The organism is Mesorhizobium sp. WSM4814 (assembly GCF_055811595.1).
Window position 1 is genome coordinate 100,188 of sequence record NZ_JBVVQT010000016.1, and the last position, 43,009, is coordinate 143,196.

39 protein-coding genes, 3 pseudogenes and 1 riboswitch are annotated in these 43,009 nt (G+C 63.0%); of the genes and pseudogenes, 13 read left to right on the forward strand and 29 right to left on the reverse strand.

Annotation, left to right across the window (positions count from 1 at the left end; translation table 11 throughout):
- Positions 1-215 precede the first annotated feature (215 nt).
- Positions 216-1,229 (reverse strand): thiamine ABC transporter substrate binding subunit, encoded by a 1,014-nt coding sequence (thiB, locus tag AC0L2V_RS22365; RefSeq protein WP_473521199.1) that lies wholly within the window; start codon positions 1,227-1,229, stop codon positions 216-218.
- A gap of 43 nt (positions 1,230-1,272) precedes the next feature.
- A riboswitch (TPP riboswitch) is annotated at positions 1,273-1,386 on the reverse strand.
- Positions 1,387-1,488: 102 nt separating this feature from the next.
- Here thiB and AC0L2V_RS22370 point away from each other — a divergent pair.
- The 4 genes from AC0L2V_RS22370 (at position 1,489) to AC0L2V_RS22385 (ending at position 4,560) form a co-directional block, all read left to right on the forward strand.
- A complete protein-coding gene (locus tag AC0L2V_RS22370) occupies positions 1,489-2,133 on the forward strand; it encodes a thiamine diphosphokinase (protein WP_473521200.1) in 645 nt (214 codons plus the stop codon).
- 1 nt (position 2,134) lies between these two features.
- Positions 2,135-3,955, forward strand: coding sequence for an ABC-F family ATP-binding cassette domain-containing protein (locus AC0L2V_RS22375; RefSeq protein ID WP_473521201.1), 1,821 nt, complete (start codon positions 2,135-2,137; stop codon positions 3,953-3,955).
- Between the two features lie 63 nt (positions 3,956-4,018).
- On the forward strand, positions 4,019-4,261 hold the full coding sequence (locus AC0L2V_RS22380; protein WP_091593381.1) for a type II toxin-antitoxin system CcdA family antitoxin: 243 nt from the start codon (positions 4,019-4,021) through the stop codon (positions 4,259-4,261).
- Positions 4,261-4,560 (forward strand): CcdB family protein, encoded by a 300-nt coding sequence (locus AC0L2V_RS22385; protein WP_473521202.1) that lies wholly within the window; start codon positions 4,261-4,263, stop codon positions 4,558-4,560. The genes AC0L2V_RS22380 and AC0L2V_RS22385 overlap by 1 nt, the downstream gene beginning before the upstream one ends.
- A gap of 26 nt (positions 4,561-4,586) precedes the next feature.
- Here the strand turns inward: AC0L2V_RS22385 and AC0L2V_RS22390 are convergent.
- Both AC0L2V_RS22390 and AC0L2V_RS22395 read right to left on the reverse strand, forming a co-directional pair.
- Positions 4,587-6,397, reverse strand: a pseudogene (locus tag AC0L2V_RS22390) (hypothetical protein).
- A gap of 74 nt (positions 6,398-6,471) precedes the next feature.
- Positions 6,472-7,770, reverse strand: a complete 1,299-nt coding sequence (locus tag AC0L2V_RS22395; RefSeq protein ID WP_473521203.1) for an adenylosuccinate synthase — start codon at positions 7,768-7,770, stop codon at positions 6,472-6,474.
- Positions 7,771-8,084: 314 nt separating this feature from the next.
- Between AC0L2V_RS22395 and AC0L2V_RS22400 the strand changes: the two genes are divergently transcribed.
- Complete coding sequence (locus tag AC0L2V_RS22400) at positions 8,085-8,975, forward strand: DMT family transporter (RefSeq protein WP_473492223.1); 891 nt, start codon at positions 8,085-8,087, stop codon at positions 8,973-8,975.
- A 107-nt stretch (positions 8,976-9,082) separates the two neighbouring features.
- Here the strand turns inward: AC0L2V_RS22400 and serA are convergent, their stop codons facing one another.
- From serA to glmM, 5 genes are all read right to left on the reverse strand, one after another.
- Complete coding sequence (serA, locus tag AC0L2V_RS22405) at positions 9,083-10,681, reverse strand: phosphoglycerate dehydrogenase (RefSeq protein WP_031255292.1); 1,599 nt, start codon at positions 10,679-10,681, stop codon at positions 9,083-9,085.
- 317 nt (positions 10,682-10,998) lie between these two features.
- The gene (locus AC0L2V_RS22410; RefSeq protein WP_473512260.1) at positions 10,999-12,174 is read right to left on the reverse strand and encodes a phosphoserine transaminase; all 1,176 of its coding nucleotides are present in this window, start codon (positions 12,172-12,174) and stop codon (positions 10,999-11,001) included.
- A 187-nt stretch (positions 12,175-12,361) separates the two neighbouring features.
- Positions 12,362-13,114, reverse strand: coding sequence for an outer membrane protein (locus AC0L2V_RS22415; protein WP_473512261.1), 753 nt, complete (start codon positions 13,112-13,114; stop codon positions 12,362-12,364).
- 190 nt (positions 13,115-13,304) lie between these two features.
- Complete coding sequence (locus tag AC0L2V_RS22420) at positions 13,305-14,132, reverse strand: outer membrane protein (RefSeq protein ID WP_473512262.1); 828 nt, start codon at positions 14,130-14,132, stop codon at positions 13,305-13,307.
- A 226-nt stretch (positions 14,133-14,358) separates the two neighbouring features.
- Positions 14,359-15,711, reverse strand: coding sequence for a phosphoglucosamine mutase (glmM, locus tag AC0L2V_RS22425; protein ID WP_091593398.1), 1,353 nt, complete (start codon positions 15,709-15,711; stop codon positions 14,359-14,361).
- A 510-nt stretch (positions 15,712-16,221) separates the two neighbouring features.
- Between glmM and AC0L2V_RS22430 the strand changes: the two genes are divergently transcribed.
- A complete protein-coding gene (locus AC0L2V_RS22430) occupies positions 16,222-16,887 on the forward strand; it encodes a hypothetical protein (RefSeq protein WP_473512263.1) in 666 nt (221 codons plus the stop codon).
- 325 nt (positions 16,888-17,212) lie between these two features.
- Here AC0L2V_RS22430 and ftsH read toward each other — a convergent pair whose 3' ends face one another.
- From ftsH to ybgC, 10 genes are all read right to left on the reverse strand, one after another.
- Positions 17,213-19,141: an ATP-dependent zinc metalloprotease FtsH gene (gene ftsH, locus AC0L2V_RS22435; RefSeq protein WP_023799979.1), complete on the reverse strand. Its 1,929-nt coding sequence runs from the start codon at positions 19,139-19,141 to the stop codon at positions 17,213-17,215.
- 123 nt (positions 19,142-19,264) lie between these two features.
- Positions 19,265-20,641, reverse strand: a complete 1,377-nt coding sequence (tilS, locus tag AC0L2V_RS22440) for a tRNA lysidine(34) synthetase TilS (RefSeq protein WP_473512264.1) — start codon at positions 20,639-20,641, stop codon at positions 19,265-19,267.
- Positions 20,642-20,714: 73 nt separating this feature from the next.
- Positions 20,715-21,776 carry a tol-pal system protein YbgF gene (gene ybgF / locus AC0L2V_RS22445; RefSeq protein WP_473512265.1) on the reverse strand — a complete coding sequence of 354 codons (1,062 nt, stop codon included), beginning with the start codon at positions 21,774-21,776 and terminating at the stop codon, positions 20,715-20,717.
- A 202-nt stretch (positions 21,777-21,978) separates the two neighbouring features.
- Complete coding sequence (pal, locus tag AC0L2V_RS22450; protein WP_027152911.1) at positions 21,979-22,485, reverse strand: peptidoglycan-associated lipoprotein Pal; 507 nt, start codon at positions 22,483-22,485, stop codon at positions 21,979-21,981.
- A gap of 244 nt (positions 22,486-22,729) precedes the next feature.
- Complete coding sequence (locus AC0L2V_RS22455; RefSeq protein WP_473517995.1) at positions 22,730-23,107, reverse strand: four helix bundle protein; 378 nt, start codon at positions 23,105-23,107, stop codon at positions 22,730-22,732.
- 52 nt (positions 23,108-23,159) lie between these two features.
- On the reverse strand, positions 23,160-24,443 hold the full coding sequence (gene tolB, locus AC0L2V_RS22460; RefSeq protein WP_473512285.1) for a Tol-Pal system beta propeller repeat protein TolB: 1,284 nt from the start codon (positions 24,441-24,443) through the stop codon (positions 23,160-23,162).
- Positions 24,444-24,511: 68 nt separating this feature from the next.
- Positions 24,512-25,669 carry an energy transducer TonB family protein gene (locus tag AC0L2V_RS22465; protein WP_473521204.1) on the reverse strand — a complete coding sequence of 386 codons (1,158 nt, stop codon included), beginning with the start codon at positions 25,667-25,669 and terminating at the stop codon, positions 24,512-24,514.
- 7 nt (positions 25,670-25,676) lie between these two features.
- Positions 25,677-26,135, reverse strand: coding sequence for a protein TolR (gene tolR / locus AC0L2V_RS22470; RefSeq protein WP_202365580.1), 459 nt, complete (start codon positions 26,133-26,135; stop codon positions 25,677-25,679).
- 9 nt (positions 26,136-26,144) lie between these two features.
- Positions 26,145-26,855 carry a protein TolQ gene (gene tolQ / locus AC0L2V_RS22475; protein WP_091593415.1) on the reverse strand — a complete coding sequence of 237 codons (711 nt, stop codon included), beginning with the start codon at positions 26,853-26,855 and terminating at the stop codon, positions 26,145-26,147.
- Between the two features lie 293 nt (positions 26,856-27,148).
- The gene (ybgC, locus tag AC0L2V_RS22480) at positions 27,149-27,622 is read right to left on the reverse strand and encodes a tol-pal system-associated acyl-CoA thioesterase (protein ID WP_473521205.1); all 474 of its coding nucleotides are present in this window, start codon (positions 27,620-27,622) and stop codon (positions 27,149-27,151) included.
- A 126-nt stretch (positions 27,623-27,748) separates the two neighbouring features.
- Here ybgC and AC0L2V_RS22485 point away from each other — a divergent pair, with 126 nt between their 5' ends.
- Positions 27,749-28,999, forward strand: a complete 1,251-nt coding sequence (locus AC0L2V_RS22485; RefSeq protein ID WP_473521206.1) for a glycoside hydrolase family 5 protein — start codon at positions 27,749-27,751, stop codon at positions 28,997-28,999.
- On the opposite strand, the pseudogene AC0L2V_RS22490 reads toward AC0L2V_RS22485, so the two are convergent.
- The 6 genes and pseudogenes from AC0L2V_RS22490 to AC0L2V_RS22515 form a co-directional block, all read right to left on the reverse strand.
- A pseudogene (locus AC0L2V_RS22490) lies at positions 28,993-29,908 on the reverse strand (metallophosphoesterase). The gene AC0L2V_RS22485 and the pseudogene AC0L2V_RS22490 sit on opposite strands and share 7 nt — an antisense overlap.
- Positions 29,909-30,032: 124 nt before the next feature.
- Positions 30,033-31,070 (reverse strand): Holliday junction branch migration DNA helicase RuvB, encoded by a 1,038-nt coding sequence (gene ruvB, locus AC0L2V_RS22495; protein ID WP_027152903.1) that lies wholly within the window; start codon positions 31,068-31,070, stop codon positions 30,033-30,035.
- On the reverse strand, positions 31,070-31,345 hold the full coding sequence (locus AC0L2V_RS22500; RefSeq protein WP_473512269.1) for an AbrB/MazE/SpoVT family DNA-binding domain-containing protein: 276 nt from the start codon (positions 31,343-31,345) through the stop codon (positions 31,070-31,072). The genes ruvB and AC0L2V_RS22500 overlap by 1 nt, the downstream gene beginning before the upstream one ends.
- Before the next feature lie 41 nt (positions 31,346-31,386).
- Complete coding sequence (gene ruvA, locus AC0L2V_RS22505; protein WP_473512270.1) at positions 31,387-32,007, reverse strand: Holliday junction branch migration protein RuvA; 621 nt, start codon at positions 32,005-32,007, stop codon at positions 31,387-31,389.
- 10 nt (positions 32,008-32,017) lie between these two features.
- Complete coding sequence (gene ruvC, locus AC0L2V_RS22510) at positions 32,018-32,527, reverse strand: crossover junction endodeoxyribonuclease RuvC (RefSeq protein ID WP_287319837.1); 510 nt, start codon at positions 32,525-32,527, stop codon at positions 32,018-32,020.
- Between the two features lie 180 nt (positions 32,528-32,707).
- Positions 32,708-33,601 (reverse strand): LysR family transcriptional regulator, encoded by an 894-nt coding sequence (locus AC0L2V_RS22515; RefSeq protein WP_473521207.1) that lies wholly within the window; start codon positions 33,599-33,601, stop codon positions 32,708-32,710.
- 401 nt (positions 33,602-34,002) lie between these two features.
- Here AC0L2V_RS22515 and AC0L2V_RS22520 point away from each other — a divergent pair, with 401 nt between their 5' ends.
- The 3 genes and pseudogenes from AC0L2V_RS22520 (at position 34,003) to AC0L2V_RS22530 (ending at position 36,128) form a co-directional block, all read left to right on the forward strand.
- Positions 34,003-35,109: an alpha/beta hydrolase gene (locus AC0L2V_RS22520; RefSeq protein ID WP_473521208.1), complete on the forward strand. Its 1,107-nt coding sequence runs from the start codon at positions 34,003-34,005 to the stop codon at positions 35,107-35,109.
- Positions 35,110-35,184: 75 nt separating this feature from the next.
- Positions 35,185-35,675: pseudogene (locus AC0L2V_RS22525) on the forward strand (cyclophilin-like fold protein).
- A 165-nt stretch (positions 35,676-35,840) separates the two neighbouring features.
- The gene (locus AC0L2V_RS22530) at positions 35,841-36,128 is read left to right on the forward strand and encodes a hypothetical protein (RefSeq protein WP_473521209.1); all 288 of its coding nucleotides are present in this window, start codon (positions 35,841-35,843) and stop codon (positions 36,126-36,128) included.
- A 170-nt stretch (positions 36,129-36,298) separates the two neighbouring features.
- On the opposite strand, the gene AC0L2V_RS22535 is transcribed toward AC0L2V_RS22530, so the two are convergent.
- From AC0L2V_RS22535 to AC0L2V_RS22555, 5 genes are all read right to left on the reverse strand, one after another.
- Positions 36,299-36,700 carry a DUF2200 domain-containing protein gene (locus AC0L2V_RS22535; protein WP_473521210.1) on the reverse strand — a complete coding sequence of 134 codons (402 nt, stop codon included), beginning with the start codon at positions 36,698-36,700 and terminating at the stop codon, positions 36,299-36,301.
- A 411-nt stretch (positions 36,701-37,111) separates the two neighbouring features.
- Positions 37,112-37,642: a protease adaptor protein RcdA gene (rcdA, locus tag AC0L2V_RS22540; protein WP_091593429.1), complete on the reverse strand. Its 531-nt coding sequence runs from the start codon at positions 37,640-37,642 to the stop codon at positions 37,112-37,114.
- A 401-nt stretch (positions 37,643-38,043) separates the two neighbouring features.
- Positions 38,044-38,448 carry a hypothetical protein gene (locus AC0L2V_RS22545; protein ID WP_091593430.1) on the reverse strand — a complete coding sequence of 135 codons (405 nt, stop codon included), beginning with the start codon at positions 38,446-38,448 and terminating at the stop codon, positions 38,044-38,046.
- 252 nt (positions 38,449-38,700) lie between these two features.
- Entirely contained in the window at positions 38,701-39,471 is a 771-nt protein-coding gene (locus AC0L2V_RS22550; RefSeq protein WP_473521211.1) for a sulfite exporter TauE/SafE family protein, read from the reverse strand.
- A gap of 111 nt (positions 39,472-39,582) precedes the next feature.
- Positions 39,583-40,041 carry an Lrp/AsnC family transcriptional regulator gene (locus AC0L2V_RS22555; RefSeq protein ID WP_091593435.1) on the reverse strand — a complete coding sequence of 153 codons (459 nt, stop codon included), beginning with the start codon at positions 40,039-40,041 and terminating at the stop codon, positions 39,583-39,585.
- 134 nt (positions 40,042-40,175) lie between these two features.
- Between AC0L2V_RS22555 and AC0L2V_RS22560 the strand changes: the two genes are divergently transcribed.
- The 3 genes from AC0L2V_RS22560 to AC0L2V_RS22570 all read left to right on the forward strand — a co-directional run bounded on the left by AC0L2V_RS22560 (position 40,176) and on the right by AC0L2V_RS22570 (position 42,919).
- On the forward strand, positions 40,176-41,105 hold the full coding sequence (locus AC0L2V_RS22560; RefSeq protein WP_473521212.1) for a DMT family transporter: 930 nt from the start codon (positions 40,176-40,178) through the stop codon (positions 41,103-41,105).
- A gap of 133 nt (positions 41,106-41,238) precedes the next feature.
- Positions 41,239-41,886 (forward strand): thiamine phosphate synthase, encoded by a 648-nt coding sequence (locus tag AC0L2V_RS22565; RefSeq protein WP_091593557.1) that lies wholly within the window; start codon positions 41,239-41,241, stop codon positions 41,884-41,886.
- A gap of 1 nt (position 41,887) precedes the next feature.
- Positions 41,888-42,919 (forward strand): tetratricopeptide repeat protein, encoded by a 1,032-nt coding sequence (locus AC0L2V_RS22570; RefSeq protein ID WP_023800000.1) that lies wholly within the window; start codon positions 41,888-41,890, stop codon positions 42,917-42,919.
- Positions 42,920-43,009 lie beyond the last annotated feature (90 nt).

Consider the following 43,009-nt stretch of genomic DNA (forward strand, 5'->3'; position numbering starts at 1 on the left):
ATGTGGCTGAGGTCGAGTTCCCTCCCACCCCCTTCTGGCCTGCCGGCAATCTCCCCCACAAGGGGGGAGATTGGAAGCTTCACCCTCGCCTCAATCCTTCGACTGTTGCGATTGGCGAAAGCGGAAGTGACATCCGATCTCCCCCCTGGAGGGGGAGATGGCCGGCAGGCCAGAGGGGGGTGGCGTGGAGCGAACACCATGCAGAAATCTAAGTCCTACTTGCTCATCACCGACAGCCATTCGTCGACCCAGGCCTTGCGGTTGGCGGCGACCTCTTCGGGGCTGAAAAGCAACGTCTTGGTCGGCTTGACGAGCTTCTCGAAAGCCGGATTGAGCGGCTTCTCGGTCTTGCCGGCAGGGAACATCCAGTTGGTCTCGGGAATGACATCCTGGAATTTCGGCCCGGTCATGAAAGTCAGGAACTGTTTCGCAAACGGGTTCTTCGCACCTGATTTGGTGATGCCGGCAACCTCGATCTGCAGATACGCGCCCTCGTCGAAGGGCGCTGCCTGATAGCGTTGGGTGTTTTCGGCGACCATATGATAGGCCGGCGACGTGGTATAGGACAGCACCATCGGCGCCTCACCCTTGGTGAACAGGCCGTAGGCCTCGCTCCAGCCCGGCGTCACGGTGAGCACCTTTGCCTTAAGCTTGGCCCAGGCTTCGGGCGCCTTGTCGCCATAAACCGACTTCACCCACAACAGTAGGCCGAGACCGGGCGTCGAGGTGCGCGGATCCTGAATGACGATCTTTTCATCGGCATTGCCCTCGACCAATTCCTTCAGGCTCTTCGGCGGCGTCTTCAGCTTTTCGGTGTCGTAGACGACGGCGAAATAACCATAGTCGAACGGCACGAAAATATCGTCGCTCCAGCCGCCCGGCACCTTGACGTCGATGACGGCACCATGCGGCGAAAACAGGCCGGTGGCCTTGGCTTCCGCCGTCAGATTGGTGTCGAGGCCGAGCACGATGTCGGCCTTGGTCGCGGCCCCTTCCAGCCTGACGCGGTTGAGCAGGGCGACGCCGTCGGCGACCGCGACGAATTCGAGAATACAGCCGCATTCGGCCTCGAACGCCTTCTTGACCGCCGGGCCTGGACCCCATTCGGCGGTGAAGCTCTCATAGGTATAGACGGTGAGTTTTTCCTGCGCGGATGCCGGCCCGGTGCCGGCGAGAACGGTCGCCGCGAGCAGCACTGCCGAAACAAGTGTGTATAAAAACGTGCGCATCGGCGCCTCCTTCGTTGGCGTTGAAGGGAATTGAGGCGTCGGGTTGTCCGAAACGTCTAATCCCTCCGCCGGTACAAACCGGATCAGGTTCAGCGGGTTGGCAGGTTGCCTCTCAGCCGGTCCGCGAAGATCGCGTCCAGCACCCCGTTAGAGCGCTTCGACACATAGGCCCGGCCCATCTGCGGCGCAAGCGGAAGTTTGCCGGGCATCCAGACCGCGGCCTTCCGTTTCGCAAGCAGGGCTGGTAAGGGCCACGCATATGAGCAAATTCACCATCCTGCTTGGCGGCGACCTTATCCGCACGCCGCTGCTCGACCGCCAGGTCGAAGGCACGCGTGTCATCGCCGCCGACGCCGGCATCAGCCATGCCCGGACTCTGCGCCTGACGCCGGAACTCTGGGTCGGCGACTTCGATTCGGTGCCGGCGGATTTGCCGGACGGGCTCGCCGCCGTGCCGCGCCAGGTGTTTCCGGCAGAAAAGGACAAGACCGACGGCGAACTGGCTATCGCCGCCGCGCTCGAACGCGGCGCGACCAGCCTCGTGCTCGCCGGCGCGTTCGGCGGCAAGCGCACCGACCACGCCTTCCTGCACCTGGCGCTCGGCGTCCGGCTGGCCGAGGCAGGGACAGAGGTGCTTTTGACCAGTGGCGCACAGGAAGGCGTGCCCTTGCTTCCCGGAAAGGCCGGCTTCGACTACGCCGACGGCACGCTGTTTTCGATTCTCGGCTTCTCCGACCTTGCCGGTCTGACCGTGACCGGCGCCAAATGGCCGTTGAACCATGTCGAGGTGGCGTTCGGCTCGTCGCTGACCATTTCCAACGAGGTCAAGGGCCGGCTCGAAGTCGCGCTGGGCAGCGGCCGCGCGCTGTTGCTCGCCCATCCATTCCCCCTACCTGAAAGCTGACATGGCGCCGCCGCTTCTCAATCTCGACGGGATAAAACTGACCTTCGGTGGCACGCCGCTGCTCGACGGGACGGAACTGACGGCGTCGGCGGGCGACAAGATCGCTCTGGTCGGCCGCAACGGCTCGGGCAAGTCGACGTTGCTGAAGATCGCTGCGGGATTGATCGAGCCGCAGGATGGCGAGGTGTTCCGCCAGCCTTCGGCAACAGTGCGCTACCTGCCGCAAATGCCCGACATGGATGATTTCGCCAGCGTCCGCGCCTATGTCGAGGCGGGGCTCGGACCCGCCGACGATCCCTACCGCGCCACCTATCTGATGGAGCATCTCGGCCTGTCCGGCGAGGAACGGCCGAACGATCTCTCCGGCGGCGAAGCCCGCCGTGCTGCCCTGGCCCGCGTCATGGCGCCGGAGCCCGACATTCTCCTCCTCGATGAGCCGACCAACCATCTCGACCTGTCGGTCATCGAATGGCTGGAGGAGGAGCTTGCCCGCACCTCTTCGGCGCTGATCGTCATCTCGCACGACCGCCGCTTCCTCGAGCGCGTGTCGCGCGCCACCGTCTGGCTCGATCGGGGCCAGACCCGCAGGCTGGACAAGGGCTTTGGCCATTTCGAGGAATGGCGCGACACCGTTCTGGAAGAAGAAGAGCGCGAGCAGCACAAGCTTGGCCGCCAGATCGTGCGCGAGGAGCACTGGCTGCGCTATGGCGTGACGGCAAGGCGCAAGCGCAACATGCGCCGGCTCGGCGAACTGCAGACCATGCGCCAGCGCTTTCGCGGCCATCGTGGCGCCGAGGGTGCGGCGACCATGGTGGCCAGCGACGCCGCCGAATCGGGCAAGCTGGTGATCGAGGCCAGGAACATCGAGAAGAGCTTTGGCGACCTCACCGTGGTCAGGGGTTTCTCGACCCGCATCCAGCGCGGTGACCGCGTTGGCCTGGTCGGCCCGAACGGCGTCGGCAAGACGACGCTGCTGAAGATGCTGACCGGCGAATTGAAGCCGGACTCAGGCACGGTGCGACTCGGCACCAATCTGGAGATCGCCACGCTCGACCAGAAACGCGAGGCGGTCAACCCGCAAGAGACGCTGGCGCAGTATCTCACCGACGGCCGCGGCGAGAACCTTGTCATCAACGGCGAGCAGCGCCACGTCGTCTCCTACATGAAGGACTTCCTGTTCAAGCCGGAACAGGCGCGCACGCCGGTGCGCGAGCTTTCGGGCGGCGAGCGGGCGCGGCTGCTGCTCGCCCGTGTGCTGGCGCGGCCGGCAAATCTTTTGGTGCTGGACGAGCCGACAAACGATCTCGACATGGAGACGCTGGAACTGCTGCAGGAACTGGTCGCCGGTTTTGCCGGCACCGTCATCCTGGTCAGCCACGACCGCGATTTCCTCGACCGCACGGTGACCAGCCTGATCGCGCCGGAAGGCGGCGGCCGCTGGATCGAATATGCCGGCGGCTATTCCGACATGCTGGCGCAGCGCGGCGGCACCAGGCTGGACGACCGCAAGGCACGGCCGAAGGCCGAGACGAGTGAAGTGGCGGCGGCAGCCCGGACCGAGGCAACGGCGCCGAAGGGCCCGGCGAAAAAACTGTCGTTCAAGCAGAAATTCGCGCTGGAATCGCTGCCCAAGAAGATCGACGCGGTGACCGCCTCGATATCACGGCTGGAGGATAATATCGCCGACCCGGCCTATTACGAGCGCGACCCGGCCTCATTCCAGAAGACCATCGCCGCGCTCGACAAGGAGCGCGCCACGCTGGCAGCGCTCGAGGAGGAATGGCTGGAACTTGAAATGCTGCGCGAGGAGATGGAGGGGTAGACGCTTCGCCGTTGCTCCACCACGACAATGCGCATACATTATGCGCATTCTGCGGAGGTTATCATGCGAAAGATAGCTATGAATGCGGTTCGTCAGCCGGCAAATCTGTCGATCGACTCGAAGCTCATGAAGGAAGCCAAGGGACTCGATGTGAATGTCTCGCGCGCCGCCGAAGCCGGTATCGCAGAGGCGGTGGCTGCCGAAAAAGCCCGACTATGGAAACTTGAGAATCGCGCCACAATAGAAGCGTGGAACGAATACGTCGAAAAGCACGGTATTCCGTTGGAAGAACATCGGCAGTTCTGATGGCACGCTATGATGTCTTCGCGGGTCGGGTCGAAGGCAGCTATTTGCTGGACGTCCAATCCGACCTGCTCGACGATTTTAAAACACGGGTGGTGATCCCGCTGCTTCCGACAACAATTACGCCGCCGCCGATGCGAAAGCTCCATCCCCTCGTCGAGATCAATGGGCGAAAATTGGTTGTGGCCACCCATCTGATCGCCACGGTTCCGGCAAAGGAATTGGGCGAAAGTCGACTGAATATCTCCAAGCATCACGACGACATCGTGGCCGCGCTCGACATGCTGTTCCAGGGCTTCTGAGCCGAAGGGAGGCTGGTGAGCGGGCCTCAGCCCGCCTCTTTTGTTTGCCAGGCCTTCAGCGCCTCGTCGAACACCTTCTCGCCGGGAATGCCCTTTTCCATGGTGAGCAGCGCCCGCCGTCCGGTCTTGTAGACGACCGGCACGTCGATCCATTTCTGGCCCCGCAGCAGGGTCAGATTGGCGTCTTCGTCCGGCTTTGTGTCGTTGAGAGCGACCAGGAAGAAGCCGTCGGCGATCTTGGCCGGGATGCCGATCAGTGGACTGCCGGCATCCTGTTCAGAGCCCTTCATGGCGACGCGCAGGATGTTGTCGACACCGCCGCCGTCGAAACCATCGGGCGTCAGGAAAATCATCTCGATGATGTGGCTGGCCGGCAGCGTCTGGTCGGTGTTGCGGCGGATGGTCATGCGCAACTGCACGTCCTTGCCCGGAATGCTCGCCTCGGCGCGGATTGCCGGCTCGGGCGGCAGGTTGCCGCCGGGCGATTCCTGCACCAGCGACCAGACGATGCTGCCGGGCTCGGCCGAGCCTTGCGCGGTGCTGGTGCGCTCCTCGTAGAAGATCGCCTTCTGGCCAACCGCCAGTGCGGTTTCGGCAGGCGCGGCTGTCGGTGCAGCACCCGGCGCGGCACCCGGGGCCGGCGCCGGGGGGGGGGGGGGGGGGGGGGGGGGGGGGGGGCGCGGCGCGGGGGGGGGGGGGGGGGGGGGGGGGGGGGGGGGGGGGGGGCGCGGCGGGGGGGCGGCCCGGGGGGGGGGGGCCCGCGCCCCCGGGCGGCGGGGGGGGGGGGGCGGGGGCCCGCCCCGGGCGCGCCCCCGGGGGCGGGCCCGCCCGGCGCGGCGGCGCTAGCGGCCGGCGCAGCCGGCGCCGGCGTGGCGGCATCGGCAGGCGGTGTTGCGGGGGCCGCGCCCGGTGCGGGCACATTCGTGGCTGGCGTGCCGGCAGGCGCTGCAGGCGCAGGTGCGGCCGGCGGCGGCGTGGTCAGTGCTGCGACGGATTCGCCCTCTCCAATGCCACTTTGTCCTGAAGCGGGGCCGGGATCGACCTCACCGCCCTCAGGTGTCAGCCGCTGGGTGAACTTTGTGCCCTCGGCATCGGCTGGAGCCGCTGCGGCCGGGGCCCTTGCCGCAGCATCGGCAGCCGGCCGCTCGGCCGGGCTCGGCTTCACCAGCGGTTCTACGGTTGCGACCGTCGTGCTGTTGAGACCCAGCATGTTGCTGAACGCGTCCTTGTTCAGCCAGATGCCGTAGCCGCCGCCCGCGATGACGAGCAAGGCGACGACAGCGGCGATCAGCCCGCCATAGCTGCGCCTGCGCTCGGCAGGATGCTGAAAAGTGTCCGGCGCCGGCTCCTCGTCGTTGGGGAAGACATCGTCTCTAAAGCTATCGCTGCCCTCGTACGCCGCTGGAAGATCCGCGTCCGAAGGCTCCGCATCGGTGCCCTCTGGAGGCGGTTTTTGCCAATTCAGCGAGGTTTTGGCGGCAGGTGCCGGCTGCCATTCCGGCTCGGTCTTGGCCGGCTGCCATGCCGGCTCGGCCGGCTGTCGGACATGGCTGGGTTGGTTCTTGTTGCGGTCAATGGAGGAGAAGATGTCCTCCAACTCCGACAGCGGATCGGATACCGGCGCAGGCTTGGCGTAGCCCCGCTCGACGATGGCGATGGCATCTTCCAGGGTGCGCTTGTGCTGGGCAACGACCGACGGCGCCAGCGGCGGTATGTTCTTCGCCAGCTTGTCCGCGATTGTCGAACGGGCTTTGTCGTAGACCCTGGCGCGTATCTCCGGCGTCGGATTGCCAAGGCCGTCGAGCGTCTTTTTCAGAGCACCAACAAAATCTGCCATGCTTCAGTCGACCTGCATTTCGTTTCTGGGCCGGCCCCCGCAAATCGGCCGCGATGCCCGGAACAGCTTGGAATCTAGTCTTGAAACGGATCGGTCACAAGTATTGTGTCGTCCCGTTCAGGGCTGGTGGAAAGGAGTGCGACCGGCGCGCCGATCAGTTCCTCGATGTGACGGACATATTTGACTGCCTGGGCCGGCAGATCGTTCCAGCTTCTGGCGCCGGCGCTGGTGCCTTTCCAGCCCTCCAGCGTCTCGTAGATCGGTTCGACGCGCGCCTGCGCACCCTGGCTGGCCGGCAGATAATCGATCGCCTCGCCATCAAGGCGGTAGCCGGTGCAGACCTTGATCTCGTCCAGCCCGTCGAGCACGTCGAGCTTGGTCAGGGCGATGCCCTTGATGCCGTTTACGGCGACGGCTTGGCGAACCAGCACGGCATCGAACCAGCCGCAGCGGCGCTTGCGGCCGGTGACGACGCCGAACTCGTGGCCGCGCGTGCCCAGGAACTCGCCGATCTCGTTCTTCTGTTCGGTCGGGAACGGACCTTCGCCGACACGCGTCGTATAGGCCTTGGTGATACCGAGCACATAACCGATGGCACCCGGGCCGACGCCGGATCCGGCGGCCGCTTGACCGGCTACCGTGTTGGACGAGGTGACGAACGGATAGGTGCCGTGGTCGATGTCGAGCAGCGTGCCCTGCGCGCCCTCGAACAGGATGCGTTCGCCGGCGCGGCGTTTGTCGTCGAGGATCTTCCAGACGCGGTCCATATAGGGCAGGATCTCGTCGGCGACCGAAATCAGCTCACTCATGATCGCCTCATGCGTGACTTCGGCGTGGCCGAGCCCGCGGCGCAGCGCATTATGATGCGTCAGCAGCCTGTCGACCTTCAAGGGCAGCGTTTCCAAATCCGCCAAATCCATCACCCTGACCGCGCGCCGGCCCACCTTATCCTCATAAGCGGGGCCGATGCCGCGACGGGTCGTGCCGATTTTCGTTCCCGAATTGGAGGCGGCGTCTTCGCGGAATCCGTCCAGCTCCCGGTGCAAGGACAGGATAAGCGCGGTGTTTTCGGCTATTTTCAGGCGCTCCGGCGTCACCTCGACGCCTTGCGCCTTCAATTTCGTCACCTCGGCTACGAAGGCATGCGGATCGAAGACGACGCCATTGCCGATGATGGACAGCTTGCCTTGCCGCACCACGCCGGACGGCAGCAGCGACAGCTTGTAGACCTTGCCGTCGATGACCAGCGTATGGCCGGCATTGTGGCCGCCCTGGAAGCGCACGACGACGTCGGCGCGTTCCGACAGCCAGTCAACGATCTTGCCTTTGCCCTCGTCGCCCCATTGCGAGCCGACGACCACCACATTGGCCATGTTTCTTTTCCCTTGAGGCGCCGCTCCGAGCGGCTTGAATGGTTCGAAACGACAGGCTTCTATCGCATCGGCCAGAAAATCGGAATCGATTTTCGGAAAGCACGACGCGAACGTTCAAAGCCTTGAGACTCGTACTTTTGCGCGTCCAGGTGGACGTACGTCGTTCTATAACGTCAACACCCGGCGAGCGCGACCATTCTTTGCCGCCGAAAGCGCCCTCAGGCACAACAATTTTCGCCTTTGACATCATTTACTTGGGCGAACCACCACAATAGGTCGGCAATGACCCTGCCCACCCCGGCTGGAATTTCGCGATGCATCGAACCGCCTATCTGTTCCTGCTGTCCACCACCTTGCTGTGGGGCGGCAACTCCGTGGCCGGCAAACTGGCAGTCGACCATATTTCGCCGATGACGCTGGTCTTCCTGCGCTGGGTTCTGGCCGTTCTGATCTTGCTGCCGATCGGCTGGAGAACGCTGCGCGAGGACTGGCCGGTGGTGCGCAGGCATTGGTTGCTGCTTGGCGGGCTCGGCGCTTGCGGCTTCACCTTTTTCAACGCGATCTTCTACACGGCGCTCAACTACACGACGGCGATCAACGTCTCGATCGAGCAGGCGGCAATCCCGGTCGTCATCATCCTCGCCAATTTCGTGCTGTTTCGCCTGCGTGTGAACCGGGTGCAGATCGCCGGCGTCGCGCTGACGATCATCGGCGTCGCCCTGACCGCCAGCCACGGCGATCTGCGCCAGCTCCTCAAGCTGGATCTTAACTTCGGTGACGCCATCATGCTGATCGCGGTGCTTTGCTACAGCTTCTACTCGGTCGGGTTGCGGCTGAAGCCGGCCATACGCTGGCAAAGCCTGATGCTGGCGCTGTCGATTGCCGCACTCGTCACCTCGCTACCTTTCTTGCTGTGGGAGGTGGCTGCCGGCAAGGTCATCGTCCCCGATGCGCGCGGCTGGGCGATAGCGTTCTACACTGCGATCGGCGCTTCGGTCGTCTCGCAGATTTTTTATATCAGGGGCAACGAACTGATCGGCGCCAACCGGGCCGGCCTGTTCATCAACCTGGTGCCGATCTTCGGCACGCTGCTGTCGGTGCTGATCGTCGGTGAGACATTCCAGCTCTATCAGGGCGTCGCCCTCGTGCTGGTGCTCGGCGGCATCAGCCTGGCCGAATACAGCGGACGGAAAATGGCGATTTGACAGCCGGAAACCTGTGACGGGCCGTGAAAGAACTCTGTCGATATTTCGACGCCATTGTCGAAACGCCCCGTGGGCTTACAAAGCCCGCGGGGCGCCTCGCGCATGATTCAGGCGACGCCGACGTCGAAATGCAGCCGCTTGGCGGAGTCGATCGACTTGTGCGCCCGCACCTGTTCCAGCACCTTCTCCGGGAACGGCGCATCGAGATAGAGCAGCGCGATGGCATCGCCGCCAGGCCGGTTGCGGCCGAGCTGGAAGTTGGCGATGTTGACGCCGTTCTCGCCACAGACCGTGCCGAGCAGGCCGATGATGCCGGGCGCATCGGCATTGGTCGTGTACAGCATGTGCTGACCGACCTCGGCGTCGAGGTTGATGCCCTTGATCTGGATGAAGCGCGGCTTGCCGTCCGAAAAGCAGGTGCCGGCGATCGCACGCGTCTTGTGCTCGGTCTTGACCGTCAGCTTGATATAGCCGTCGAACACGCCCGATTTGTCGCGCTTGACCTCGGCGACGATGATGCCGCGCTCCTTGACCATGATCGGTGCCGAAACCATGTTGACGTCGGAGACCTGCGGCCGGATCAGCCCGGCAAGTGTGGCGCTGATCAGCGCGCGCGTGTTCATCGTCGCGGTCGAGCCGTCGAACAGGATCTCGACCTCCTTGATCGGATCCTCGGTGACCTGGCCGACAAAGGCGCCGAGCACTTCGGCCAGCTTGACGAAGGGTTTTAGGCGCGGCGCTTCCTCGGCGGTGATCGACGGCATGTTGATGGCGTTGGAAACGGCGCCCTTGATCAGGTAGTCGGCCATCTGCTCGGCGACCTGCAGAGCGACGTTCTCCTGCGCCTCCATCGTCGATGCGCCGAGATGCGGCGTCGCCACCACATTCTCCATGCCGAACAGCTCGCTTTTCTCCGCCGGCTCGACCTCGAACACGTCGATGCCGGCGCCTGCCACCTTGCCGCTTTTCAACGCCGCGATCAGGTCGGCCTCGACGATCAGCCCGCCACGGGCGCAGTTTATGATGCGCACGCCGGTCTTCATTTTGGCGATCGCCGAAGCGTCGATGATGTTGCGCGTCTTGTCGGTCAAGGGCGTGTGCAGGGTGATGAAATCGGCGCGGGCGAACAGCTCGTCGAGTTCCACCTTCTCGACGCCGAGCTCCTCGGCGCGACTGTCCGACAGGAACGGATCGAAGGCGATGACGTGCATCTTCAGGCCAACGCCGCGCGTAGCGACGATCGAGCCGATATTGCCGCAGCCGATGATGCCCAGCGTCTTGCCGGTGATCTCGGTGCCCATGAAGCGGTTCTTTTCCCACTTGCCGGCATGGGTCGAGGCATTGGCTTCCGGTATCTGGCGGGCCAGCGCGAAGATCATGGCGACGGCATGCTCGGCGGTGGTGATCGAATTGCCGAAGGGCGTGTTCATCACGATGATGCCCTTGCGGCTCGCCGCCGGGATGTCGACATTGTCGACGCCGATGCCGGCGCGGCCGACCACCTTGAGCCTTGTGGCGGCGTCGATCAGCTTTTCGGTGACTTTGGTCGCCGAACGGATGGCGAGGCCGTCATACTGGCCGATCACTTCGAGCAGCTTTTCCTTGTCCTTGCCGAGATCGGGCAGGTAGTCGACCTCGATGCCGCGATCCCTGAAGATCTGCACGGCGGTGGTGGAGAGTTTGTCTGAGACGAGAACGCGGGGCATGGGCTTCATCCTTTGCGATTGGCACCCCTCCCCCTTGAGGGGAGGGTCGGGGCGCGCCGCCCGGGGGGGGGGGGGCCGCCGGCCGCCGCCCCAGGTCGGGGGGGGCGTGTTTGGGCGACCCCAGACCGCGGGGCTGGGTCATATACCTTGGCGTTGGGCCCCCCCCCCCCTTTCGGGGTGGGTCGGCGCGAAGCGCCGGGGTGGGTCGTTGCGGCCGGACGCGGCCAAAATCTTTTCTTCTGGAAGGCGGACCGTTGAGTTGGGTGGAGGCGACCCCACCCGGCCCTTCGGGCCACCCTCCCCTCGAAGGGGAGGGATCAGGCGGCCGCCTTGAGCGACGCCTTTTGCGCGGCAAAGGCCCAGTCGAGCCACGGCAGCAGCGCTTCGAGGTCGGAAGTCTCGACGGTCGCGCCGCACCAGATGCGCAGGCCCGGCGGCGCATCGCGATAGGCGCCGATATCGTAGGCGACGCCTTCCTTGTCGAGCGCCGAGACGATGCCCTTGGCGAACGCCGCTTGTCCGTCGGCATCGAGCGCGGCGACGTCCGGGTCGGTGAAGGAAAGACAGACGGACGTGTTCGATCGCGTCGCCGGGTCGGTGGCCAGATGGCCGAGCCATGCGGATCTACCGACGAAACCGTCGATAATGGCGGCGTTGGCGTCGGCGCGGGCAATCAATGCGTCGAGACCGCCGATCGACTTCGCCCAACGCAGCGCGTCGAGATAATCCTCGACGCACAGCATCGACGGCGTGTTGATGGTTTCGCCCTTAAAAATGCCTTCGATGAGCTTGCCGCCCGAGGTGAGGCGAAAGATTTTCGGCAGCGGCCAGGCAGGCTTGTAGCTTTCCAGCCGCTCGACGGCGCGTGGGCTGAGGATCAGCATGCCATGCGCACCTTCGCCGCCCAGCACCTTCTGCCAGGAGAAGGTGACGACGTCGAGCTTGCCAAAATCGAGCTCTTGCGCAAAGGCCGCCGACGTGGCGTCGCAGATGGTCAGGCCCTTGCGGGCGGCCGGGATGAAATCGCCGTTCGGCACGCGCACGCCTGAGGTCGTGCCGTTCCAGGTGAAGACCACGTCGCGGTCGAAGTCGATTTTTGTCAGATCCGGCAACGCACCGTAGCCGGCTTCGATCCTGCGCACGTCGGCGAGCTTCAGCTGCTTGACCACATCGGTGACCCAGCCGGAACCGAAACTCTCCCAGGCGACCATGTCGACGCCGCGTTCGCCGAGCAGCGACCACAGCGCCATCTCGACCGCGCCGGTGTCCGACGCCGGCACGATGCCGATGCGATAATCCGCCGGAATTTGGAGAATTTCCCGCGTCAGCTCGATCGCCTGTTCGAGCTTGGTCTTGCCGATCTTGGCGCGGTGCGAGCGTCCGAGCGCGGCATTGGCCAGCGCCTCGACTGACCAGCCGGGGCGTTTTGCACAGGGACCTGAGGAAAAATTGGGATTTGCCGGGCGCAGTCCGGGCTTCGTATGGATCGTCATCGTGGTCTATCCTTCCAGATAGTGGCCCCTCGTTGGGGAGGGGTGGCCCACAGACGGCGATATGCGTTCAGGCTTCCGGCGTCAAGAGGAAAGTTTTTGTCGCTGACGGGATACTGGTCGCGTCCCACCGAAAAAGAGAACGACGGACCGAAGTCCGCCGCTGGCATTCCCGAGGCTTTCGCCGTGCCTACCAGAGATCGTAGCGCAGCCCGACCTTGATCTGATGTGAGTCGATCCCTTTGCGGATTGGAGAGTCATCCAAGTCAGCCAGGGTGGCATATTCGGCATCCGGCGACGACAGGTACTGGTAGCCCAAGTCAACGAAGACGTTCTTGGACACTTGGTACGCAACACCGGCATTTAGCGAATAAGCAAAGGAATACTGGGTTTTGTTGTCACGCAGGGCGAAGTTGTCTGCCGGGGTGTCAGCGTCGGCATAGCTCGCCGAAAAGCTGCGTTTGCTTCGAAAAAGGCCGACACCTGCGCCGACATAGGGCGTGAAGCCGACATAGGTTCCCAGGTCGACATAGCCGTTCACCATACCTGTCATGGCGGAATTTTTCACATTCGCGGAAGCAGCAACGGTTCCATCGTTGTATCTGACGTTAATCTTGTTGCCGGGCAGATAGCCGAGATTCACTTCGGCTCGAAGGTAGTCGTTTAGATGATATCCGAAGCCGATACTGGCAAAAACCGGATCCTCGCTTTCCTTATAACTGAAACCTGGAGGGGTGAAAGCGAAGTCCACATTCCTGTAGCTCTCTTCCGGCAGATAAGCGACATCGCCGCGCAGATACCATCCCGAACCGACTTCGACCGGCACATAGTCCGGCGCCTGGTCGACATAGATCGGCGGATCGTAGTCGGCGCCAAGCGCCTGCGACAACGGCGTCAGGGCGATTGCTGCAAGCGCCAGTGCTATGCGCGATTTGACTGTCATGATCCCCGGCTCCCGAAGGTGGCGCCATTCGCGATCGCGAGCGCCGTTTCAGGGCATTGTTAACCATAGTGGTTAAGTGGCGGTTAAGGATAACAAGGCGTTAGCGAATTGATTTTGATGCGCGTTGCCGCCACAACGAAAAAAACCGCCCGGCTTCTGCCGGGCGGTCCGCAACCTGCTCTCGAAGCGATTACTTGGTGTAAACCGGTTCGGGTTCGTAGGCGATCGGCTCCGGCTGCGCGCAGTCCGAGTTGCCGAACTGGTAGCGCAGGCCACCGCGCACTTCGTGCACATTGATGCCCTTGTCACGGCCAGGACCGACATTGCTGGCGAAGTCGAACATCTTGCCGCCCTCGATATGGCTGAAGCGGTAACCGAGATCGAGCTTGACGCGCTCGGTCAGGCAGTAGGAGGCGCCCGCCATGGCCGCATAGGCAAAGCGCCAGCCCTTGCCGCCGCTATGCTCAAACGTATCGTCGTCAATGGTGTTGTGCAGCTTATCCCACTTGACCCAGGCGCCGCCGATACCGGCGCCGACATAAGGCGTGATGCCGTGCCAGGTGCCGATATCGACATAGGCATTGGCCAGCAGCAGCAGCGCCGTATAAGACGACCTGTCGGTCGAAGTGCAGGGATTGATGCCGCAGAAGCCGCTGGTCGAGCCGCGGAAATCGGATTTGCTCATCCAGTCCGCGGTCAGGTCGGTGCGGAAGTGCCGGTTGATCTGGTAACCGACGCCGGCGCCGGCCGAGAAGGCGCCGTCCAGCTTGCCGCTGTCAAAGCTGCCGGTGCCGGGTGGGTCGCCGTAGGTGATGTAGTCGGCGCCGCGGAACTTCGACCAGTGGTAGTCGATGTCGCCGCGAATGTACCAGCCGCCATATTCGACCGGCTGCTCGTAGACGGGCGGCGGCGGGGCCGGCTCGACCACGGGCGGCTCGACGAAGTCGGCGGCGAACACTGGTCCGGCCACGCCCGCGAGCAGCGCGGCAAAGACGGCCATACTTGCTGTATTGAACATACTTGTCACCCCTGAGAACCCTCGGCACAGCGAACGCGTCCGAATCTGATTGGCTTCAGTCGTGGATAATGAATTGGAAAAGTTAAAAGCCGTTTAACCCTATCGCTTAACCATGAATCTCTAAATCTTTTAGGATTCTCGCGTTTTCCGCCAATGATTTGGCGTGCGGACACACGAAAAAAGCCCGCCGGAGGGCGGGCTTTTCAACCTGGCAAAAACTGGGGGATCAGGCGGCGCTGCGGGTTTCCGAAATGACCTCGACGATGTCGTTGACGACGGCCTCGACCAGTTGCTGATCGTCGCCTTCCGCCATGACGCGGATGAGCGGTTCCGTGCCGGACGGCCGGATGACCAGGCGGCCAGCCTGGCCCAGGCGGTGGCGTCCATCTTCGATCGCCGCCTTGACCAAAGCTTCCTCGAGCGGCTTGCCGCCGGAAATATGAACGTTCTTCAGCAATTGCGGCACCGGCGCGAACTTCTTCGACAATTCGCTGACCGGTCGGTTCTGCCGCTTGATGCAGGCGAGCACCTGAAGCGCCGAGACGAGGCCGTCGCCGGTGGTGGAAAAATCGGACAGCACGATGTGGCCCGACTGTTCGCCGCCGACGTTCAGGCCGTGCGCACGCATGTGCTCGACGACATAGCGGTCGCCGACCTTGGTGCGGTGCAACTGCAGGTTCATGTCGCCGAGGAAGCGTTCGAGGCCGAGATTGGACATCACCGTCGAGACGACGCCACCGCCGGCCAGCCGTCCGCTCTGATGCCAGGACTCGGCAATCAGCGCCATGATCTGGTCGCCATCGACGATCGCGCCGTTCTCGTCGACGATGACGACGCGGTCGGCGTCGCCGTCGAGCGCGATGCCGATATCGGCGCGCACTTCATGCACCTTCTTCTGCAGGCCGGCCGGATGGGTCGAGCCACACTCCTTGTTGATGTTGAAGCCGTTGGGCTCGACATTGATGGCGACAACTTCGGCGCCGAGTTCCCACAGCGCCTCGGGCGCCACCTTGTAGGCGGCGCCGTTGGCGCAATCGACAACGATGCGGAGGCCCGACAGCGACATCGACCGCGGCAGCGTGCGCTTGGCAAATTCGATATAGCGGTCATGAACGCCGTCGACGCGCTTGGCGCGGCCGAGCCCGTCCGAGTCTGCGAGCGCCAGTTCGATATCCTTGTCGAGCATGCCCTCGATGCGCTCCTCGATCTCGTCGGAAAGCTTGTAGCCATCGGGACCGAACAGCTTGATGCCGTTGTCGTAGTAAGGATTGTGCGAGGCCGAGATCATCACGCCGATGTCGGCGCGCAATGAGCGCACCAGCATGGCGACCGCGGGCGTCGGAATCGGGCCGAGCAGGAACACGTCCATGCCGGCGGCGCACAGGCCCGACACCATCGCATTCTCGATCATGTAGCCGGAAAGTCTGGTGTCCTTGCCGAGCACGACGCGGTGACGATGGTTGCCGCGCTGGAACGAAAGGCCGGCGGCCATGCCGACCCTCATGGCGATCTCCGCCGTCATTGGAAATCTATTGGCGCGCCCGCGAATGCCGTCCGTTCCGAAATAACTTCCTGCCATGCTAGTCAGCTTCCCGATGGTTCATTGCCGGCACGTCATGCCACACATTGGCCCGAGCCCTATCATCACAATTCATGATTATAGGGCACCATTCCTTAGAAAACTGTTGTCTTGTGTGTTTTGTGCCACGTCAGTGCTTTGATTTTGCCTGCCCTGGTTGCGCCAGCAGCGTTCAGAACCTTCAGACCGCATCTGGATTCTTTCATGTGCCAATCAGCGGCATCGAAGTCGGAACCCGCCGCGTTATTCTGGACTTGGCATTCAGGTCCGCCGCACTGGCCGACCCGCTCGGCCCGTCATGCGAGGCAGTTCCCGGAGAGTGGTACGCTCTATACAAGTTTTCCGTGCATATGCGCCCAGGAAATTGCCTAGGGGCAGGAGCTGGCAACGAGTTCATCCAAAATAATGCACTTTCCGAAGGGTTCTACGCCATTTGGCCTCTGGCGCAACCATTCGTTGAGTGCTATTGCTTGCTTGGTACATAACGTGAACATCAGAGGGAGAAGACACATGCTTATCCATCGACTTGCAACTTTGACGGGTCTTGCCGTCGTGACTTTATTCCTGGCAGCGCCCGCCAATGCGCTGACCATGGCTGAATGCAGCACCAAGTATAACGCGGCAAAGGACGCCGGAACACTTGGCGGGCAGAACTGGAACCAGTTCCGCAAGGCAGAATGCGGCACCGTCGCCGCCGCAACCGACGCCACGCCAGCCAAGGCGAACAGCACCAACGCTGCAACGCCCGATGCGGCCGCCGCAGCGACGACCAAGGCAGCGGCAACTGCCAACGCAGGCAGCGGCCTCAGCAGGGCGGAGTGCGGCGCCAAATATCGGGCGGCCAAGGCCGGCAACACGCTGAACGGCATGAAGTGGAACGACTTCCGCATGAGCCAGTGCGGTGCCAGTGCCTTCGACGACGACACCAAGCCGGCAGCCGATCAGGCAAGCCTCACCAGCCAGCCGAAAAAGCCGACCGTGACCGCTCCCCAGGGAGTGACGTTTCCGAAGGCGATCTCGGACAAATATAGCAGCGAAACTCCGGCCAAGGCCCGCATGTACACCTGCCGCGACCAGTACCAAGCCAACAAGGGGGCCGGGACGCTGGGCGGCCTCAAGTGGATCCAGACCGGTGGCGGCTTCTACAGTCTTTGCAATGCCGCGCTGAAGAGCTGATCGACATTAACATTCGAATATAGCAAGGCTCGCGAAGGTTCGCGGGCCTTTTGCTGCTGGCGGTGGCAGGCAGGGCCAGGATATGCCGTATCTGCGCTGCAAGCGAGGCGCTGTCGGCGCCGCTGCCAATCTCCCCCCTTGCGGGGAGATCAGCCCTCATCACGGCATCCGCAAACCTTCAACGTCTATTTCCCATGTGGAGAAGTCCCCGGCACTGGGTGAAGTGATTGAGTTTTTCAGGCCGCGATCGGCTGTCGGCACCTCCTGAACAAAAACGCCGCGTCCAAGCCGCGGCGTTTTCGAAATCAATCTCCTGAGCCGGACCCTAGCTTGACGGCTGAGGCTCCATGCCGCCTTCGGGCTCCGGGCCCTTCTTGCGGCGGCTGCCGGACTTCGGCACGGCCGAGCCCCGGCTCGGCGGCGTGTCGTCGCCGAGATCGCGTGCCGGCTTGTGGCCGGCGATCAGCTGCTTGATCTCGTCGCCGGACAGCGTCTCATATTCCAAAAGCCCCTGCGCCAGCGCAATCCATTCCTTCTTCTTCTTGGTCAGGATGGATTTGGCCGTCGAATAGGCCTCGTCGATCAGCCGGCGCACTTCGGCGTCGATGATCTGCGCCGTCTCTTCCGAGACGTTCTGCGTGCGCGCCACCGAATGGCCGAGGAACACTTCCTCCTGGTTGTCGCCATAGGCGACGTGGCCAAGCTTGTCGGAAAAACCCCAGCGTGTGACCATGGCGCGCGCCAGCTTGGTTGCCTGCTCGATGTCCGAGGAGGCACCCGAGGTGATGTTCTCCTTGCCGAACTTGAACTCCTCGGCGACGCGGCCACCCATCATGATGGCAAGGCGCGAGATCATGTATTTGTAGCTCATCGAATAGCGGTCGCCTTCCGGCAACTGCATGACCATGCCAAGCGCCCGGCCGCGCGGGATGATGGTCGCCTTGTGCAGCGGATCGGCCGACGGCACGTTCAGCGCCAGGATGGCGTGGCCGGCCTCGTGATAGGCGGTGAGTTCCTTCTCGGCCTGGGTCATCGCCGACGAGCGGCGCTCGGCGCCCATCATGATCTTGTCCTTGGCGTCCTCGAACTCGGCCATGGTGACAAGGCGCTTGTTGCGCCGCGCCGCCATCAGGGCGGATTCGTTGACGAGGTTCATCAGGTCGGCGCCGGAAAACCCCGGCGTCCCGCGCGCGATCACCTTGAGGTCGACATTGGGGGCCAGCGGCACGTTGCGCACATGCACCTTCAGGATCTTCTCGCGGCCGACGATGTCGGGGTTCGGCACCACCACCTGGCGGTCGAAACGGCCGGGCCTGAGCAGCGCCGGATCGAGCACGTCCGGCCGGTTGGTGGCAGCGATCAGGATGATGCTTTCGTTGGATTCGAAGCCGTCCATTTCGACCAGCAACTGGTTCAGCGTCTGCTCGCGCTCGTCGTTGCCGCCGCCGAGGCCGGCGCCGCGATGGCGGCCGACCGCGTCGATTTCGTCGATGAAGATGATGCAGGGCGCATTCTTCTTGGCCTGGTCGAACATGTCGCGGACGCGGCTAGCGCCAACGCCGACGAACATCTCGACAAAGTCCGAGCCGGAAATGGTGAAGAACGGCACGTTGGCCTCACCGGCGACCGAACGGGCAAGCAGCGTCTTGCCGGTCCCGGGAGGGCCGACGAGCAGCACGCCGCGCGGAATCTTGCCGCCAAGCCGCTGGAACTTCTGCGGATCACGCAGGAATTCGACGATCTCTTCCAAATCCTGCTTGGCTTCGTCGACGCCGGCGACATCCTGGAAGGTGACGCGGCCGTGCGCTTCAGTCAAAAGCTTGGCCTTGGACTTGCCGAAGCCCATGGCGCGGCCGGAGCCGGACTGCATCTGGCGCATGAAGAATATCCAGACGCCAAGGATGAGGATCATCGGCAGCCAGGAGATGAGATAGCTGAACAGCGAATTGGAACCGTCGGATTCGGGGCGCGCGTTGATGGTGACGTTCTTGTCCTGGAGTCTCGAAACCAGCGACGGATCACCCGGCGAATAGGTCTGGAAGCCGGTAGAGGTGTCGGTATAAGTGCCCGAGATGCGGGCGCCCGCGATGGTCACCGTCTTGACCCGGCCGGCCGCGACGTCCTGCAGGAACTGCGAATAGGGGACGTCACTCGCTGCTCCGCGCGTCTGCGGCGTCTGGAACAGATTGAAGAGAGCGATGAGCAGGACCGCTATGATCGCCCAGAGCGCGAGATTGCGATAATTCGGATTCATCAATTGTCCCGTTGGTGTCCGCCAGCGGACACGCGTCGTGAGAGGAAACTTGGGTCTAACATAGGGATGGCGCCCTTCATTGCCAAGCAGAACAGCATGTCGCGGTTAAGCTTTCGCCCATGATCAACCGGTAGTGTGGCCGCCGAAAGGCGGGGCAGGAAGTCGCGGCGCGCCGATCAGCGCGGCGACAATTCCGGCCAGCGCCAGGTCGAAGGACGGCAGGAAGCGGGCAAAGGGCGCGACGACCGGGCATACCGCCATTCCCGGCGACATCGGGCTATCGCCTGGATGTTCGCTTGCGCGCCACAGCACCGGCTCGGCCGCCAGAGCCGCGCGGACAAGGCTCGGCGGCGTACCGTTTTCAGCAATTGCCTGTCTTGCAGCACGCGCCGCGCCGAGCGGCGCGATCAAAACTTCACCCGGCTCGTCGCCCAATGTGATCCTCCGGCGACCGTCCCAGAGGGCATTGTTCACGGCAGGCGCAGCGGGCGGCAGGTTGCGGGTTTCGCGACGCAGGAAGATGCCGGCACTCCGCGCATCGACCACCGTCCGCGACAAAGTAGCGCAAAACGGGGCAGCCAAAATTGGGATTGTGCCAGGAGGTCCGGGCCTCAGCCGGTTGAGCAGCGCCTCGCTGCGAGCCTGACCGGGCAGAAACGCAACGCCGCCGACAGTCGCCAGCAGGATGCGCAGCGCATATACGGCCGCCGCCTCGTCGACGGCTGTCGCAAAGCCCGGATCGAGACGGACAAGGCCAGCGGCGGGCCTGCTGGCAAAGCCACTGATCAGCGCGGCGGCGCGATGGCCAAGCTGCTCGCGCTCCACCGCAGCCCGCGCGGCCAGCACCAACGCGTCTTCCCGCGCACCATCGCGGTCGGCAAGCGCTGCGCGGATACGCGGCCTCTCGAAAGCCTTGTCTTCATTGGTCGGGTCTTCGGCCCAGCCGACATTCGCGCGCCGCAGGACTTCGCGCAGCGCCGCACGCCGTGTGCCGAGAAGCGGCCGTGCGATCCAGATCCGCCAGTCATAGAGGGTGGCCGGTGCCATGCCGGCTAGACCTCGCTCTGGCTCTCGCGCCCCCTCCTGGCGAGCTTGCCGCATCAGCACGGTCTCCGCCTGGTCGTCGGCTGTGTGGCCGGTCAGGATAAGGCCGATACCTTCCGCCTGCGCCGCCTCGGCCAGCAGCCGGTAGCGTGCCTCTCGCGCGGCAGCCGGCAGGCCGGTCGACGGCTTGCGTTCGGACCAGACCAGGATGCGGTGGGCAATGCCGCGCCCGGCGCAAAGCCTGGCCACGGCCTGCGCTTCCGCTGCCGAGCCCGGCCGCAGAGCGTGATCGATCGTCACAGCCAGCAATTTCGTTGCCGGCGCGGTACGGTCGAGGTGATCTTTGAGGAGAAGGAGGAGGGCGGTCGAGTCGCTGCCGCCGGACACGGCCGCAACAGCGCCGCTGGTAAAGTCGATCTGCGAAAAAACCGAACGGTCAGGCTCGGTTTCGGGCATCAATGCATGTCGCCCAAAAGTGGCCCCGGATTTGGGGCAACAAGTCCTGGGGCAACGACATGCAGGAGAAAAACTAGCACGCCGCGAGCGCCCTTTCCTGCTTGACGCGTTCCTTGAGCGCGCCGGAAACGTTCGGATAGCGCTTGCCGATCTCGCCGAAAGTGGCGCAGGCCACGTCGCGCTGGTTCAATCCGACCAGCGACACACCGAGTTTCAGCAGCATGTCGGGAGCCTTCTTGGCCTTCGGATAGTCCTTGCTGGCGGCGAGGAAAGTCTCGGCCGCGTCGCGATACTTCTGCTGGCCGAGCAGCGACTCACCCAGCCAGTAATGCGCGTCCGCCGTCTTGGCGTCCTTGGGGAAGCGGGCGATGTGGTCGCGAAAACCCTGTTCGGCAGTGCCGTAGTCGCCCGACAGGATGAACTGATAGGAATTGCGGTAAAGCTCCTCCGGGTCGTCGGTGGCGGGCAGCGCCGCGACCACCGTATCGTCGGACTTGCCGGCCTGCGTGCCAGCGGCCTGGTCGCCGGGGACAGGGGCGGTGTTCTGCGCCGGTGCATGTGCCTGCGTGTTGCCCTCGATCACATTGCCGTTCTTGTCGACGGTGATGGTGCCGAACGTCTTCGGCGGCGTGCCCGGGATCACCGCGCCGGGTTCGCCTGTCGGTGATTCGACGATGACCTCCTGGCCGCCGGCGGGCGGTGTGCCCGCATCGGCCGGCGCATGCGTCGCCGGAGCCTCGGCGACGCTGCTGTCGGTGTTGGTGGTTGCGTCCGACTTCTTCTGCTCGCGTGGCTGCTGCGCGCCTTGTGAGCCGCCTTCCAGCTGCTGGAAACGGAACTCGTTATCTTCCTGCTGTTTGCGGATCTGCTCCTGCATCTGCAGCACCTGGAAGTTGAGCTCCTCGATCTTGCCGTTCATTTGCCGGAGTTGTTCCTCCAGCGCGGTAGTGCCGGTGCCATCCTGCGCAAATTGCACCTGATCCGGTTTCTTTTTTTCACCGAAAATGCCGAGCGTCGGCAGGCGCAAGGAGAAACCGCTTTTTTCTGTGCCTTGCTCATTGCCTACTGCCGGGGCAGCGACGCTTGATACGAGCAGCAACGCAAGCGTGCCGCTCAAGACCGATCTGAAATGCATGTGCCTCTCGCCGTGGATTGTTTGCCTGTTGCATGCCTTCCGATCGGAGTGGACCGTCAGGCGCCTCGGTTATTACCAAGGACGCAGGACTTCGGCCAAATTTTGTTTCAAGTCCCACATCCGGGCGCCGGACATGAAAAAGGCGGCCGCAGCCGCCTTTCCCACGTAGGTGTTGCATTTCTGCCGATTGGAAAATTACCGATCAGGAACCGGCGCCGCTGATCGTGGTGACGGCGCGGCGGTTCTGCGACCAGCAGGAAATGTCGTCGCAAACCGCGACCGGACGCTCCTTGCCGTAGGAAATGGTCTTCAGGCGCTGGGCGGAAACACCCCTGGCGACGAGGAAGTCGCGGGTGGCGGCGGCGCGGCGGGCGCCGAGCGCCAGATTGTATTCGCGCGTGCCGCGCTCGTCGGCATGGCCTTCGATGACGATGGCATATTGCCTGTACTGGTTCAGCCATTGCGCCTGCCGCGAAAGCGTCGTCTGCGCGTCGGCGCGGATCGAGGACGAATCCGTATCGAAAAAGATGCGGTCGCCGATGTTGACGGTAAAGTCCTGGGCCGATCCGGGCGTTGCCGCCCCGGCGCCGCTGAGACCGAGATCGGCGGCGCTGTTCAGGTTCTTCTTCGAGGCGCAGCCGGCGATGGCGAGCAACGCCACCAGCGCGATCATCGCCGGGTTTCTGGTAAGTGCTGCGATACGGCCCATGCCGCCTCTCCTTCGCAATTCGAGTGATTTCGTTGATCGTCCAGTAACCACGTTTGGGTTAACCGGCGTTCAAGAAACACGGTTAAAATTTGGTTTCGGCTGCCGTCCACAGCCGTTTTGCCCAACGGGAATCCGAGGAGGCAACAATGCGCGCGGACCGTAGGCAGAAATGCGGCTGAAACGCGACCAAGCCGTGGAAAGTTGGAATTGAAGAATTGAAGAATTGAAGAATTGAGGAAAGAGGTCACCTCAGCTTCTCTCTGAGATTGACCAGCATTCCGTAAATGCGGGCATAGGATTGCAACCACTCGTCGCGTTGCGCCTGGGTGATATACTCCAGATCGAACGCATACGAAATCCACGTCTCCACTTCACTGCATGACCCTATCGCCATCGAAATGAACCGTGCGAATTCGGGCTTGGAGCGGGTCTGTTTGGCAAAACCCTCAGCCAAATTGGCGCAGATCGCCTTGCTGGAACGACGTAGTTGATCGGCGAGCGCGTATTGCTCCATTTTCGGAAAAGCAAGCGTGGCTCTGTGTACCCCAAGGGAAACTGCATAGGCACGCTTATAGACTTCCAAATCCCTCGCGTGCTCGATGTAGGCCGCTGCCTTCTCCATCCTTCAGTTCTTCAACTCGTCAATTCCTCAATTCCTCAATTCCCCTTCCTGCCTATTCCAGCAGCGGCGACCAGGCCGGGTCCGAAGCGAAATTCGAGGTCGGGATCGACTGTTCATTGCGGCCGGTGAGATCGACCGAAACGAGTTTCGGGCCGCCGGCTGAATCGCGGAAGAACATCAGCACCCGGCCGTTGGGAGCCCAGGTCGGCCCCTCCTGCTGGAAGCCGGTTGAAAGGATGCGCTCGCCTGAACCGTCGACGCGCATGACGCCGATCTGGAACTCGCCGGCGGTCTGCTTGGTGAAGGCGATGAGGTCACCGCGCGGCGACCATACCGGCGTCGAATAGACGCCGTCGCCGAAGGAGATGCGGGTCTGGCCAGAACCGTCGGCGCCCATCACATAGATCTGCGCGCGGCCGCCGCGGTCGGAGGTGAACACCACCTTGCTGCCATCCGGCGAATAGGACGGCGAGGTGTCGATGGCCGTCGAATTGGTGAGCCTGGTCGTCGAGCGGCTTCTCAAATCCATCGCGAAGATATTGGAATTACCGTCGTCGCGCAGCAGGCTCATGATCACCTTCTGGCCGTCGGGCGAGAAGCGCGGCGCAAAGGTCATGCCGGGAAAGTCGCCGACCAGTTCGCGCTGCCCGGTCTCGATCTGCAGCAGATAGACCTTCGGCTGGCCGCTTTCATAGGACATGTAGGTGATTTCCTGCCGGTTCGGCGAGAAACGCGGGGTCAGCACGATTGACCTGCCATCCGACAGGTAGCGGATATTGGCGCCGTCCTGGTCCATGATGGCGAGGCGCTTCTTGCGCGCGTTCTTTGCACCCGATTCGTCGATGAAGACGACGCGCGTGTCGAAATAGCCTTTTTCGCCGGTCAGCCGCTCGTAGATGGCATCGGCGATGATATGGGCGACGCGCCTGGTGTTGGCGTCGTTGGCGAAGAACTGCTCGCCCGACATCTGCTGGCCGGCAAAGGTGTCCCACAACCGGTACTGGGCGCGGACGCGGCCATCGGCCTCCTTGCTGACGCTGCCGGTGACCAGCGCCTGGGCGTTGATCACCTTCCAGTCCTCGAAGCGAGGCGTGGCATCCGGGTTGGAGATCTTTTCGATGAAGGCGCTCTTTTCGATCGGCGCGAACAGGCCGGAGCGTTTCAGATCGGCGCTGACGATGCCGGAAATCTCCGCGCCCAACGCATCGCCGCCCTGGAAATCGGTGATGGCGATCGGCAGCGGCTCGACATTGCCTTTGTTGACATTGAGCTCAACGAGCGCCCGCGCCGGCAAGGTGGCGGCGGCAGTCATGCCCAGCGCCATCGCTACGATCATCAGGAGCGGCTTGAGGATGGATTTCATATCTTCTCGCTTCTCTTCAATGTTTCTACGGGGCGCCAGGCTCATAAGCCCAGCATCTCCCTCGGATCGAACCTGACCCTGACGTCGGCCCAGATGTCTTGTTTGCCTGCGGGAACCTGCAGGCCGGCCACATCGCATTTCTGAACCGCGCGCACGGCACTTTCGTCGAACGGGCGGTTGCCGCTCGATTTTTCGACAGTAGGCCGGCCATCCAGCTTGCCGGAAGCGTCCAGGTTGAACTGGATCACAGCGACGAAATTCTCCGAACCCTCGAGCCCTACCGGCAGCGTCCAGCAATTACTAAGCTGGGCCTCCAACGCCCCCATCTCAGACTTCGAGAGCTTCTGACCCTGGTTTTTGTCCCCACCGAGCGATGCCTGCTGGGTCGAGCGCTTGGCGCCGCCGCCGGACGGCTTGCGCTTGTCGAGCAGCGCCGAAATCTCGTCGGCGTTGAACTGCTTGTCTTCCGATTTCGGCCTGGACGAGGCTTCCTTGACCGGCTTGTCGGCGTCCTTGCGCTCGGGCGCCTTGGCGCTTTCGGCCTGAGCCGGCTCCGGCTTCGGCCGCGCCTGCGGGGCGGGCGCCGAGTCCGGAAGCTGCGTCTCCTCGGTTGGCGGCTCCTTGGCAATCGCTTCGGCGACGGCGTCCGGCTTGACCTCAGGCTTCGGGTCGATGGCAGCGGTCTTGTCCTGCGGCGGCGTCGGCGCCGGCTCCTTGGCCGGAGTCGGCTTGGGTTCCGCCTGCTTGACCGGCTCGGGCTTGACCTCTTCCTTCGGCTGCGGCACCGGTGCGACCTCCGTCGCCGGGACAGGCTTCGGCTGCTCCTTCGGTTTCGGCACGTCCTCGGGCTTCGGCTTCTCTTTCGGCGTCGGGGCCGGCGGCGGCGCCTCAGCCTTGTCGACCGGCTGGGGCTTGGGATCCGGCGTCGGCGGCTTGTCGGTATCGACGCTGGCGTCGCCAACCGTCTGCGCGTCGGCCACGATGTCGGGACGCTGGGTCGGCAGTGGAGCCGGCTTTTCGCGCACCGCAGCTTTCTTGTCGCCTTTCTGTATCTGCGCGATCGCCTCCATCGGCACGATCTCGACCGCCAGAGACTCGGCGTCGGACGCCGGCAAGGCCGCCGGCGCCGACAGCGTGAACAGGCCGAAGCCGATCGCGACCGCATGCAAGATCACCGATGTGGTCAGGCCGGTTCTCATCTAGCGTCTACTGATCCTGTTTCGGCAGTGAAAGCAGCGCGATGTTCTTGTAGCCGGCGTCCTGGATGAGACCCATCACTTCCATCGCGGCGCCATAGTTGGTAGTCTTGTCGCCGCGGATGAAGAGGCGCTCTTCGTAGCCGGTCTTGGAAATCGCCTGCAGCTTGGCGACCAGCTCTTCCTGCGGAATTTCGGTCTCCTGCAGGAAAATCTTGCCCGTGCCGTCGATCGTAATCGTGATCGGCTGGGTATCGGCGTTCATTGCCTTGGCCTTCGTCTCCGGCAGGTCGACCGGCACGCCGACCGTCAGCAAGGGCGCGGCGACCATGAAGATGATCAACAGCACCAGCATCACGTCGACCATCGGCGTGACGTTGATTTCCGATATCATGGCGTGATGGCGGCCGCGCCGCCTGTGGCCGCGACCACCGCGTCCCCCGCCACCCGCGCCTACAGACATTCCCATGATTGTTCCTCAGGCCTTCTGCGCGACTTTTTCATCGATTTGGCGCGAGAGTATGGCGGAGAACTCGTCCGCGAACCCTTCCATGCGCACGGCGATCTTGCTCGCGTCCGACGACAGCTTGTTGTAGGCGATGACGGCGGGGATCGCCGCCAGCAGGCCTATTGCCGTGGCCAGCAGCGCCTCGGCAATGCCGGGCGCGACCACCGACAGGCTGGTGTTCTTCGATGCCGCGATCGCCTGGAACGAGGTCATGATGCCGATCACGGTGCCGAACAGGCCGATGAACGGCGCCGCCGAGCCGGTGGTGGCGAGAAAGCCAAGCCGTCCTTCCAGTTTTTCCATTTCGCGGGTCAGCGCCAGGTCCATCGCCTTGTCGATGCGGGTCTGCAGGCCAAGCGGCGATTTCGCCCCCTTCTCGAAACTCTTCTTCCATTCGCGCATGGCGGCGACGAAGATGGCGCCCATGCCTGACGTCTTGCGGTCGGCGAGCGTGCGGTAGAGCTCTTCCAGCGACTGCCCGGACCAGAACACCTGTTCGAAGCGATTGAGCGCGAGCCGCATGCGGCCATAGGCGACGAGCTTGTCGACGATGATCGCCCAGGTCCAGATCGAGGCGCAGAGCAGCCCGATCATGACCAGCTTGACCACCCAGCCGGCCTGCGTGAACAGCGCCCAAATCGACAAATGCGCGCCCGGTTCGGCGAGTGCGATATTTTCCATGGTTACGTCCTTAAGAATTTTCCGGGCACGGCTGGCGGCTGGCCCATAGGCATCCCTTGTAATCCGTTCGCGCAAAGCTTGCGGAATAACCCCAAAATGCACCGTAGGCGGCCTTTTCAGGGCAAATCTTGGTGAAAGGAAGGCGCTGGATTCCTCCAATCTTCACCACTCTCTTCATGAACCGTTATGGTTAAGGATGGGTTAGGACGCACAGCGCGGCGCATTGCCGCGCCTTGGGCGAGCCACCTGGCATCGTCAGCGGATCATTGGGATCGGTAGCTTGCCGATTTGAACTACCGATTTGTCTCGGGCATGAAGGTTGCGATCCATTCCTTCGGAAAGCGCCTTGGCCGGCCGTTCTCGCCGATGATCGCCGCCTCGACCCGCGCCTCGACCAGCACCTTGCCGCCGCGCTTCAGCTGCTGAGCCATGAAGATGCGGGCGCCCGAAATGTCCTCGGTGCGCGTCTCGATGGTCAAGACATCGTCCATGCGGGCGGAGCCGCGAAAGTCGATCTCCATGCGCCGCACCACCCAGATTATTCTTTCGCCGTGCTTGCCGTCGGCAAGCTCGGTGTGGTGGACGCCGGCAAGCCTGAGATAATCGGAACGGCCGCGCTCGAAGAATTCGAGATAGCGCGCGTGATAGACGACGCCGGAGAAATCGGTGTCGGCATAGTAAACCCGCGCCATCAGCCGGTGGCCGAATTCGGTCAGCGCGCCGGAAAGCCCGGCGCAGAGCGCCGCCGATTCACCATGATCGTCCATCGCGCTTTCCTTTTTTGGCCTGGCCGGGCACCTAGAGCGCGACGCGGTTCAGGTTCCGGGCGCGTCGTTGTCGCAAAACCGCTGCACAGTTTTGGGCGACACGCATTAACTTGGCGCATGAAACCGATGGCACTGTTGACGGCGATGATCAAGACCTCGATGGCGGCGCTGCTTGTGCTGGCCGCGCTGGTGCCGCCGGGCCAGGCGGCGAGCTTTATGATGAAGCGCGGCCTCAATCTCGACCAGTGGACGACATGGCCGGGCGAGGACAAATGGGGCGACCGCCGGGCAATCCTGCCCTATCCGGAATGGCGCAAATTCCTCAACGACGACGACCTCAAGGCGCTGAAGAGCGCCGGCTTCGATTTCCTGCGCATGCCCGTCGATCCGTCGCCGTTTCTGTCCGGCGAGACGCTGGCGCTGCGCGACGAGCTCTATGCCAGCGTGCTGGCCTCGGTGCGCATGATCAATCGCGCCGGCTTGAAGGTGATCGTCGACATGCACCTGATCCCTAGCGGCAGCAGCCGCAAGATCGGCATGGGAGAGGTGATGGACGATCCACAAATGTTCGACGCCTATGTCGAAATGGTGCGCAAGATGGCGCGCACGCTGGCCGATGAGGATCCGCGCCAGGTCGCTTTCGAGTTGATGAACGAGCCGGTCGTCGACTGCGACGCCGAGGGCGCCGGCCTGTGGCCGGAGCGCCAGCAGAAACTGTTCGCGGCGGCGCGTTCGTCAGCCACCAGGCTCACCCTGATCCTGACCGGCGCCTGCTATTCCGATGCGGCATCGCTGGCAAAGATCGATCCGATGGCGATCCCCGACGACAACATCATCTGGACCTTTCACTCCTACGACCCGTTCCTGCTGACCCATCAGGGCGCGACCTGGGCCGGCGACTTCATCCCCTATATCACCGGCCTGCCCTATCCGCTCAGCGCCGTCTCGCGCGCCAAGCTGGATACTGCGCTCGATACGATCCGCGCAAGGATCAAGGCCGAGGCGCCATGGGCGCGCCAGAGCGGCCTGCTTGCCTATCTCGACGAGCAGGTCGCCAGCCTGGACACCGACGAGGAGCTGCGCGAGACGATGGAGGCGCCGTTCACCAGGGTCGAGGCCTGGGCAAAGGCCAATGGCATCAAACCGGAGAACATCACGCTCGGCGAATTCGGTATGATCCGCCAGGAATACGGCAATGCCTACGTGATGCCGGCCGAATACCGTGCCGCTTATGTCAGGGACATGATCGCGCTCGCCGAAGCCCATGGCTTCGCATGGTCGGTCTGGAGCCATGGCGGCGCCTTCGGCATCGTCGACGCTTTCGACGGCGACAAGGCCGAGCCGGATGTGATGGATGCGATCAGGTCACTTCATTGAAGTGCTGAACCCAGGTCGATCGAAAGAATCTCTGGGCGCATCCCGAAACGCACCGGCAGGATGCTGAAACCGAGGCCTCCGGAGACGATCAGGTTGCGGTTCTCCTCCACGACATGGCCGTAGGCAAAACGGTTGCCGAAGCGGGACGGCACGACCGGAGAATAGCCGAGTAACCGCACCTGTCCACCATGGGTATGACCCGAAAGAGTCAACGATACCCGTGATGGGACCTTCGGAAAAATGTCCGGCTCATGTGCCAGCAGGATAACAGGAGCCTTGTCGCTTACCTTTGCCAGCGTGCCGCGCAGATCGTCCAGTCCTTTGAACCTGCTGCGGCCCCAGGCCTTGCCCGGCCGCAGCGCAAGTTGGTCGGCAAGTCCGGCGACCCAGAAGCCATGCCCGTCTTTTTCCAGGCGCACCACATCGTTTTCCAGGACCGGTATGCCGGCGCTCTCGAGCGCCCGGCGCGCCACCGTCGGCCCCAACCCGGCCTTCTGCGCGGAAAGGTCTTCCCACCAGTCATGATTGCCAAGGATTGACCACACCCCGAGTGGCGCCTTCAGGCCTGACAATGCCGGCGCCCATTCGGAGGAGCCCACCCAGTCCGTAACCAGGCGTGTGCCGGCTGCATAGTCGCCAAGCAGGACAATCAGATCCGGCTGCAGGCTGTTCGCCCGTTCGGCAAGTGACCTGATCCGCTCCGGCGTCATCCATGGCCGACAGGCATGAATATCGGCGAGAGCGACGACGCGAAGCCGCAATCCTGCGGGCCAGTTTGGCGGGGTCAGTGAATAGCGCTTTACATGTGTCAGCAGCATCGGCTCGAGGCCAACCGCATAAAGCACTGAGCGACACGGCAGATAGGAAGGAACCGCCGATGAGGCGCAGGAAGCCGCGTCTGGTGATCATCGCTCAACCCCGTCATTCGTGGAACCGACGGTCCCACAGCGAAGCGTTAGAGCCGGCAAATGCGCCGGCAAGCTGACCAGGATTAGGAGATTTTGCGCAGGAATGGAGCCGCAAGGCCGCGCGGCTACTCTTCCTGGAACAGGCTGATCTGCTGCTGCGCAAGGTCCTTCGGCGCATCGAGGCCGAGATGCCGCCAGGCATTGGCAGTCAGCACGCGGCCGCGCGGCGTGCGCTGAATAAAACCCTGCTGGATCAGATAGGGCTCGATGATGTCCTCGATGGCGTCGCGCGGCTCGGAAAGCCCTGCCGCGATGGTCTCGATGCCGACCGGGCCGCCGCCAAAATTCCGCGCGATCATCGAGAGATAGCGGCGGTCGAGCGCGTCGAGGCCGAGCGCATCGACCTCGAGCCGCGTCAGTGCCTCGTCGGCGATCTGCCGGTCGACGTGACCGTCGCCGGCGACCGAGGCAAAATCGCGCACGCGGCGCAACAGCCGGCCGGCGATGCGCGGCGTGCCGCGCGCGCGTCTTGCGATCTCCAGCGCGCCATCGTCGCCGAGCGGCATGGCAAGGATGCGGGCGCCGCGCCGCACGATCTGTTCCAGTTCCTCGACCGAGTAGAAATTGAGGCGGACCGGAATGCCGAAACGGTCGCGCAGCGGATTGGTCAAAAGGCCGAGCCGGGTGGTGGCGGCGACCAGGGTGAAGCGGGCAAGATCGATCTTGACCGAGCGCGCCGCCGGCCCTTCGCCGATGATCAGGTCGAGCTGGAAATCCTCCATCGCCGGATAGAGGATTTCCTCGACCGCCGGGTTGAGCCGGTGGATCTCGTCGATGAACAGCACGTCGCGGTCTTCGAGATTGGTGAGCAGTGCTGCGAGATCGCCGGCCTTGGCGATGACCGGACCGGAGGTCGAGCGGAAATTGACGCCGAGCTCGCGTGCCATGATCTGCGCCAGCGTCGTCTTGCCGAGGCCGGGCGGCCCGACGAACAGCACATGGTCGAGCGCCTCGCTGCGGCCCTTGGCTGCCTCGATGAACACTTTGAGATTGGCCCGCACCGCCGCCTGGCCGACGAAATCACCGAGCGTCTGCGGACGCAAGGTCTGCTCGGCGTCCTCGCCGCGCTTGTCGGGAGCAATGAGGCGTGGCGAAAGGCTCATCAGGCGCGCCCACTTCCATCGCGATCGCCGGCGGCGTGGCGACCGACGACATCCCCTAGCGCGGCGTCGATTTCCTCCAGCGTGGCAGGCCCGCCGGGCGGATTGCCCAGAAATCCGGCAAGGTCGGCAAATCTAAGATTGCGCGGCGTTCCTATCAGAAGACCGTCCATGACCGTCCACGCAACCGTATCGCCCGCCTTGAGCGACAACGCGTCCCGGACTTTCTTTGGAATCGTAAGCTGCCCCCTGGAGGTCAAGCCCGCATATCTGCCCATGCTCTTGTTCCTAGTCGGAATTTATTTCTCGGGCAACGGTCTCACCGCGCCAGTTCCTTCAGCCCGAAGCGGATCAGCTTCGACGCATCCGCATCCTCGCCGGCGCTTTTCAGCGCCGCCGCCACCGCATTGGCGGCGGTATCGCGCGAATAGCCGAGATTGACCAGCGCCGAGACGGCGTCGGTGATCGGCGCCGGCGCGACGCCTTCGCCAAGCTCCTGCTTCAGGCCGATGGTGCCGGAGGCAGCGCCTGCAAAGGCCGGCGCCTTGTTCTTCAGTTCGGTGACGATGCGCTCGGCCACCTTCTTGCCGACGCCGGGCGCGCGGCTGACCATGGCAATATCACGCAGCGCGATGGCATTGGCGAGATCGGCCGGCGCCAGCGTCGAGAGAATAGCCAGCGCCACCTTGGCGCCGACGCCCTGCACATTGCTCATCAGCAGCCGGAACCATTCGCGCTCCAGAACCGACTGGAAACCGTACAGCCTCAACATGTCTTCGCGGACATAGGTCTCGATGAACAGCACCACCGCCTCGCCGGGGGCCGGCAAGGCGGCCAGCGTGCGCGTCGAGCAGTGGGCGACATAGCCGACGCCGTGCACGTCGACGATGCAGAAATCCTCATCGATCTCGTCCAGCGTGCCTTTTAGCTTGCCGATCATGTGTGGTCCTTCATGCCAGCGCCGCCAACCTGTAGACAACACTCTGCCGATGATGCGCGTGGCAGATGGCAATGGCCAGCGCGTCGGCGGCATCGTCGGTGTCGAACGTCGCCTTCGGCATCAGCACCTTGACCATCATGTGGATCTGCTTCTTGTCGCCATGGCCGACGCCGATCACCGCCTTCTTGACGGCGTTGGGCGCATATTCGGCAACGACCAGGCCGGCCAGCGCCGGCACCAGCATGGCGATGCCGCGCGCCTGGCCGAGCTTCAGGGTCGCGGCCGCATCCTTGTTGACGAATGTCTGCTCGACGGCCGCCTCGTGCGGCATGGCGGCGTGCAGGATCTCGGCAAGCCCGTCATGCAACTGGCAAAGCCGTGTCGCCAGAGCCGCCTTGTCGTCTGAACGCACGGTGCCGGAGGCGACGAAGCGCAGCGAGTTGCCGAGGCTTTCGACGATGCCCCAGCCGGTGCGCCTCAGCCCCGGATCGATGCCGATAATGCGAATCGTTTCCCCCATCCGCCAAGTCTACCCGTGGCGGACAGCGATGCCAGCGAAATGTGAACAAACCAGAAACAGGTTCTGCTGCGTCCCACAGGCTGTTTGAGAGGTCGTTCTGACGAGACAGACGGCGTGGTTTGCGAGAACCGAAGCGGAGCGGACATTTGGGTCCGTGAGCCGCGCGTAGATCCCCTCGCTTCAATTCCGATGTCGTAGCGCATCGACGATGACCTTGAACGCGGGAAGATTTTGACGACGGCTCGGATAGTAGAGGAAATAGCCTTCAAAAAGCGGCGACCAATCGTCCAGAAGCTGAACCAGCTTGCCACGTGCGATGTGCTGCTCGACGATGTTCTCCGGGACGTAGGCAACGCCGTATCCACTGGCCGCCGCATCGATCATGGCATAAGTATTATTGAAGGTCAGTTGACCGTTCACTCGAACGCGGAGCGCCTGCCCATCCTTCTCGAACTCCCAGGCGTAAAGGCCGCCGGCGCTTTCATGACGCATGTTGATACAGAGATGCCGAATCAGTTCTTGCGGGTGCTCGGGCACACCATGCGCGGCGAGATAGGCAGGCGAAGCAATGGCTACCAGACGCCAGTCGGGACCGATGCGCACCGCGATCATATCCTTCTCAACGCTCTCTCCAATCCGGACGCCGGCGTCGAAGCCTTCCTCAACGATGTTGCGGAAGGTGCTGTCCAGGATCAGTTCGACGCTGATATCGGGATAGGCGACAAGCACCGGCTTGAGCTTGGGCCAGACCACGCTTTCGAGTGCATGGTCGGACAGGGTCAGCCTGATCGAGCCTGACGGCTTGTCGCGGAGCGCCGTCAGCGCCGCGATCTCGTCGTCGATTTCGGCGATGCGCGGCGCAATTGTCTGCAGCAGCCGTTCGCCCGCGATCGTCGTTGCGACGTTGCGCGTGGTGCGGGTCAGCAGGCGGATGCCCATGCGCGCTTCGAGCTGCTTGATTGTATGGCTGAGCGTCGATTGCGCCACGCCCAGCTTTGCCGCAGCCCTGGTGAAGCTGCGCTCCTCGGCGACAGCCTGGAACCAGGTCAGTTGGTTGAGGTCGGTCCTGCTCATGAGGCTCCTTCCGCCGTCCCGGGCTCAGATTATTCGACCCGGTCGATAAGTCCATTCCGATTTCGACGGCTACTCGACTTATTCCAAAGCCATTAGGTTGCGCTCTGGGGAGCGACGAATACCCCGATGTCGGTGATCTGGATGACATGGATGCCGCAAAATGCGGACGATGCGCCGAGGCCACCGGCAGCCTGATGGTTGCGGCGATCCAGGCTTCGATCCTTCTGGGCGCGGTCGTCGGAGGGGTGCTGACGATCTCCGCCACGTTCGTCGGCAGCGTGATTCTGGCTGGCATCGGAATCATGCTGATCGGAAATGGGCGGCGTCTGCTCAAGCCCCGAAGAGGACTGGCCAAGGCAGCGAGTGGCTCAACTCCAAGCCAAACTTACAGGAGATCAGAAGTGACCGCGAATAGCCCTGATACGAAAACGTCAGTGCGTGAAATCCACCGGCGCGAGCTTTTGAAGCTGACCGGTGCCGGCGTCGCCACCTTCAGTGCGGCGCCTCTCTTCAACCTTCCCTTCGCAAAGGCTCAACACATGTCAAACGGTGCAAACAATTTCTATACCAGCGGTCAGGTGACTCTCGAAAAGGTCGCCTTCAAAAGCCAATATCAGGCAAATGTCGCCGGGAATCTGCTCCTTCCCAAGAATCTCGACCGCGCAGTGCGGCATCCGGCTATCGTCGTCGGCCATCCCATGGGCGCGGTGAAGGAACAGAGCGCGACCCTCTACGCCACGAAGATGGCCGAGCAGGGCTTCGTCGCCATGGCGATCGACCTGCCCTTCTGGGGCGAGAGCGAGGGCGAAGCTCGCCAGATCGTTTCGCCGGATGTCTATGCCGAGGCGTTCAGCGCGGCGGTGGACTTCCTCGGGACACGCGAGTTCGTGGACCGCAACCGCATTGGCGCGATCGGCGTCTGCGGCAGCGGCAGCTTCGTCATCAGCGCCGCCAAGATCGACCCGCGCATGCGCGCCATCGCCACGGTCAGCATGTATGACATGGGCGCGGCGAACCGGAACGCACTCAATCACTCGCTAAGCGTCGAGCAACGAAAGCAGATCATCGCGGCGGCCGCCGAGCAGCGCTACTCCGAATTCGACGGCGGCCAGATCCAGTATACGGGCGGAACTGATCTCGAACTGACCGCGTCGACGCATCCCATCCAGCGTGAGTTCTACGATTTCTATCGGACACCCCGTGGCGAGTATACCCCGGCGGGTGTCTCCGACCAGATAACGACCAAGCCGACGCTGACCAGCAACGTCAAGTTCATGAACTTCTATCCGTTCAACGACATCGAGACGATCTCGCCGCGCCCTATGCTGTTCATCAGCGGCGATCAGGCGCATTCGAAAGAGTTCAGCGAGGAAGCTTACAGACTGGCAGCCGAGCCGAAGGAACTGGTCTGGGTCCCGGGCGCCGGTCACGTCGACCTTTATGACCGTGTCGACCTCATTCCCTTCGAAAAGCTGACGCGCTTCTTCGGTCAGCATCTGGCCGCTTAACAGGGCCGTATCATCGAAGGATGCGGCCGTGGGCCAGAAACCATGGGCATGGCTGCGCCAATCGGGAGCCCTGAAATGACACGTGACGCCGCATGGCTTTCGCGCCGCAGCTTGCTGGCAGGTGCTGCCAGCTTCGCGTTTCCCTCTTTGGTGCGCGCTTCACAACCCCGGGCAAGGAAGGAGCACCAATGCGCCTGAGATTTGTTTTTACAGATCAGGACTTCACGGTGACGCTGGACGACAACCCTTCCGCGCGCGATCTGGTCTCGATGCTGCCGCTGGACCTGACGATCGACGACTATTCGTCCAACGAGAAGATCGCCTATCTGCCGCGCAAGCTCACCGAGGAAGGCAGCGGTCGCTTCGGGAACGAGGCAGTTGGCGATCTTTGCTACTACGCCCCTTGGGGCAATCTTGCGATGTTTCATGGTCCCTATCGGTCGTCGCGCGGCCTGCTCCGGCTCGGGCGCCTCGATCAGGGGCCAGCGCCGCTTCTGGTGCGCGGAGAGCATCCGCTGCGCGTCGAAATTCTTCCTGAGATCGGAAGGCTACCGCGCAATGGATGAACGCCGCCTCCCGCGCCCCACCTTACTGCAAGACGTTCAAATTTGAGCTTTCGCATTCATGTTTTGTCGAGCGTATCTCTTAGAGTCGCTTAAACCTTCTGCGCCGTAAGTTTTAGCCGTGCTGAATCGCCGTCAGCGCCGATGACGACGAAATAGGAGAACGCAATGGCTCGCAATCACGTTGAACGCCTTGAAGAGTTCAGGGAAATCCTGGTCGCGACTCGACGCGAAGGAGTCCGTAACGTGCACCATACCCGCGACGCAATGCGGGCAAGCGGCTTTCAGATCGGGGACAGCGACGGCTCCAGCTACGGAGCCAAGCTAAAGGAGCTCCAAGAGGAAATCGAGGCAGTCGATCGCGCCCTCGAAGACGAGAAACGGCTGGCCTTCGCCCTTGAAAGTGCGGCTCAACCCCGCCGACCAGTTAAGCCGAGAATCGTGAAGGGAACATAGAGTCCGCGACGGCCCTTGCTGCCCGTCGCGTGGATATGCCTGCGACATCGTGTCGGGCTCGTCGCCGCCGTGCTACAGAGCCGTGAACGTCATCCGTTGCCATCAAACGGGGCGGCCGAAGCCGCCCTCATCGTTGTCGATGCCGTCGCGACCCTCGCCAGCGGCGTTCTTCAGGTATCCGATCTGAAACGGATCGCGGTCGATGCGATCGTGCGACCGCGCCATTTCCGCAAGATCTTCTCCATCGCCTTGCCCCTGGCAAGCTCGTCGATCAGCTTGTCGAGATAGCGGATTTCCTTCATCAGCGGGTCTTCGATGTCTTCCACCCGGACACCGCAGATCACCCCCGTGATCAAATTCCGAGAAGGATTCAGTTGAGGCGCCTGATCAAAGAAATCCTTCAGGCTGGTTTTCTTCCCCAGCTGGGCGTCCAGCCGCTTCTGGGTGTAGCCCGTCAGCCAGCGGATGATCTCATCGACCTCGGCTTTGGTGCGGCCTTTCTTTTCTGCCTTGGCGACATAGTGCGGATAGACGCTGGCAAAGCTCATGGAATAGATTCGATGCTCGGTCATTGCACCCCCTTATGCGGGCTGGACCAGAGGTTTGAAACAGCGCCGCAGATGTTCGATGCTGTCGGCGTCAATTCTACCCGTGCTCGTCGCCTCGGCAATGCTTTGATCGCGTCGATCGCATCCTGCGACGAGTGGATCCGGACGTCGTTATTGATCTTGCCTTCAACGGATGACCGGTCGCGCTACTCGGGCACAGGTTTGGCTATCCTACCGGGCAATGCAAGATCCAGTGCCTGTCTAGCCTGCCACTGGGGAGTATGGGGACTAGTGAGCGCGTAAATGGCGCGTTTGCGCAATTATGCTCGAAACCAGCCCGGCGGCTTGCGGCCCCATTTCGGCCCAAACACGATTTGAGGATTGGCCCACAAAAGGACGCTCCTGGCGCTTAGCGGAGAATTATCGAGCAGTCTCTCAGCCGCGGGCGAAAGCCGTGTTGAGCAGCGTGATCTGATCGGAAACCGGATTGATGCGGCGGCCGGATGGAGCGGCCTCGGCCACGGCGCCGCCGTAGATTTCCTCGTCCATGCGACGCACCAGCGCCTGCAGGCGCAGCGAGCGGTCGATGAGGTCAAGAAAATCCTTGGGCAGTTCGACCCAGCCTGCGGCATCGTTGTTGGCGGAAGCGGTATCGAGACGCACCTTGGATTTTTCGGAAGCAACCTGATCGCGAGTCATCTCGCCGGAATTCGCGGCGCGCTGCAGAAGCAGCCATGAGGCGACCTGCATCAGCCTCGTGGTCAGTCGCATCGACTCGGCCGCATAGAGCGTCGCCGCCAGCCTGGACAGTTTCTTCGCCTCGGCCCGGCCCTTGCCGTCCAGATATTCGGCCGCCTGCTCGACCAGGCCCATGCCTTCCTGGTAGAGCGGCTTGAAGGATTGGGAGAAAACCCGGCGCTCCGCCAGCTTGATGGTTTTCGCGCTTCCCATCGAAGGATCGTTCATCGATACGCCCTGCACTTGCCTTACAGCCGGCCGAATCGGCGTCATCGCCGTCACGCCTGCACCCTATATGACCGAGGCTTGAAAATGCGCTTCGCCGCCGGTGAAGGCAAGCACATGTTTAACAAACGGTTAACGGCGGCGCAGCGGCACGGGCGACCGGCAATCCGAATCGCCGAAAAAAAAGAGCCGCGGATAAGGCGGCTCTCAGGAGTTTAACAGGGAGGCGTCAAACAAAGTGGCTCCAACCACTCGGTAAGAATCCAGATCACTGGATGCGCATAGTAAACGCCCGTAAAGCTTAATGAAGCCTTAACAGCGTGGATATTTTTTGAACAAGCGTCGCCCGCCTGTGCCGTAACAGCACAACAACTCCAGGCTTTTTGGGGCCTAGACCTTTGGACTCAGGCCTTTTGCGTCTCAGCATGCCGCTCTGCCTTCCACACCACCGGCAGCGCGATATAGGCGAACAGCAGCAGCCCCGCGTAAAAGCCCATCGAGGATGTTGCCACCAGCGGCTCGATCGCCGGGTTGCCAGCAAGCATGATGTAAAGGCCGATCAACAGGCCAGTGCCACTGATTGCCGTCAACCAGAAATGCACGGTGGCAAGCGTCTTTTCCGCGACTGCCGGAAACAGATGGTAGAAGAAGGCGAACACCGCCGACATCAGCCATCCGGCCACCATGATGTGGGCGTGGGTTGGCATCTGCGCATGATCTTTGCTGATCGCCATCTGCAGGCCGAGCGCCATTCCGACCAGTGCGTAGACAACGGCCAGTGTGAAGAAGTTTCGTGCTACCTTTTGCATTGTGTGCCCCGATTTGCCTTTTCCCGTCATGGGAATGGGTTGAGATCAGGCGGTCGCCCCGCCACCGGGTCCCCGGCATCGGCGCATTAGCATCGGCAATGTTTCTGGACGATGTCGCATCGCGCCCGACCCTTCCCCGGCGCTGCCAGAATAGCCGAAAACGGCGTGACGCGCTTGCGCAATCCTTGAGCGTTGCCTTCCGGCCGTGTCTCACAGGACGCCCAAACAAAGCCGGCTACCACGCGACGCAATCTAGAGAAGGCCGGCGATCCCGTCCCACAGGAGCTTGACCGCGACGACCGCTACGGTCGCATAGGTGAAGGGGTAGAACAGTTCCGGTCGCATCCGCCGCACCAGCCAGGCGCCGGCGATGGTCGAGATCGGCGCCAGCGGCAACAGAACCGCCGATGCGGTCAGGTTGGTGGTGTCGAACTGTCCGAGCGCAAAATAGGGCATGAGCTTCAACGCGTTGGTGGCGGCAAAGAAGATTGCGGCGGTGCCCGACAGCACTTTCGGATCGAGCCGGATCGGCAGCGCATAGACCTGAAAGGGCGGACCGCCGACATGGGCGACGAAGCTGGTGAAGCCGGCGACCGTCCCCCAGAATGCGGCAGCCGCGCGGTTGGGCTCGGCCGAATGGCTCGCACCGTGCCGCATTTGTAGATAGACCCAGCGAAGCACGAAGATGATTGCCACGGCGCCGACGATCAGCCGCACCATTTCCGCTGTCACCAGCGCCGCGGTCAGCCAGCCGAGGCCGATGCCGATCACCGCGCCCGGCATCATGTCCGCAAGCATCTTGCGGTCGTAGACACCCCGCCATGTCCAAACCGAGACGATGTCCATCAGGCACAGTATGGGCAGCAGGATGGCGGCTGCCTGCACCGGCGGCATGGCCAGCGCCATCAGCGGCACGCCGACGAATCCGACCGCACCGCCAAAGCCGCCCTTGGACAGACCGACCAGGATGACGGCTGGAATGGCGGCGGCATAGAACCACGGATCGAGAAGCAGGCCTGACATCGGCGGGGAGCAGTTGGAGGGAAAGCGTGCAGACGCTGGAATAGCCGATAAACCTTCGCGCCGCGACTGCAAATGCGCACACGACGCTGTGGTCGTTCGTGCTGAGGCCTGTCACGGTTTTGAGGAGGCAGTTGCGCCGAGTGGCGGCGGGCGCCTGCGGATCGGCTGCGCCTTGATGATGGCTGTGCTCGTTTCGGCCTTGTCGGCGATACGGTCGAGAAGCTTGTCGAGGTCGCCGATCGAGCGCACGAACAGCCGGGCAACAAAGCAGTCGTCGCCCGTCACCTTGTCGCATTCGCCAAATTCCGGAATCTCCTCGATCAGCTTCTGGACAATATGCAGCTTGCCCGGCAAGGGCCGGATGCGAACGATTGCCTGCAAAGTGTAGCCGAGCGCTTGGGGATCGATTTCGACGGTGAAGGCCCTGATAACGCCACGATCCTCCAGCCGACGCAGGCGTTCCGCGACACTCGGCGATGACAGTCCTACCTGCTGGGCCAGTTCCTTCAACGAGGTTCGCGAATCCTTGATCAGGCTTTCGAGAAGGCGTCGGTCCAGATCGTCCAGCATTTGACATTCCCAAGGAAAAGGCCGTCTTCACCTTATTTAATTAGGCATAACGGGCATATCACCCGGCGCAAATTATTGAAAGCGCTGATGCGGCATGGGATTATCAACCATCAGCGTTTCGAGAGGCAATATTCATGGACAGCACGGTGCGTGGCACGGTCGAAATGACGGCCGCAATGGTGATCCTCGGCACGATCGGATGGTTCGTCGTCATGTCTGGCGAGCCCATCATGGACGTCGTCTTCTGGCGCTGCGCCTTCGGCGCTATAACGCTGCTGATCATCTGCGCTGCCCTGGGGCTGCTGCGCGGCACGCTGTCACTGCGCATCGTGGCGATTGCGGCCCTTGGCGGCGCGGCCATCGTCATCAACTGGCTGCTGCTGTTCAGCTCCTTTTCCCGCGCCTCGATCTCGATCGCCACGGCTGTTTACAACACGCAGCCCTTCATGCTGGTCGGCTTTGGCGCGCTCTTCTTCTCAGAGCGGCTGACCCTGACAAAGCTGGCCTGGCTTGGCATCGCCTTCGCCGGCATGCTGCTGATCGTGCAAGGCTCGCCTGATGCCGGCTCCGATGCAGGCCCCAATACAGGTAATGTCGGCACGGATTATATTATCGGCATCGCGATGGCGCTGGGTGCGGCTTTCTTCTGGGCCGTCGCCGCCATCGTCACCAAGAAGCTCAAAGGCACTTCGCCGCACCTGATCGCCCTCATCCAGGTCTGCGTCGGCGTCGTCATCCTGGCACCCTTCGCCAACCTTTCCCACCTTCCCGCCGACGTGTGGAGCTGGAGCATGCTGGCGACGCTTGGCGTCGTCCATACCGGTCTGATGTACATCCTGATGTACGGCGCCATTCAGAAACTGCCGACCTATCTGCAGGGGTCGCTGTCCTTCATCTACCCTGTGGTCGCGATCCTGGTCGATGTCGTCGCCTTCGGCCACCGGCTGCATCCGGCCCAGATGGTCGGCGGCGCCGCCATCCTGGTTGCCGCCGCCGGCATGAATCTTGGCTGGATGCTGTGGAAATCGAAGACCCCAGCCGAGAGCACCCAGGCAATCAAGTGAGGCAACAACGTCGCCGTGCGACAATCATGCGCCAACGGTCCTGGCCGCCCGCCTGTTCAAGGCCGGCACTTTGCTCTATGCCGCAATGCAACCATCTTCGCCCGGCATAGGCGAAAACCGGGGTCAAAAACCAATGAACGACGCAACGCCTCCAAATCGCTGCCGCATCGTGCTGATCGCGCCGCCCGGCATGCCGGCTGAGCACATCGGCGCGGCGTTCGAGGGCGGCGACGTCGCCTCGCTGATCCTGCCCGAAAACGACATGGACGAAGCCTCCTTCCAGGCCTTCGCCGAACAGATCGTGCCGGCGGCGCAAGCGGCAGGCATCGCTGTCATCATTGCCGGCGACACCCGCATCGCCGGCCGCGTCCAGGCCGATGGCCTTCATGTCGAGGCCGGCAAGGCCGAACTCGCCGAGACGATCGAGCGTTTCCAGGCAAAAATGATGGTCGGCACCGGCGGCGCCAAGACTCGCGACGATGCGCTGGAACTCGGCGAACTCAGGCCCGACTACATCTTCTTCGGCCGCTTCGGCTACGACAACAAGCCGGAGCCGCACCCACGCAACCTGTCGCTGGGGCAATGGTGGGCGGATGTGATCCAGATCCCTTGCATCGTCATGGCCGGGTCCGACATCACTTCGGTGGAAGCGGTGGCTGCCACCGGCGCCGAATTCGTGGCGCTGTCCAGCGCCGTCTTTGCCGAGGGCATCGACCCAAAGATGGCAGTCGCCAGCGCCAACGCGCTGCTCGACGAAACCGCGCCGCGTTTCGAGGACTGACGTGCCCGCGCCGACAATCCTTTTTGGTGCTTTGCTTGCGCAGCTCACGGTGCAGGTCGCCGTGGCGGAAACCGTCCCATTGCCGCAACCGAAGCCCGACACCGCTGCAAGCACGGACAAGCCGATCGCCACGCCGCTGCCGCAGCCCGCCACCACGGCGCCGCTGCCGTCGGCCGACGCCATTAATCCCGACCGCTTCGGTGCAAAGCCGTCGGATTCTGCCTATGGCGCCTTCCAGCGCGGCCTTTACAAGACGGCCTACAACCTCGCTCTGGTTCGCGCCCAGAACGGCGATCCGGCGGCGCAGACGTTGATCGCCGAGATATTGTCGCGCGGCCTTGGCGTGCCGGTCGACGCTGCGGAGGCGGCCAAGTGGTACGCGCTTGCCGCCGAGCAGGGCATACCGGAATCGCAGTTCCAATATGCGCTGATGCTGCTCGACGGCCGCTACGTCAAGAAGGACGAGAAAGGGGCTTACGCGCTGATGCAGGCCGCCGCCGAGGCCGGCAACCGTCTGGCGCAGTTCAATTTCGCGCAGCTGCTGGTGCGGCAGGACCCCGGCGATGCCGGCATCGCAAAGGCCGTGTCCTATTATCAGCGCGCCGCCGCGACCGGCCTTGCCGACGCGCAATATGCGTTGGCGCAGGTCTATGCCAATGGCGTCGGCGGCAAGCTGCGCGACGATGCCCAGGCGCGCGGCCTGCTGGCGCAGGCAGCAAGGCAGAACTACGATACGGCGCAGATCGATCTCGCTGCCTGGATGATCGAGGGACGCGGTGGCGCCCGCGACCTGAAGTCCGGCTTCGGCTGGATGAAACAGGCCGCCGAGGGCGGCAATGTCGCCGCCCAGAACCGCCTCGCCAAGCTTTACATGGGCGGCATCGGCACCGATCCGGATCCGATCCTTGCCGGCGCCTGGTACGTCGTCGCACGGCGCGCCGGGCTGATCGATCCGGAGATGGACGATTTTCTGCAGGGCCTGACCGACGACCAGACCAAGCAGTTGCTGCAGAAGGCCAACCGCCTGCCGTAAAGCGTCGCGGACAGTGAATATCAGGCAGCGGATGCTGACGAGGGAATGGCTCCGCCCCCCACTCCTCTCACGCCACCCCTTGCCCGCTCC

What these genes read in the sequence shown, in the direction of transcription:
- thiB (WP_473521199.1), bottom strand. Translation starts at nt 1,229, where the DNA reads ATGCGCACGTTTTTATACACACTTGTTTCGGCAGTGCTGCTCGCGGCG.
- AC0L2V_RS22370 (WP_473521200.1), top strand. Translation starts at nt 1,489, where the DNA reads ATGAGCAAATTCACCATCCTGCTTGGCGGCGACCTTATCCGCACGCCG.
- AC0L2V_RS22375 (WP_473521201.1), top strand. Translation starts at nt 2,135, where the DNA reads ATGGCGCCGCCGCTTCTCAATCTCGACGGGATAAAACTGACCTTCGGT.
- AC0L2V_RS22380 (WP_091593381.1), top strand. Translation starts at nt 4,019, where the DNA reads ATGCGAAAGATAGCTATGAATGCGGTTCGTCAGCCGGCAAATCTGTCG.
- AC0L2V_RS22385 (WP_473521202.1), top strand. Translation starts at nt 4,261, where the DNA reads ATGGCACGCTATGATGTCTTCGCGGGTCGGGTCGAAGGCAGCTATTTG.
- AC0L2V_RS22395 (WP_473521203.1), bottom strand. Translation starts at nt 7,770, where the DNA reads ATGGCCAATGTGGTGGTCGTCGGCTCGCAATGGGGCGACGAGGGCAAA.
- AC0L2V_RS22400 (WP_473492223.1), top strand. Translation starts at nt 8,085, where the DNA reads ATGCATCGAACCGCCTATCTGTTCCTGCTGTCCACCACCTTGCTGTGG.
- serA (WP_031255292.1), bottom strand. Translation starts at nt 10,681, where the DNA reads ATGCCCCGCGTTCTCGTCTCAGACAAACTCTCCACCACCGCCGTGCAG.
- AC0L2V_RS22410 (WP_473512260.1), bottom strand. Translation starts at nt 12,174, where the DNA reads ATGACGATCCATACGAAGCCCGGACTGCGCCCGGCAAATCCCAATTTT.
- AC0L2V_RS22415 (WP_473512261.1), bottom strand. Translation starts at nt 13,114, where the DNA reads ATGACAGTCAAATCGCGCATAGCACTGGCGCTTGCAGCAATCGCCCTG.
- AC0L2V_RS22420 (WP_473512262.1), bottom strand. Translation starts at nt 14,132, where the DNA reads ATGTTCAATACAGCAAGTATGGCCGTCTTTGCCGCGCTGCTCGCGGGC.
- glmM (WP_091593398.1), bottom strand. Translation starts at nt 15,711, where the DNA reads ATGGCAGGAAGTTATTTCGGAACGGACGGCATTCGCGGGCGCGCCAAT.
- AC0L2V_RS22430 (WP_473512263.1), top strand. Translation starts at nt 16,222, where the DNA reads ATGCTTATCCATCGACTTGCAACTTTGACGGGTCTTGCCGTCGTGACT.
- ftsH (WP_023799979.1), bottom strand. Translation starts at nt 19,141, where the DNA reads ATGAATCCGAATTATCGCAATCTCGCGCTCTGGGCGATCATAGCGGTC.
- tilS (WP_473512264.1), bottom strand. Translation starts at nt 20,641, where the DNA reads ATGCCCGAAACCGAGCCTGACCGTTCGGTTTTTTCGCAGATCGACTTT.
- ybgF (WP_473512265.1), bottom strand. Translation starts at nt 21,776, where the DNA reads ATGCATTTCAGATCGGTCTTGAGCGGCACGCTTGCGTTGCTGCTCGTA.
- pal (WP_027152911.1), bottom strand. Translation starts at nt 22,485, where the DNA reads ATGGGCCGTATCGCAGCACTTACCAGAAACCCGGCGATGATCGCGCTG.
- AC0L2V_RS22455 (WP_473517995.1), bottom strand. Translation starts at nt 23,107, where the DNA reads ATGGAGAAGGCAGCGGCCTACATCGAGCACGCGAGGGATTTGGAAGTC.
- tolB (WP_473512285.1), bottom strand. Translation starts at nt 24,443, where the DNA reads ATGATCGTAGCGATGGCGCTGGGCATGACTGCCGCCGCCACCTTGCCG.
- AC0L2V_RS22465 (WP_473521204.1), bottom strand. Translation starts at nt 25,669, where the DNA reads ATGAGAACCGGCCTGACCACATCGGTGATCTTGCATGCGGTCGCGATC.
- tolR (WP_202365580.1), bottom strand. Translation starts at nt 26,135, where the DNA reads ATGGGAATGTCTGTAGGCGCGGGTGGCGGGGGACGCGGTGGTCGCGGC.
- tolQ (WP_091593415.1), bottom strand. Translation starts at nt 26,855, where the DNA reads ATGGAAAATATCGCACTCGCCGAACCGGGCGCGCATTTGTCGATTTGG.
- ybgC (WP_473521205.1), bottom strand. Translation starts at nt 27,622, where the DNA reads ATGGACGATCATGGTGAATCGGCGGCGCTCTGCGCCGGGCTTTCCGGC.
- AC0L2V_RS22485 (WP_473521206.1), top strand. Translation starts at nt 27,749, where the DNA reads ATGGCACTGTTGACGGCGATGATCAAGACCTCGATGGCGGCGCTGCTT.
- ruvB (WP_027152903.1), bottom strand. Translation starts at nt 31,070, where the DNA reads ATGAGCCTTTCGCCACGCCTCATTGCTCCCGACAAGCGCGGCGAGGAC.
- AC0L2V_RS22500 (WP_473512269.1), bottom strand. Translation starts at nt 31,345, where the DNA reads ATGGGCAGATATGCGGGCTTGACCTCCAGGGGGCAGCTTACGATTCCA.
- ruvA (WP_473512270.1), bottom strand. Translation starts at nt 32,007, where the DNA reads ATGATCGGCAAGCTAAAAGGCACGCTGGACGAGATCGATGAGGATTTC.
- ruvC (WP_287319837.1), bottom strand. Translation starts at nt 32,527, where the DNA reads ATGGGGGAAACGATTCGCATTATCGGCATCGATCCGGGGCTGAGGCGC.
- AC0L2V_RS22515 (WP_473521207.1), bottom strand. Translation starts at nt 33,601, where the DNA reads ATGAGCAGGACCGACCTCAACCAACTGACCTGGTTCCAGGCTGTCGCC.
- AC0L2V_RS22530 (WP_473521209.1), top strand. Translation starts at nt 35,841, where the DNA reads ATGGCTCGCAATCACGTTGAACGCCTTGAAGAGTTCAGGGAAATCCTG.
- AC0L2V_RS22535 (WP_473521210.1), bottom strand. Translation starts at nt 36,700, where the DNA reads ATGACCGAGCATCGAATCTATTCCATGAGCTTTGCCAGCGTCTATCCG.
- rcdA (WP_091593429.1), bottom strand. Translation starts at nt 37,642, where the DNA reads ATGAACGATCCTTCGATGGGAAGCGCGAAAACCATCAAGCTGGCGGAG.
- AC0L2V_RS22545 (WP_091593430.1), bottom strand. Translation starts at nt 38,448, where the DNA reads ATGCAAAAGGTAGCACGAAACTTCTTCACACTGGCCGTTGTCTACGCA.
- AC0L2V_RS22550 (WP_473521211.1), bottom strand. Translation starts at nt 39,471, where the DNA reads ATGTCAGGCCTGCTTCTCGATCCGTGGTTCTATGCCGCCGCCATTCCA.
- AC0L2V_RS22555 (WP_091593435.1), bottom strand. Translation starts at nt 40,041, where the DNA reads ATGCTGGACGATCTGGACCGACGCCTTCTCGAAAGCCTGATCAAGGAT.
- AC0L2V_RS22560 (WP_473521212.1), top strand. Translation starts at nt 40,176, where the DNA reads ATGGACAGCACGGTGCGTGGCACGGTCGAAATGACGGCCGCAATGGTG.
- AC0L2V_RS22565 (WP_091593557.1), top strand. Translation starts at nt 41,239, where the DNA reads ATGAACGACGCAACGCCTCCAAATCGCTGCCGCATCGTGCTGATCGCG.